Source organism: Rhizobium mongolense USDA 1844 (genome assembly GCF_000419765.1).
Classification (GTDB): domain Bacteria; phylum Pseudomonadota; class Alphaproteobacteria; order Rhizobiales; family Rhizobiaceae; genus Rhizobium; species Rhizobium mongolense.
The window spans coordinates 57,672-114,615 of sequence record NZ_ATTQ01000017.1 but is presented as its reverse complement, the minus strand read 5'-3'; the positions used below and the strand labels follow the sequence as shown (position 1 = coordinate 114,615).

At 60.2% G+C, this 56,944-nt stretch carries 50 protein-coding genes and 2 pseudogenes; 30 read left to right on the top strand and 22 right to left on the bottom strand.

Annotated features, from left to right (window positions below; all coding sequences use genetic code 11):
- Positions 1–93: 93 nt before the first annotated feature.
- Positions 94–1,131, top strand: coding sequence for a substrate-binding domain-containing protein (locus A3C3_RS0126950; RefSeq protein WP_022717685.1), 1,038 nt, complete (start codon positions 94–96; stop codon positions 1,129–1,131).
- Between the two features lie 36 nt (positions 1,132–1,167).
- Here the strand turns inward: A3C3_RS0126950 and A3C3_RS0126945 are convergent, their stop codons facing one another.
- Entirely contained in the window at positions 1,168–2,367 is a 1,200-nt protein-coding gene (locus A3C3_RS0126945; RefSeq protein ID WP_022717684.1) for a multidrug effflux MFS transporter, read from the bottom strand.
- 176 nt (positions 2,368–2,543) lie between these two features.
- On the opposite strand from A3C3_RS0126945, the gene A3C3_RS0126940 reads away from it, so the two are divergent.
- Positions 2,544–3,275 (top strand): TetR/AcrR family transcriptional regulator, encoded by a 732-nt coding sequence (locus tag A3C3_RS0126940; RefSeq protein ID WP_028740037.1) that lies wholly within the window; start codon positions 2,544–2,546, stop codon positions 3,273–3,275.
- Positions 3,276–3,278: 3 nt separating this feature from the next.
- Here the strand turns inward: A3C3_RS0126940 and A3C3_RS0126935 are convergent, their stop codons facing one another.
- Positions 3,279–3,677, bottom strand: coding sequence for a response regulator (locus A3C3_RS0126935; RefSeq protein WP_022717682.1), 399 nt, complete (start codon positions 3,675–3,677; stop codon positions 3,279–3,281).
- A gap of 306 nt (positions 3,678–3,983) precedes the next feature.
- Here A3C3_RS0126935 and A3C3_RS0126930 point away from each other — a divergent pair, with 306 nt between their 5' ends.
- The 5 genes from A3C3_RS0126930 (at position 3,984) to cueR (ending at position 17,118) form a co-directional block, all read left to right on the top strand.
- Entirely contained in the window at positions 3,984–9,452 is a 5,469-nt protein-coding gene (locus A3C3_RS0126930; RefSeq protein ID WP_022717681.1) for an alpha-2-macroglobulin family protein, read from the top strand.
- Positions 9,452–11,533, top strand: a complete 2,082-nt coding sequence (gene pbpC, locus A3C3_RS0126925; RefSeq protein ID WP_022717680.1) for a penicillin-binding protein 1C — start codon at positions 9,452–9,454, stop codon at positions 11,531–11,533. The genes A3C3_RS0126930 and pbpC overlap by 1 nt, the downstream gene beginning before the upstream one ends.
- Before the next feature lie 72 nt (positions 11,534–11,605).
- Positions 11,606–14,125, top strand: coding sequence for a malto-oligosyltrehalose synthase (treY, locus tag A3C3_RS0126920; protein WP_022717679.1), 2,520 nt, complete (start codon positions 11,606–11,608; stop codon positions 14,123–14,125).
- 74 nt (positions 14,126–14,199) lie between these two features.
- Entirely contained in the window at positions 14,200–16,710 is a 2,511-nt protein-coding gene (locus A3C3_RS0126915; RefSeq protein WP_022717678.1) for a heavy metal translocating P-type ATPase, read from the top strand.
- A gap of 12 nt (positions 16,711–16,722) precedes the next feature.
- Positions 16,723–17,118 carry a Cu(I)-responsive transcriptional regulator gene (gene cueR, locus A3C3_RS0126910; protein ID WP_022717677.1) on the top strand — a complete coding sequence of 132 codons (396 nt, stop codon included), beginning with the start codon at positions 16,723–16,725 and terminating at the stop codon, positions 17,116–17,118.
- Between the two features lie 492 nt (positions 17,119–17,610).
- On the opposite strand, the gene A3C3_RS48235 is transcribed toward cueR, so the two are convergent.
- Positions 17,611–17,811 carry a type II toxin-antitoxin system VapB family antitoxin gene (locus A3C3_RS48235; RefSeq protein WP_312866174.1) on the bottom strand — a complete coding sequence of 67 codons (201 nt, stop codon included), beginning with the start codon at positions 17,809–17,811 and terminating at the stop codon, positions 17,611–17,613.
- On the opposite strand from A3C3_RS48235, the gene A3C3_RS0126890 reads away from it, so the two are divergent.
- Genes A3C3_RS0126890 through A3C3_RS0126880 form a run of 3 tightly spaced genes read left to right on the top strand, consistent with a single transcriptional unit; the run spans position 17,810 to position 19,841 of the window.
- Entirely contained in the window at positions 17,810–18,349 is a 540-nt protein-coding gene (locus tag A3C3_RS0126890) for a sigma-70 family RNA polymerase sigma factor (protein ID WP_022717674.1), read from the top strand. The genes A3C3_RS48235 and A3C3_RS0126890 overlap by 2 nt on opposite strands.
- Positions 18,336–19,103, top strand: a complete 768-nt coding sequence (locus tag A3C3_RS0126885) for an anti-sigma factor family protein (RefSeq protein WP_022717673.1) — start codon at positions 18,336–18,338, stop codon at positions 19,101–19,103. Before A3C3_RS0126890 ends, A3C3_RS0126885 begins: the two co-directional genes overlap by 14 nt.
- Positions 19,104–19,124: 21 nt before the next feature.
- The gene (locus A3C3_RS0126880; protein WP_022717672.1) at positions 19,125–19,841 is read left to right on the top strand and encodes a Bax inhibitor-1/YccA family protein; all 717 of its coding nucleotides are present in this window, start codon (positions 19,125–19,127) and stop codon (positions 19,839–19,841) included.
- A 127-nt stretch (positions 19,842–19,968) separates the two neighbouring features.
- Here A3C3_RS0126880 and A3C3_RS0126875 read toward each other — a convergent pair whose 3' ends face one another.
- The 3 genes from A3C3_RS0126875 to A3C3_RS0126865 all read right to left on the bottom strand — a co-directional run bounded on the left by A3C3_RS0126875 (position 19,969) and on the right by A3C3_RS0126865 (position 23,280).
- Entirely contained in the window at positions 19,969–21,087 is a 1,119-nt protein-coding gene (locus tag A3C3_RS0126875; RefSeq protein WP_022717671.1) for an RHE_PE00001 family protein, read from the bottom strand.
- A gap of 76 nt (positions 21,088–21,163) precedes the next feature.
- The gene (gene hutC, locus A3C3_RS0126870) at positions 21,164–21,877 is read right to left on the bottom strand and encodes a histidine utilization transcriptional repressor HutC (protein ID WP_022717670.1); all 714 of its coding nucleotides are present in this window, start codon (positions 21,875–21,877) and stop codon (positions 21,164–21,166) included.
- A 56-nt stretch (positions 21,878–21,933) separates the two neighbouring features.
- Positions 21,934–23,280 carry a formimidoylglutamate deiminase gene (locus tag A3C3_RS0126865; protein WP_028740036.1) on the bottom strand — a complete coding sequence of 449 codons (1,347 nt, stop codon included), beginning with the start codon at positions 23,278–23,280 and terminating at the stop codon, positions 21,934–21,936.
- A gap of 119 nt (positions 23,281–23,399) precedes the next feature.
- Between A3C3_RS0126865 and hutI the strand changes: the two genes are divergently transcribed.
- From hutI to A3C3_RS47315, 5 genes and pseudogenes are all read left to right on the top strand, one after another.
- Complete coding sequence (hutI, locus tag A3C3_RS0126860) at positions 23,400–24,650, top strand: imidazolonepropionase (protein ID WP_022717668.1); 1,251 nt, start codon at positions 23,400–23,402, stop codon at positions 24,648–24,650.
- The gene (gene hutH, locus A3C3_RS0126855; protein WP_022717667.1) at positions 24,647–26,182 is read left to right on the top strand and encodes a histidine ammonia-lyase; all 1,536 of its coding nucleotides are present in this window, start codon (positions 24,647–24,649) and stop codon (positions 26,180–26,182) included. Before hutI ends, hutH begins: the two co-directional genes overlap by 4 nt.
- A gap of 1 nt (position 26,183) precedes the next feature.
- On the top strand, positions 26,184–27,857 hold the full coding sequence (hutU, locus tag A3C3_RS0126850) for a urocanate hydratase (RefSeq protein ID WP_022717666.1): 1,674 nt from the start codon (positions 26,184–26,186) through the stop codon (positions 27,855–27,857).
- Between the two features lie 3 nt (positions 27,858–27,860).
- The gene (locus tag A3C3_RS0126845) at positions 27,861–28,436 is read left to right on the top strand and encodes a HutD/Ves family protein (protein WP_022717665.1); all 576 of its coding nucleotides are present in this window, start codon (positions 27,861–27,863) and stop codon (positions 28,434–28,436) included.
- Between the two features lie 82 nt (positions 28,437–28,518).
- Positions 28,519–28,691: pseudogene (locus A3C3_RS47315) on the top strand (TIM barrel protein); the annotation flags it as partial.
- A gap of 33 nt (positions 28,692–28,724) precedes the next feature.
- On the opposite strand, the gene cobM reads toward A3C3_RS47315, so the two are convergent.
- Together cobM and A3C3_RS0126835 are read right to left on the bottom strand one after the other, a co-directional pair.
- The gene (gene cobM / locus A3C3_RS0126840; protein ID WP_028740035.1) at positions 28,725–29,483 is read right to left on the bottom strand and encodes a precorrin-4 C(11)-methyltransferase; all 759 of its coding nucleotides are present in this window, start codon (positions 29,481–29,483) and stop codon (positions 28,725–28,727) included.
- Between the two features lie 2 nt (positions 29,484–29,485).
- Positions 29,486–30,718: a bifunctional cobalt-precorrin-7 (C(5))-methyltransferase/cobalt-precorrin-6B (C(15))-methyltransferase gene (locus tag A3C3_RS0126835; protein WP_022717663.1), complete on the bottom strand. Its 1,233-nt coding sequence runs from the start codon at positions 30,716–30,718 to the stop codon at positions 29,486–29,488.
- On the opposite strand from A3C3_RS0126835, the gene A3C3_RS0126830 reads away from it, so the two are divergent.
- Positions 30,717–31,487, top strand: a complete 771-nt coding sequence (locus A3C3_RS0126830) for a cobalt-precorrin-6A reductase (protein WP_022717662.1) — start codon at positions 30,717–30,719, stop codon at positions 31,485–31,487. The two genes, A3C3_RS0126835 and A3C3_RS0126830, sit on opposite strands and share 2 nt — an antisense overlap.
- Here A3C3_RS0126830 and A3C3_RS0126825 read toward each other — a convergent pair.
- From A3C3_RS0126825 to A3C3_RS0126800, 6 genes are all read right to left on the bottom strand, one after another.
- Positions 31,451–32,215 (bottom strand): precorrin-3B C(17)-methyltransferase, encoded by a 765-nt coding sequence (locus A3C3_RS0126825; RefSeq protein WP_022717661.1) that lies wholly within the window; start codon positions 32,213–32,215, stop codon positions 31,451–31,453. The two genes, A3C3_RS0126830 and A3C3_RS0126825, sit on opposite strands and share 37 nt — an antisense overlap.
- Entirely contained in the window at positions 32,212–32,943 is a 732-nt protein-coding gene (locus A3C3_RS0126820) for a precorrin-2 C(20)-methyltransferase (RefSeq protein ID WP_022717660.1), read from the bottom strand. Before A3C3_RS0126820 ends, A3C3_RS0126825 begins: the two co-directional genes overlap by 4 nt.
- Entirely contained in the window at positions 32,940–33,572 is a 633-nt protein-coding gene (locus tag A3C3_RS0126815; RefSeq protein ID WP_022717659.1) for a precorrin-8X methylmutase, read from the bottom strand. Before A3C3_RS0126815 ends, A3C3_RS0126820 begins: the two co-directional genes overlap by 4 nt.
- A gap of 2 nt (positions 33,573–33,574) precedes the next feature.
- Positions 33,575–34,909 (bottom strand): precorrin-3B synthase, encoded by a 1,335-nt coding sequence (cobG, locus tag A3C3_RS0126810; protein ID WP_233450588.1) that lies wholly within the window; start codon positions 34,907–34,909, stop codon positions 33,575–33,577.
- Between the two features lie 101 nt (positions 34,910–35,010).
- Positions 35,011–35,769, bottom strand: coding sequence for a precorrin-6A synthase (deacetylating) (cobF, locus tag A3C3_RS0126805; protein ID WP_022717657.1), 759 nt, complete (start codon positions 35,767–35,769; stop codon positions 35,011–35,013).
- Between the two features lie 25 nt (positions 35,770–35,794).
- Entirely contained in the window at positions 35,795–36,274 is a 480-nt protein-coding gene (locus tag A3C3_RS0126800; RefSeq protein ID WP_022717656.1) for a DUF2938 domain-containing protein, read from the bottom strand.
- 162 nt (positions 36,275–36,436) lie between these two features.
- On the opposite strand from A3C3_RS0126800, the gene A3C3_RS0126795 reads away from it, so the two are divergent.
- From A3C3_RS0126795 to A3C3_RS0126780, 3 genes are all read left to right on the top strand, one after another.
- Positions 36,437–37,369 (top strand): dihydrodipicolinate synthase family protein, encoded by a 933-nt coding sequence (locus tag A3C3_RS0126795; RefSeq protein ID WP_022717655.1) that lies wholly within the window; start codon positions 36,437–36,439, stop codon positions 37,367–37,369.
- 314 nt (positions 37,370–37,683) lie between these two features.
- Positions 37,684–37,989, top strand: coding sequence for a hypothetical protein (locus A3C3_RS0126785; protein WP_022717653.1), 306 nt, complete (start codon positions 37,684–37,686; stop codon positions 37,987–37,989).
- 141 nt (positions 37,990–38,130) lie between these two features.
- A complete protein-coding gene (locus A3C3_RS0126780) occupies positions 38,131–38,745 on the top strand; it encodes a TerC family protein (protein ID WP_028740033.1) in 615 nt (204 codons plus the stop codon).
- Between the two features lies 1 nt (position 38,746).
- Here A3C3_RS0126780 and A3C3_RS0126775 read toward each other — a convergent pair whose 3' ends face one another.
- Positions 38,747–39,073 (bottom strand): hypothetical protein, encoded by a 327-nt coding sequence (locus A3C3_RS0126775; protein WP_145611627.1) that lies wholly within the window; start codon positions 39,071–39,073, stop codon positions 38,747–38,749.
- Between the two features lie 188 nt (positions 39,074–39,261).
- A complete protein-coding gene (locus tag A3C3_RS0126770) occupies positions 39,262–40,095 on the bottom strand; it encodes an amidohydrolase family protein (protein ID WP_022717651.1) in 834 nt (277 codons plus the stop codon).
- 159 nt (positions 40,096–40,254) lie between these two features.
- On the opposite strand from A3C3_RS0126770, the gene A3C3_RS0126765 reads away from it, so the two are divergent.
- Positions 40,255–40,713 (top strand): YbaK/EbsC family protein, encoded by a 459-nt coding sequence (locus A3C3_RS0126765; RefSeq protein WP_028740032.1) that lies wholly within the window; start codon positions 40,255–40,257, stop codon positions 40,711–40,713.
- An 85-nt stretch (positions 40,714–40,798) separates the two neighbouring features.
- A complete protein-coding gene (locus tag A3C3_RS0126760; protein ID WP_022717649.1) occupies positions 40,799–41,812 on the top strand; it encodes a Tim44 domain-containing protein in 1,014 nt (337 codons plus the stop codon).
- Between the two features lie 4 nt (positions 41,813–41,816).
- Here A3C3_RS0126760 and A3C3_RS0126755 read toward each other — a convergent pair whose 3' ends face one another.
- Both A3C3_RS0126755 and A3C3_RS0126750 read right to left on the bottom strand, forming a co-directional pair.
- The gene (locus A3C3_RS0126755; protein ID WP_022717648.1) at positions 41,817–43,094 is read right to left on the bottom strand and encodes an L-fuconate dehydratase; all 1,278 of its coding nucleotides are present in this window, start codon (positions 43,092–43,094) and stop codon (positions 41,817–41,819) included.
- Positions 43,095–43,120: 26 nt separating this feature from the next.
- A complete protein-coding gene (locus tag A3C3_RS0126750) occupies positions 43,121–43,855 on the bottom strand; it encodes an SDR family oxidoreductase (protein WP_022717647.1) in 735 nt (244 codons plus the stop codon).
- Positions 43,856–44,142: 287 nt separating this feature from the next.
- On the opposite strand from A3C3_RS0126750, the gene A3C3_RS0126745 reads away from it, so the two are divergent.
- Together A3C3_RS0126745 and A3C3_RS0126740 are read left to right on the top strand one after the other, a co-directional pair.
- Positions 44,143–44,748 (top strand): gamma carbonic anhydrase family protein, encoded by a 606-nt coding sequence (locus A3C3_RS0126745; RefSeq protein WP_022717646.1) that lies wholly within the window; start codon positions 44,143–44,145, stop codon positions 44,746–44,748.
- A 243-nt stretch (positions 44,749–44,991) separates the two neighbouring features.
- A complete protein-coding gene (locus tag A3C3_RS0126740) occupies positions 44,992–45,180 on the top strand; it encodes a hypothetical protein (RefSeq protein WP_022717645.1) in 189 nt (62 codons plus the stop codon).
- A gap of 347 nt (positions 45,181–45,527) precedes the next feature.
- On the opposite strand, the gene ppk2 is transcribed toward A3C3_RS0126740, so the two are convergent.
- Positions 45,528–46,448, bottom strand: a complete 921-nt coding sequence (gene ppk2, locus A3C3_RS0126730) for a polyphosphate kinase 2 (protein ID WP_028740031.1) — start codon at positions 46,446–46,448, stop codon at positions 45,528–45,530.
- Positions 46,449–46,631: 183 nt separating this feature from the next.
- On the opposite strand from ppk2, the gene A3C3_RS0126725 reads away from it, so the two are divergent.
- A complete protein-coding gene (locus A3C3_RS0126725) occupies positions 46,632–47,405 on the top strand; it encodes a TIGR01458 family HAD-type hydrolase (RefSeq protein ID WP_022717642.1) in 774 nt (257 codons plus the stop codon).
- 298 nt (positions 47,406–47,703) lie between these two features.
- Complete coding sequence (locus A3C3_RS0126720; RefSeq protein ID WP_022717641.1) at positions 47,704–48,165, top strand: hypothetical protein; 462 nt, start codon at positions 47,704–47,706, stop codon at positions 48,163–48,165.
- 44 nt (positions 48,166–48,209) lie between these two features.
- Here the strand turns inward: A3C3_RS0126720 and A3C3_RS47310 are convergent, their stop codons facing one another.
- The 3 genes and pseudogenes from A3C3_RS47310 to A3C3_RS0126705 all read right to left on the bottom strand — a co-directional run bounded on the left by A3C3_RS47310 (position 48,210) and on the right by A3C3_RS0126705 (position 50,409).
- Complete coding sequence (locus A3C3_RS47310) at positions 48,210–48,533, bottom strand: DUF6665 family protein (RefSeq protein ID WP_022717640.1); 324 nt, start codon at positions 48,531–48,533, stop codon at positions 48,210–48,212.
- A gap of 625 nt (positions 48,534–49,158) precedes the next feature.
- Positions 49,159–49,301, bottom strand: a pseudogene (locus A3C3_RS48650) (cytosine permease); the annotation flags it as partial.
- Positions 49,302–49,350: 49 nt separating this feature from the next.
- Complete coding sequence (locus A3C3_RS0126705; RefSeq protein WP_022717638.1) at positions 49,351–50,409, bottom strand: LacI family DNA-binding transcriptional regulator; 1,059 nt, start codon at positions 50,407–50,409, stop codon at positions 49,351–49,353.
- Between the two features lie 260 nt (positions 50,410–50,669).
- Here A3C3_RS0126705 and A3C3_RS0126700 point away from each other — a divergent pair, with 260 nt between their 5' ends.
- The 5 genes from A3C3_RS0126700 to A3C3_RS0126680 all read left to right on the top strand — a co-directional run bounded on the left by A3C3_RS0126700 (position 50,670) and on the right by A3C3_RS0126680 (position 56,097).
- Complete coding sequence (locus A3C3_RS0126700; protein ID WP_022717637.1) at positions 50,670–51,653, top strand: autoinducer 2 ABC transporter substrate-binding protein; 984 nt, start codon at positions 50,670–50,672, stop codon at positions 51,651–51,653.
- Positions 51,654–51,746: 93 nt separating this feature from the next.
- Positions 51,747–53,258, top strand: coding sequence for a sugar ABC transporter ATP-binding protein (locus tag A3C3_RS0126695; protein WP_022717636.1), 1,512 nt, complete (start codon positions 51,747–51,749; stop codon positions 53,256–53,258).
- The gene (locus A3C3_RS0126690; protein ID WP_022717635.1) at positions 53,251–54,252 is read left to right on the top strand and encodes an ABC transporter permease; all 1,002 of its coding nucleotides are present in this window, start codon (positions 53,251–53,253) and stop codon (positions 54,250–54,252) included. Before A3C3_RS0126695 ends, A3C3_RS0126690 begins: the two co-directional genes overlap by 8 nt.
- Positions 54,249–55,244, top strand: a complete 996-nt coding sequence (locus tag A3C3_RS0126685; protein ID WP_022717634.1) for an ABC transporter permease — start codon at positions 54,249–54,251, stop codon at positions 55,242–55,244. Before A3C3_RS0126690 ends, A3C3_RS0126685 begins: the two co-directional genes overlap by 4 nt.
- 4 nt (positions 55,245–55,248) lie before the next feature.
- The gene (locus tag A3C3_RS0126680; protein WP_022717633.1) at positions 55,249–56,097 is read left to right on the top strand and encodes a sugar phosphate isomerase/epimerase family protein; all 849 of its coding nucleotides are present in this window, start codon (positions 55,249–55,251) and stop codon (positions 56,095–56,097) included.
- Positions 56,098–56,944 lie beyond the last annotated feature (847 nt).

Below are 56,944 nucleotides of genomic sequence, written 5' to 3'. Positions count from 1 at the left end.
CCAGGAGCGGGACCGCGGCCGCTTTGCGCAAACGCATTCCTGTGGCAATAAGAGAAGATCACGCGTTTTGATCGGGGAGGAAGAGCGCAGCCGATGAAGGGGATCCGACAGCTTGCCAAGCATCTCGACATTTCGATCGGCACGGTTTCCCGCGCGCTAAACGACAAACCAGACGTCAACGAGGAAACGCGCAAGCGCGTGCTGGCGGCTGCCGAAGAGCTCGGCTATGTGGCAAATCAGTCCGGCCGCAGCCTGAGGCAGGGCACGACCAACGTTATCGGATTGATGATCGAATCCAGCAAGGAAACCGTCGAAAATAGCGACAACTTTTTTCTCGGCCTCACCGGCGGTCTGCAAAGCGTACTTGCGCGGCACAAGCTCGACCTCGTGATGCTGCCCTGCCCCAGCGACGAGGATCCCTATGAGTACCTGAAGCGCATGGTGGCGCGGCGCGTCGTCGACGCGATGATTATTTCAGCGACGCAGCGGATCGATAGACGCATCGATCTTCTGGTGAAAGCCAAGATTCCTTTCGTCGCGCTCGGACGAAGCTCATCGGGCGGCAACTACACCTGGATCGATCTTGATTTCGAGGGCGTGGCGGCATCGGCGGTCGACCGGCTGGTGGCCAAGGGGCATCGTAGGATCGCGATCGCAGCCCCTTCGAGCGATATCAATCTCGGCTATGTCTTCGTCGATGCCTACCAGCAGTCGCTTGAGCGCCACGGTATCCCGTATGATCCCAAGCTCGTCATCCGCGTCAAATCGAGCGAACAAGGTGGCTACCAGGCCGGACACGAATTGCTGCTCTTGGACAACAAGCCGACAGCGATCATCCTGATCTACGAGTTGATGGCGATTGGTCTTTACAGACGCTTGGTCGAGGCAGGCGTCGTTCCGGGGCGCGATCTGGCAGTGATCGGCTTCCGTGAGGAGCCACGCGCCAAATTCCTGCAACCTGCCCTCACCTGCTTCCGCATGTCGCTGCGCGATCTCGGTGTCGAATTGGCCGAAACGCTGCTTGCGACCATGCCCGCTTTTGCGAAATTTTATCCGAAGGGCGCGCGCAACACGATCTGGCCGCTGGAACTGGTCCCAGGCGAAAGCGACGCCTTTTTCCTTAATCCATGAAATGGGCCGCGTCATTTGCGAACGCGGCCGCAATCGTCATTCAGCCGGTGCTGCGGCGGCGCGGCGGCCGAGGGTTGCCTGCGTCAGGACGAAGGCAAGCAGCGCGCAGGTCGCAATGCCTGCCGCCATTGGAACGGCCGTTCCATCGGCAAACAGGCTGGACACCACCATTGCGACAGCCGCAATGACGAAGTGCAATGTCCCCATCAATGACGAGGCCGTACCTGCGATCTGACCATGATCCTCCAGGGCAAGAACCGCGCTCGTTGGAATGACAAGTCCGAGAAAGCCATATCCGATGAAAAGGAAGACGGCCATCACCGGAAGCTGGTTGATGCCCGCCGCCATTACGACGGCCATCACGACCATGACGAGGCAATAGAAGGTGACGGCTGAGCGCATGACGCGAACGAGGCCGAAACGCTCGCCGAGCCAGCCGGTTGCCTGCGATACGGCGAAGAAGGACACGGCGTTGACGGAGAAGGCGAAGCTGTACTGCGTCGGCGTCAGGCCGTAGTGCTGGATGAGCACGAATGGAGAGTTGGCGAGATAGACGAGGAAGCTCGAGATCCCGAGACCACCGATGAAGGTAAGCGTCAGGAAATTCCTGTCGCGCAACAGGAAGCCGTAGGCAGACATCGCGCTGCCGAGGCTACTGCCCTTGCGATCCTTCGTCGGACGAGTCTCGTCAAGCTGTGTGGCAAGCAGCACGAGCCCGATGAAGGCCGCGATCATCACCGCCCAGAAGACACCGCGCCAGCCGTAGAACTCGATGACCGCACTGCCGGCCAGCGGAGCAAGAATGGGGGAAATTGAAAAGACGAGCATGAGAAGCGACATTAGGCGGGCTGCCTGAACGCCAGTGTGCATGTCACGAACAACAGCGCGGGGTATGACCATGCCGGCCGCACCGCCGATGCCCTGGATAAAGCGGAAGGCGATCAGCGTTTCTATGTCTTGGGCCAGCGCGCAGCCGATGCTGGCAACGGTAAAGATGCCGATGCCCAGGTATAGTGGCAGCTTGCGGCCCCACATGTCCGACAGCGGACCGTAAAGCAGCTGGGCCAGTGCAAAGGAAATGAAGAACGACAGAAGGCTCAACTGGGTGACGCTGTTATCTGAGCCCAGATCGGCGCCGATCGAAGGCAGCGCCGGAAGGTACATGTCGATGGCAAAGGGACCTATGGCTGATAAAAGCCCAAGGATGAGCGCAATGCGAAAGAATGAAGCGGTCATTTTGATGATCTCTCATAAATGCGCAGCGAAGGAAGCGGACTAGGTCTCTCCGCCGCGTTGCTCTCGAAGGGTTCAAATGAGGGGCGGCTGCAACCCGCGACGCGCTTGGGAGAAGCGTCAGCGAATGCGAACCGACGTGTCAAGTATTTTGGACACGCGTGTAAAATTAGACAGTGTTGTCTAAAACGTCAAGACGCATTATCCTTAGAGCGATGAAAAATCTCGCGCCACCCGAAAAGAGAGTGGATGGGCCGTCCCAGCGCGGCCAGTTCAAGAAGCGCGCTTCCATACTGGAAGCAGCCGCGGATGTATTCTGCCGCCAGGGCTTTGCAGGGGCAAGCATCGACGAGATTGCGGTAGAGGCCAATGTCTCGCGCCAAACGATCTATAATCACTATTGCGAGAAAGAGACTTTGTTCGTCGCCGTCGTAGACGACGTGCTGAAGCGCGCCAATTCGATGATTTTTTCGATGCTGGCAACGTTTCCGGTCAATGCCGACAATTTGGAAGAAGACCTTGTCGCCTTTGCGATCCGGATCAACAAGAACTGCATCTGCAACCAGGACGGAAAGTTCCTGCGCCGTCTCGTCCAGAACGAAGGTGAGCGCTATCCGCATCTTTTCGAGACCTGGCGCCAGCAGGGCCCGGGCCGGATCATTTCCGCGCTCGGTGCTCTGTTTGCGCGGTTGAGCGCCAGTGGTGCGCTAAAGATCGAGGACTTCGATGTGGCGGCACGGCAATTCCTCGCTCTCGGGAATGCGGATCTGCAGATCATGATGTTGTTCGGGCAAACGCCGAGCGATGAGCAACTCGAAAGTGCCGCCCGCAATGCGGTCAGGACGTTCCTTCGCGCCTACGGCACGGCGACATCCCCCGAGCGGCCAGATCTTGCGGCCGTCAGCGGCTGAGCGTCAGGCAAAGACAAGCATCTGCGACGGAACGGCAGCGAGCGCGCCAGTGCGGCGTGCGACGGCATACTTCAGCGACTGCTCGACGACGGACGGCTTGACCGGCTTTTTGACGACGCCGAGCGTCCCCTTGACGCCTCCTGCCACCATCTCCGGGTTGCCTGTCATAAAGACGACGGCAATGCCGTGGTCTTCCGCCAGCCGGCGGCCGATTTCCGGCCCAGTTGCACCATCCGACAGGTTGACGTCGACAAAAGCGACGTCCGCCGTCGGCGCAAAACGCAATGCCTGTTCCTTGTTTGCGGCAAGCCCCGTCACTTCCATGCCCATGGCTTGAACGGTTGCTTCAAGATCGAGGGCGATCAAGAACTCGTCCTCTACGATCAATACTCTCTGGTTCATGAGTTTATCCTGTAGCCAGCTTACGCAAAACATTCGTGGCCAGACGCCCTTGCCGGCCCGGGCACGCGAGAAACTTCGCACCAGTCGGCCTTGGCCGGCGGAACTTGACCGGACAACGGGCAACGGCGGGATATGTTCCGGGCCGATACGCATTATTTTTTAATTAAGTCATTGTTAATACTAATAAAACATTAAAATCGACGTAAGCCTTTGATAAAAAGCAGCTCTAAATTTGAAGTTGTATTGACAAGTCTTTTCGGCCGCAGGAGAGTGCCCCAATCCAGCGCCAGCGACCGGGGGGAACCTATGTCTGTACGCTCGTTTTTCGCATCCGCCGCCATTGCATTTTTTGCCATCGCGGCCAGCCCTCCCGCGACAGCTGCGGAGACGAAGCGCGATATCCAGACGATCAAGGACGCCGACTTCTTCGGCTTTGATCTGCGGACGGAACAGAACGTTTCCCTTGAACAATGCAAGACCTCGTGCATTGGCGACAAGAGCTGCAAGGCGTTCACCTATAACCCGAAGGTGAAATGGTGTTTCCTGAAGTCCGACTTCAAGACGATGAACGCTTTTCCAGGCGCAATTGCCGGTCGGATCGTCGAAACAGCGGCCGGACCGCGCGAGCCCGATATCGGCGCGCCCCCTCGCCTCAGCTTTCTCTCGGAAGACATCATCCAACAAGCGCGCGACTTCAAGGCCAATCTGGCGCTCACCGACGCTCAGCCGGGCCAGACCGTCGACAGCCTGACTGCAACGGCGCGCCTTGATCTTACCGCCAACAACCTCGCAAGCGCGATCGACGCTTTTCATCGCGCGCTGGCGCTGACGCCCGGCGATGCCGATCTCTGGCTGGAGACGGCCCGCGCCGCAAATTCGCGCGGCGGCACCGGCAGCCAGGCCTTCGGCCAGGCACTTCTCGATGGGTTGAACGGTTACGAACTGACGCGCACAGCCTCAAAGCGGGCCGATGCTCTTGCCGTGCTTGCGACCTCGCTCGCCAAGAATTCGAATTTCCGCGCGGCCCTCAACGCCTATAAGGCAAGCCTTGCGCTGGCAAGCTCCAGGGAAGTCCAGGCGGCCTATCTCAAGCTCAAGTCGGAACAGGGCTTCCGCATCACCGAACACAATGTCGATGCCGACAGCGCAACGCCGCGTGCCTGCGTGACCTTCTCGGAATCCCTCGTCAAGACGGTCGACTATACACCGTTCGTGACGCTGAACGGACAACCCCCCAGTGCGCTCGAAGCCAAGGACAAGCAGATCTGCATCGAGGGCCTGGTTCACGGGGAAACCTACAAGATTAGCTTCCGCACCGGTCTTCCCTCTTCCGTCGACGAGGTCCTGGACGCACCCGTCAGCCTCGATGTCTATGTCAAGGACCGCAGTCAAATGGTGCGGTTTACCGGCGACAGCTTCGTGCTGCCTTCGACGGCGCGCCGCGGCATTCCGCTCGTCAGCGTCAATATCGAAACTGCCAACCTCAAGCTCTACCGCATTGGCGATCGCGGTATTGCTCCGCTTCTCACCAGTTCACAGTTTCTGACGCAGCTCGACGGCTATAGCGCGCAGCGCATTCAGGATGAAAGCGGCGAGCTCGTGTGGCAGGGTTTGATCGAGATCGCCAACGATCTTAACAAGGATATCGTTACCAGCTTCCCCGTTGATGAAGCCTTGCCCGAGCGCAGGCCGGGCATCTATGTGCTGATCGCCTCGCCTGCCGACAAGCCGGAAAACGAGTGGGATTCCAAGGCGACACAATGGTTCGTCGTTTCCGATATCGGCGTTACGACCTACGCCGGAACCGACGGGCTCAACGTCTTTACCCGCTCGCTCTCTTCCGCCAAGCCGATCGCCGGTGTCGAGCTGCAACTGCTTGCCAAGAACAACGAAGTCCTGGGTACCGCGACGACGGATGAAAACGGCCGAGCCACCTTCACTGCCGGGCTGCTGCGCGGCACGGCAGCACTCACGCCAGCCGTCCTGGCTGCTCGCAACGGGGCGTCTGACTACGTCTTCCTCGATATGACGCGCGCAGGCTTCGACTTGTCCGATCGCGGCGTGACAGGACGAGCCTCGCCCGGAGCGATCGATGTCATGACCTGGACCGAGCGCGGGATCTATCGAGTGGGCGAAACCGTGCATGCCACCGCGCTTGCCCGCGATACGGATGGAAAGGCGATCGAGAAGCTGCCGCTGACCTTCATCTTCATGCGGCCCGATGGCGTCGAAGACCGGCGCATCGTCCGGCAAAGCAGCGACGTCGGCGGCTATTTGATCGATCTCCCGATCCAGGAAAATGCCATGCGCGGCAGCTGGACAATGAACGTCCATACCGACCCCAAGGGGTTGCCGATCGGCACCAGAACATTCCTCGTCGACGATTTCGTTCCCGATCGCACCGACCTGGAGCTGAAGACAGAAGCCAAGGAAATCGGTCCCGATACGCCGGCAACGATCTTTATCAGCGGCAAATATCTCTACGGCGCGCCGGCAGCCGGCCTGACACTCGAAGGCGATGTCGTCATCAAGCCGACGCGCGAAAGCCAATCCTTCCCGGGTTACGTCTTTGGTCTTTCTGACGAAGAGGCGAACGAGGAAAGCCGCCAGGCGATCGAAGGCCTGCCGGAATTGGACGAGAACGGCCAAGCAACGACCGATCTTGCGGTCGGTGATCTTCCCGCAACCACGCAGTTGTTGAACGCGACGGTCTATATCCGCATGCAAGAATCGGGCGGCCGGGCGTTGGAGCGCTCGCTGGTGATCCCGGTCAAAAACCAGGGACCGATGATCGGCATCAAGCCTGAATTTGCAGGCGATATAGCCGAGAATTCGATCGCCAGCTTCAACGTGATCGGCGTCTCGGCCGACGGCCAGAAGCAGGAAATGAAGGGGCTGCGCTGGAAGCTCTCGCTCCTTGAGCGCGAATACCAATGGTATCGGGAAGGCACGGCATGGAAATACGAAACCGCTTTCAATGCGCGCCAGCTTGCCAGCGGCACGACTGATGCCGGCTTGGATGGCGGCAAGATAGCGTCCCAGGTTGGCTGGGGCCGCTACCGACTTGAAGTCGAAAGCCCAAACGCGGACGGCCCGACATCAAGTGTCGAATTCGACGCCGGCTGGATGGTGGAGGCTGTCTCGACCGAAACGCCGGACGGCCTCGAGATCGCGCTCGACAAAGAGAGCTACAAGATCGGCGAGACGGCGAAGCTCAAGGTTTCTTCCCGTTATGGCGGCGAGTTGATGGTAACGGCCGGGACGGAAAACCTCGTTGCGGTACAAAATGCGACGATCGGTGAGACTGGGGGCGAGGTGGAGATCCCAGTCACCGCCGAATGGGGCGCTGGCGCCTATGTGACAGCAACCCTCTTCCGTCCGGGCGACGCACAGGACAGCCATATGCCGATGCGCTCGATCGGCATCAAATGGCTGACGGTCGATCCCGAGCAGCGCGCGCTGCAGGTCGTAGTCGATGCACCGGAAAAGATGCTGCCGCGCGCACCGCTGAACATCAGCCTTGCGGTGACCGGTGCTGGAGCCAATGACGATGCTTATGTCACGGTTGCGGCCGTCGATGTCGGCATTCTCAACCTGACGCGCTACGAGGCGCCCAATCCCGAGGACTGGTATTTCGGCCAGCGCCAGCTCGGTCTTGAAATCCGCGACCTCTATGGCCGCCTGATTGACGGTTCGCTCGGCGCGACAGGCAAGCTCAGAACCGGCGGCGATGGTGGCGCGGTGGCGCTGCAGGGCAGCCCGCCGACGCAAAAGCTCGTCGCCTTCTTCTCGGGTCCGGTGAAGCTTGACGCCGATGGAAAGGCGAATGTCAGTTTCGACATTCCACAATTCAACGGCACGGCGCGTGTCATGGCCGTTGCCTGGTCGAAGGATGGAGTCGGGCACGGCGTCAAGGATATCGTCATCCGCGATCCGGTGGTCGTCACCGCCAGTCTGCCGAAATTCCTGGCGCCTGGCGACAAGGCGGAACTGCGCCTCGACATCGCCAATACAGATGTGCCGGCCGGCGATTTCAAACTGCAGCTGACCGGCAACGAAGCCGTCGGGATCGAGGAGACCGCAGCTTCGCGGACGATCCGTCTGGATGCCGGCGCGAAATCCGACTTCACGCTGTCGGTGATCGGCAAGCAGCCCGGCAACGGCGCTGTTTCGATCAACCTGTCGGATGCATCCGGACTGTCGCTTGATCAGACGGTCGACGTACCGGTCCGCCCATCGTCACTGCCCGTGACCGAAAGGCGCGTCATCGCCTTAAAACCGGGGGCGAAACTGAGGGTCGACAAGGAACTTCTGGCCAACAGCGTTCTGCCAGGCGCCTCGGTCAGCGTCAGCGTCACGCGTTCGGCCGCCTTCGACATTCCCGCACTGCTGATGTCACTCGACCGTTATCCTTTCGGCTGCGCCGAACAGACAACGAGCCGCGCGCTGCCGCTTCTTTATCTCAGCGAGCTTTCAAAACAAAACGGGCTCGAAGACGATGCAGACGTCAAGAAGCGGGTCCAGGATGCGATCTATCGTGTGCTGTCCTATCAGGCATCGGCGGGCAGCTTCGGCCTTTGGGGACCGGATTCGGGCGACCTCTGGCTCGATTCCTATGTCACGGATTTCCTGACGAGGGCGCGTGAGGAGAAGTACGACGTGCCCGACCGTGCGCTGGTCCAGGCGCTCGAGAACCTGCAGAACGCGCTGAGCTACGACGTTGACGTCAAGACGCAAGGCGATCAAATTGCCTATGCAATCTATGTTCTTGCCCGCAACAGGAAGGCCTCGATCAGCGATCTGCGCTACTACGCCGACACGATGATCAACGACTTCCCGACGCCGCTTGCCAAAGCGCATATCGCCGCGGCACTGGCACTTTACGGAGATGCGACGCGTTCGAAGAATATCTTCGTTGACGCTTTGCAGATGACCGAGGATTCCATCGTTCATCGCGTCAATCTTTCGCGCACCGACTACGGCTCGATCCTGCGCGACGGTGCGGCCATCCTGGCACTTGCGGCCGAAAGCCGCCCTGTCCCGCCAGTCATTCCGGAACTGGCAAAGGCCGTCGGCAGGGAATGGGACCGCAGCAAGTGGACGAGCACCCAGGAGCAGGCCTGGACGCTGCTTGCCGCGCGCGCGATCCAGAGCGGCGATGATTCGCTGAAGGTGGACGTCAACGGCGCGCTGCATACCGGTGCCTACATGGCGAAGATGAGCGGCGACGCGCTGATGAACAATCCCCTGACGCTGACGAGCGCCATGACCGATCCGGTATCGGCGGTCGTCACGACAGTCGCAGCACCCGCCACGCCGCTGCCTGCCGGCGGCAACGGATTTGCCATCGAGCGCACCTATTACACGCTTGATGGCGAGCCGGTGAATATCAGTGAGGCGCAGCAGAATGAGCGTTATGTGGTGGTGCTGCACGTGACCGAAACCAACGCCTGGCCGTCGCGTATCGTCATGACCGATCTGCTGCCTGCGGGCCTCCAGATCGACAATCCGAGCCTGGTCGACAGCGCTCAGCTCACCAATTTCGACTGGATCGGCGAACAGACGGCGGCGCACACCGAATTCCACAACGATCGCTTCGTTGCGGCCCTCAACCGGACTTCGGACGACAACCGTGAAATCAACGTCGCCTATATCGTGCGGGCCGTCACCCCGGGCGTTTATGACCATCCGGCGGCAACCGTTGAAGATATGTACCGCCCCGAATATTCGGCTCGCACGGCGACCGGCAAGATGGAGGTTGTCGCAGCACGATAATGCGGCTCTGGCGCAAGCTCACGATTGGAACTGCGGCCGGTTTCATTCTTGCCGGCTCGGTTATCTTCGCGCTGGACACTGCCGACAGGGTCTTTCCGCCGCCCCTCGAAAGGACCGGTGCGGTTTCGGCCGAAGTGCTCGATGCCGATGGTCAGTTGCTGCGCGCCTTTGCGACGCTGGAAGGCCGTTGGCGTCTGAAAACCACTGTCGCGGATGTCGACCCGCAATTCATGCGCATGCTGATCGCCTATGAGGACCGGCGCTTCTACGAGCATCACGGCATCGATCCGCTGGCAATCGGGCGCGCGGGCCTGCAGCTGGTCACCAACGGCCGCATCGTTTCCGGCGCCTCGACGCTTTCCATGCAGGTAGCGCGGCTGATCGAACCGCGCACCGGGCGTTCGCTTTCGGCGAAAATCCTGCAGGTGATACGCGCCGTCCAGATCGAGCGGCGGCTTTCGAAGAAAGAGATCCTCGATCTTTATCTGACGCATGCGCCCTATGGCGGCAATCTGGAAGGCGTGCGTGCCGCAAGCCTTGCCTATTTCGGCAAGGAGCCGAAGCGGCTGACGGTGGCGCAGGCGGCCCTCCTCGTTGCCCTCCCCCAGCTTCCTGAACGACGACGCCCCGACAGGAATCTGGCGGCAGCGGAAGCGGCACGAAAACGCGTTCTGAAGCGCGCCGCCGTGGCCGAAGCCATCGGCGAGGGAGAGGCCGAGCGCGCCGAGGCGACACTCGTTCCGGCAACGCGCATGCAGCTTCCAGTCCTGGCCGCGCATTTGGCCGAAGCAGCACTTCGCAGCAAGCCGAACGAGCGCGAGCATCGCACGACGCTGAAGAAGCAGATACAGGCAGGGCTCGAAGCAACGGCGAAAAGTGCCGCGATGAACCTTCGTCCGAAGCTTTCTCTCGCAATGGTGATGGCCGATGCGCGCACCGGCGAAATCGTCGGCGAAGTGGGCTCGGCGGACTATTTCGATGCGAGCCGTTCCGGCTGGATCGACATGACGCGTGTCAGCCGCTCGCCCGGCTCGACACTGAAACCCTTCATCTATGGTCTTGCCTTCGAGCAGGGACTGGTCAGCCAGGAAACGATCATTGAGGACCGGCCGGCCGATTTCTTCGGTTACCGGCCGCGCAATTTCGACATGAGCTATCAAGGCGACGTAACAGTCCGCGAGGCATTGCAGCTTTCGTTGAATGTGCCGGCCGTCAGGCTGCTTGACGCCGTCAATCCGGCGCGGCTTTTGGTGCGCTTCCGCCGCGCCGGCGTTCGCCCCATCCTGCCGCCGAACGAAGCGCCCGGTCTGGCGATCGGGCTCGGCGGCGTAGGCATCACGTTGAAAGACCTCGTGCAGCTTTATACGGCGCTTGCCAACAAGGGCGAGCCGGTTCGCATCGGCGACGGCGTAACTGCAAAGCCCGGCAAGATAGACGGAGAGCCATTGCTGGAGCCGGTCGCCGTTTGGAATGTTTCGGATATTCTTTCCAGCGTCATCCCACCGGCAGGCGCCCCGCAGCGCGGCATCGCCTACAAGACGGGGACCAGCTACGGCTATCGCGACGCATGGTCAGTTGGCTACGATGGGCGGTATGTGCTCGGTGTCTGGGTTGGAAGACCGGACAATGGCGCGGTGCCGGGTTCGACCGGTTACGGCACGGCAGCCCCTATCCTGTTTGAGGCCTTTGCAAAGTCGAGCATTGCAACCACACCTTTGCCGCGCCCGCCCTCTGGCGCAGTGCGCATCGCCCAGGCGGATCTGCCGGTGAGCCAGCGGCGTTTCTCGATAAATGCCAGCGGATTGCTTTCCACTTCCAGTCGCGAACAGGCACCGCAGATCGTCTATCCACCGGAGGGCGCGCATGTCGACCTCGGCGCAAGAAGCGGTGATCTGTCGCCATTGATGCTGAAACTGCAGGGCGGCCGGGCGCCGTTCCGCTGGCTTGCAAACGGCAAGCCGCTGCCCGATCTTTCTCGCCGCCGCATCAACCAGTGGATGCCGGATGGTGGCGGCTACTCGAAACTGACGGTGATCGACGCGATGGGCCGTGCGGCAAGCGTCGGTGTCTTCATCGACTAAACCTTGGAATTGGGGGGAACAAAGGGCCCGTTGTCACCGTTCCGGGCCGTCTCCTCCGGAACGGCAGGCAACATGATGCTTCCGACATCGACATACCGCATTCAATTCCGCAACGGCATGACATTCGACCGGGCCATCGAATGTGTGCCCTATCTCAAAGCCCTCGGCATCAGTCATCTTTACGCTTCGCCGATCTTTGCCGCGACGAGAGGTTCGACGCATGGCTATGACGTAACCGATGTCAATGAAATCGAGCCGGCAATCGGCGGACGCGAGGGCTTTGACCGCTTGAGCTCTGCTTTGAAAGACGCCGGGCTCGGCCTCATCCTCGACATTGTGCCGAACCATATGGCCGCCTCGACGGAAAATCCCTGGTGGCGAAGCGTGTTGAAGCTCGGCCGGGAAAGCCCCTATGCGCGCCATTTCGATATCGACTGGAGCGAACGGCTCACCCTGCCGATCCTTGGCAAGCCATTCAAAGATGCACTGTCGGATGGCGAGTTGCGGCTTAAGCGCGATCCGGAAAGCGGCGAACTGGCGCTTGGCTACTGCGATACGCTTTTGCCCTTGAATCCCGACAGCACCAATCTTGTTCCAGCAAGCGCAGATGAGCCGGCGTTGGTCGACCTCGCAATAGACCAAGAGCTGATCGTCAGTCTACACCAGGCCCAGCATTGGCGGCTGACATATTGGAAAGAGGCGGCCAGACATCTGAGCTACCGGCGGTTCTTCGAAGTAACGGGTCTGGTCGGCCTGCGCGTTGAGGAGGAGCAGGTTTTCGACGATAGCCATCGGCTCATTCTCGAACTCGTTCGGTCCGGGCAGGTAGAGGGTTTGCGGCTCGACCATATCGATGGCTTGGCCGATCCGAAGCAATATCTGCAAAGGCTGCGCACTGAGACAGGATCCAAGACCTATATAGTCGTCGAGAAGATCCTCGGCCATGACGAGACACTGCCCGCAAGCTGGCCGACCGCCGGGACCACCGGCTACGAATTCATTTCGGCACTCGCCCATCTCTTGGTCGACGGCGGCGGCCTGCAACAGCTTGGTACCGCCTATGCGAATATTGCCCCGGATATGGCCGATATGACTGCTGGTCTTCGCGCGGCCAAGCAATTGATGGTGGAGCGGAACTTCGAAGGCGAGACGACGCGGCTGGTGAAGATCGTCCATGGCCTTTATCCCGACCTTGACCGCGCCGCAATTGCGGCAGCTATCCGCGAATCGCTGATCGCCTTTCCCGTCTATCGCATCTATGGCAGCAAGGGTCCGCTTGAAGCACGGGACGCGGACGTGCTCAGCAGGGTCATTTCCAGCGCGGCTGAAAAGCTTGCCGACCGGCGGGCGATCGACGTTGTAGCAAGGCTATTGAAAGGTGAGATACGGGAAGCAGCGGCGAAAGAATTCCGCCGCCGTTTCCAGCAGTTAAGCGGACCGGTCATGGCCAAGGCAATGGAGGACACGCACTTTTATCGCTACAACCGGTTGCTTGCCGTAAACGAAGTCGGCGGCGATCCGGATATCAAGCCGGGCGGTGTCGAGGCTTTCCATGCGCTGATGCTTAAGCGCGCGCAGCTTAATCCGCACGGGCTTTCGACGACATCGACGCACGATACCAAGCGCGGCGAGGATGCGCGTGCAAGGCTTTATACCTTGAGTGAAGGAGCCGATGTCTGGGCGCAGGCGGTGGAGCGCTGGCGCGAGATGAACCGCGACCGTCTGATCGAACTGCCGGGCGGACTGACGCCCGAACCGAATGTCGAATGGATGCTCTATCAGGCGCTTGCCGGGATATGGCCGGAGGATTTCTTAAACGGAAAGGCCGAAGCGCTGATCGGGCGCTTCACGGCCTTTGCAGAAAAGGCGATCCGTGAAGCAAAGCTCGGCACGAGCTGGAACGAGCCGCATGCCGGATACGAGGCGGCAGTCAGAGCTTATGCAACAGCGTTGCTTTCATCGACCAATCTCGTCTTCCACGAGGATTTCGGAGCAGTAATGCGGCCCTTCATCGAGGCCGGCTATCTAAACAGCCTGTCACAGACGCTGATTAAGCTGATGGCGCCCGGCATTCCAGATATTTATCAGGGGGCCGAGCTTTTGGATTTGAGCTTCGTCGATCCTGATAACCGCAGGCCTGTCGACATGACGGCGTTGTTTTCCAGCCTCTCAGAAGGAGCGCCAATTGTAAGTCTGACGGTGCCCGCGCTGAAACAGCGCATCGTCCAAATCGGTCTTCATCTTCGAAAGCGGCAGCCGGAGCTTTTTGCGCAAGGCAACTATGTTCCGCTTAAGGTGTCAGGCAGCCGCAAGGATCATGTTGTTGCCTTTGCGCGAGAGTTGAACGGAAGCTATGCGATGACCGTCGTTCCACGGTTGATGCTCGGCTGGCTCGATCCAGGCGTTTTATTCGCCGGTCCGGAATTCTGGAACGATACGGTAATCCGGGTGCCGGCCTTCCTTGAAGGTCGCCGCTGCGATCTCCTGACCGGTCGAATTCTTGATCCGCGAGGCGAGTTGCCACTTTCGGCGCTCCTTGGCGGCCAGCCTGTGGCGCTCATCGAACCTGTCGGAACCGACGAAGGACCATGAATTATCGCTTGACCTTCCAGTTACTGGAAGGTTCATAAGCCTATCCACTGCCTGTCCGGGCAAAGGAGAAGCCTATGAACAAACAAGATCATCATCATCACGGAAGTAGCAATTGCTCCTGTCACCAAAGCCTGGACAATCTCGGCGAGGCCGCTTTGGCACGTGATCCCGTCTGCGGCATGACGGTTGATCCGGACGCGGGCAAGCCAAGCCTCAATTACCAGGGCCGTGCTTATCATTTCTGCAGCGACGGTTGCCGGAAGAAATTCGAAGCCAATCCGAAAGATTATCTGACGGCGAAGGATCCGGTTTGCGGCATGTCCGTCGATCGCGCGACAGCGCAGCATTTCCTGAAGCGCGACGGCGATAAATTCTACTTCTGCTCGGCAGGGTGCAAGGCAAAGTTCGAGGCCGACCCAGAAATCTCTCGTCAGGAAAAACGGCAAGCGCCGAAGCCTATGCCCAAGGGTACGCAATATACCTGCCCCATGCATCCGGAAGTCGTCAGCGATCACCCTGGCGACTGCCCGAAATGCGGCATGGCGTTGGAGCCGATGGGTATTCCACCAGCAGAAGAGGGTCCGAACCCGGAGCTTGCCGATTTCACGCGGAGGCTCTGGATGAGCGCCGCGTTGGCCATTCCGCTGCTCGTGCTCAGCATGGGTCCGATGATCGGACTGCCGTTGCGCGATGCGGTCGGCGAACCGCTGGTGAGTTTCACCGAACTCTTGCTCGCAACCCCTGTCGTGCTCTGGGCGGCCCTGCCCTTCTTCCGCCGGGCCTGGAACTCCCTCCTCAACCGCAGTCCGAACATGTGGACGCTGATCGGCCTCGGCGTCGGTACCGCCTATGTCTACAGCGTCGTCGCGACGCTTGCACCCGGCCTCTTTCCCATGAGTTTCAGGGGGCACGGCGAGACGGTGCCTGTCTATTTCGAGGCGGCTGCCGTCATCGTGGCGCTGGTCTTCGTCGGCCAGGTGCTGGAACTGAAGGCGCGCGAGCGGACGGGCTCAGCCATTAGGGCACTGCTCGACCTTGCGCCCAAGACGGCGCGCCGCCTTAGTGCCGACGGCAGCGAAACGGACATCGAAGTGGACGAGATCGCAAGCGGTGACCGGCTGCGGGTGCGGCCGGGCGAGCGCGTGCCGGTCGACGGGTCGGTCAGCGAAGGGCAATCAACCGTCGATGAATCGATGATCACCGGTGAGGCCCTCCCCGTTGAGAAGACAAAAGGCGATGCTGTCACCGGCGGCACGATCAACCGCAACGGCACTTTCGTAATGACGGCCGAGCGCGTGGGCGCGGAAACAATGTTGTCGCGTATCGTCGATATGGTCGCCAAGGCACAGCGCTCGCGTGCGCCAATCCAGGGCGCAGTTGACCGGGTCTCGGCCATTTTCGTACCTGCCGTCGTTGTAACCGCGATTGTTGCCTTCCTCGCCTGGGCCATTTTCGGGCCGGAGCCGTCAATGGCGCATGGACTGCTTGCCGCAGTTGCCGTGCTCATCATCGCTTGCCCGTGCGCACTTGGCCTTGCGACGCCGATGTCGATCATGATTGCGACCGGCCGTGGCGCGCAGGAGGGCGTGCTGATCAAGGATGCTGAAGCACTGGAGCGTTTTTCGAAGGTCGATACGTTGATCGTCGACAAGACGGGCACATTGACCGAAGGCAAGCCGCGTCTTACCGACGTCGTGCCGATGGACGCCGTAAGCGAGGAACGGCTGCTGCTGCTCGTGGCGAGCCTGGAGCGCGGTTCCGAACATCCGCTTGCCGAAGCTGTCGTTGCCGGCGCAGAAGAGCGGAACGTCAAACTGGTTGAGGTCACCGGCTTCGAGGCTGTGACCGGCAAAGGCGTAAAAGGCAATGCCGACAATACGGCCGTGGCGCTCGGCAACGCCGCGATGATGAGTGATCTCGGTATCGATCCCGCGCCGCTTGCCGAAAGGACCCGCGCCTTGCGTGACGAGGGCAAGACCGTGATGTTCGTCACCATCGACGGCAGCCTTGCGGGTTTCGTTGCGGTTGCCGATCGCATCAAGGCGACAACGGCCGAGGCGATCGGTGCGTTGCACGAAAGCGGGCTGCGCATCATCATGGCGACCGGCGACAACGAGCGCACGGCAAGCGCCGTCGCAAAAAGCCTCGGGATCGATGAAGTGCGCGCCGACGTTTTGCCGGAAGGCAAGAAGGCGCTGATCGACGAACTGCATGCAAAGGGCGCGGTCGTTGCAATGGCCGGCGACGGCGTGAATGACGCTCCGGCGCTTGCCGCTGCAGATGTCGGTATCGCCATGGGAACGGGCGCAGATGTTGCGATGGAAAGCGCCGGCATCACCTTGGTGAAGGGTGACCTCAACGGGATCGTGCGTGCCCGGCGGCTGGCGGAGGCGACGATGCGCAACATCCGCCAGAATCTCGGCTTCGCCTTCGGCTATAATGCGCTTGGCGTGCCCGTCGCCGCGGGCGTGCTCTACCCGGTCTTCGGCCTACTGCTCTCGCCGATGATTGCCGCAGCCGCCATGAGCCTGTCGTCGGTCTCCGTGATCGGCAACGCGTTGAGACTGAGGCTCCAGAAACTCTGAAAGGACAAGAGGATGAACATCGGCGAAGCATCGGACCGGTCCGGTCTGCCATCGAAGACCATCCGCTACTACGAGGATATCGGCCTGATCCGCCCCGACAGGGGCGGAAACGGCTACCGCGACTATGCCGCAGCCGATGTCCATAAGCTGCGCTTCCTCCAGCGCTCGCGTGGCTTGGGTTTCTCCGTCGAGGAATGCCGCCAGCTTTTGGCGCTCTACGAGGACAAAAGCCGGGCAAGCGCCGATGTGAAGGAGATCGCCCAAGGCAAGCTCAATGAGATTGATCGCAAGATCCGCGAGTTGATGGAACTGCGCCGGACGCTGGAGCATCTGGTGCATGCATGCCACGGCAACGGCCGGCCGGATTGTCCAATTCTGGAGGAGTTGTCGGATGGAAAAACGGTCTAGAAATCAGGACCAATTGTCTCGAGATCGGTCAGCGCGCGAAACCGGCATCCTTCGTCAGGATAATGAAAACAATCTGCCAGATCGAGCACTGTTGCGGTTAGCATCCGGATAGCGATGGTGTCCATATTTTTCAAAGGCGCTGAGGGCAATGGTATTTCGGTAAGCGTTATCGATACGACTGCGATCTCTGCAAGCCGCAGAAATTCCTGGATCTAAGCGCCTCGGCTTCGGCCATCGGAATCTGTTTCTTGCGATGGATGACGGCCGACGCCTCCCACACAGCAATGACGGAAGTGACGAGCGTGCCGCGCGAAAACCTCATCGAGGGCTCTCGCCAAACGACCCCATTTCTGTCCTTGCAAGATAGCGCAATGATGAGCGTGCATCGACGAACATCAGTATTCGCCGGTGAGATCGTCGAAGAACGTCTTATCGGGGGCCGACGGCGCTATCCCGATAGGACGCGATCTTTCCTGCAGTGGCCTTGAACGCTCACGGAGAGAGCTTTTCATCTGTGCGGCGAAGCTCGTTTTCAACTGCAAGCCGCACGGCCTCGGTCTTACTGATACGCTTCTTGGCAGCCAACTCTTCAGCCAGCTGATTGACAATTTCGCTTCGTATATTGGGACCATCCGTTAAAAAACTTCCGAAGAACTGGAATAAAACCTCACGGACAGTCGTATACTCAGTCATGGAACGGAAAGAACGGCCATTCGACGTCATCGGGCAGCTCGCAGCGCTGAGGCGCTATGCGCGTGCGTTGGTGCGCAATTCGGATGACGCCGAAGATCTTGTCCATGATGCGCTTGTGCGTGCCTTCGAGAAGCGGCAGAGCTTTAGGCGCGGCGGCAACCTCAGGACCTGGCTGCTTTCCATTCTCCACAATGCCCATATCGACCGGGTTCGTCAGAACCGGTCCATAACGCGCCGGCACGATAAGGCAGCCATCGAGGCAGACCAGTCGCTGCCGGCGGGACAGGAACACGCTGTGCGTCTTCAGCAGGTTCGCGATGCTTTCTTCGACCTACCGGAAGAACAGCGCGAAGCACTGCATCTCGTTGCGATCGAGGATCTTTCCTACCAAGAAGCTGCAGCCTCGCTCGGCATCCCGGTCGGAACGCTGATGTCGCGGATCTCGCGCGCCCGGGCCCAGCTTCGCGAATTCGAGGCAGCGACGCCGCGTGCCTCGCACCTGAGGTTAATCGGAAGGAACGGCAATGAAAGCAGTTGATCCGATCATCGATGCCGATCTCGACGCCTATGTGGATGGCGAACTGGACGTGGCGCGCCGCATCCAGGTGGAGTCTTATCTCTCTGAGAATCCGGCGATTGCAGCAAAGGTCATGGCAGATCTCAGCATCAAGGGAGAGCTGCGTCTGGCGCTTGCCGGAGAGAACGCCTTTGGCCGGATCGAAACCCGCGATGCCGCACGGCGGCTAGAGCGGGGACTTTCTTACGGCCGTATCCTGCATTCGGTTCAGCGGATTGCCGCCGTCGGCGTGCTTGTGATGGCAGGCTGGGTGGCGCATACATCCTTTGGTGCCTTTACGGCGACGGAGGTGGCTGCATCCGTTCCGGCCCCGCCCTACGTCGAGGATGCGGTGCGCGCCTACCAGACGGCCAAGCTTCGCGAAACGATGCCCTCGCAGCCGGCGGCGCACTATAATGCCGACGACATTCGTGCGGCGACCGCAATCGCGATGCCAGAGCTCCCGAAAGACTGGAAGGTTTCCGATGTCCAGATCTTTCCGTCTGAGTTCGGCCCCAGTGTCGAAATGGCAATCCGGGAACCGGACGGAAAGCGGCTTTCGCTTTTTGCCGTGCGGCCCGGCGCGTTTGCTGTTCAGCCGGTCAGCCATCTGGCGCTCGACAATGCCGAGGCTGCTTACTGGCAGATCGGCGAGGTCGCCTATGCGCTGATTGCCAGCGACAAGGATCTTGAACTCGACCGGGCTGCCGAAGGGCTTGCCCGTTCGCTCTACTAGTGTCAACCCGAGGAGATCAACATGAATCCGAACAATCCGCGATACGGCTACGGCTCCGCCGCAGGCACGCAGGCTATCTTCGACGAGGGCCTCCGCCAGCATATGCTGCGCGTCTACAACTACATGGGTCTCGGCCTGGTCATCACCGGGATCGTCGCCTTCATCGTCGGCAGCACGCCGGCTCTTTACGTCCCGATCTTCCAGTCACCCTTGAAGTGGGTGGTGATGCTCGCACCGCTTGCCTTCGTCTTCTTCTTCACGTTCCGCATCCAGACGATGTCGGCAAGTGCTGCCCAGATGACTTTCTGGGCGTTCTGCGCGGTCATGGGACTGTCGCTTGCCTCGGTGTTCCTGGTCTTTACCGGCACGAGCATTGCGCGCACCTTCTTCATCGCCGCGACGATGTTCGGCGCGACCAGTCTCTATGGCTACGCGACAAAGCGTGATCTTTCCCGCTTCGGCTCGTTTCTCGTCATGGGCCTGATCGGCGTCATCATCGCCAGCATCGTCAACCTCTTTCTGGGTTCGAGCGCGCTGCAGTTCGCCATTTCGGTGATCGGTATCGTCGTCTTCGTCGGCCTGACCGCCTGGGACACGCAGAACATCAAGGAACAGTATTCGGAAAATCACGATCAGGAATCGAACCAGAAGCTTGCTGTCTTCGGCGCGCTCTCACTCTATCTGAACTTCGTGAACATCTTCCAGCTCCTGCTCAACTTCACGGGCGAGCGGGAATAGAGACTGCGCTTCTGGGGGCAATGGAAGCGCAAGAACGCTCGGTCCGTAGTCTGTGACAAGATGGCGGGCCGGGCGTTCACTGAAAAAAGACGGCCGGGCCTCATGCTCGGCCGTCTTCATTTTTGTCTCAGATGATACCCCAGGCGCGGTAGCGTCCGCGGCCGGTGATTTCGCGGATGCCGATCTCGTTGAGGAGATTGAGTGCGCCCCGGCTCGTCACCCGCAACTGACGGGCAACCATCGTCGAGGAGACCATGGGCCGCGAAAGGACGAATTCCGCAAGCTGCGGCAGGCTGCTGTTCGAGCGGCGATCCCTGAACCGCAGTTCCATCTGGGTGCGGGCAAGGGATAACCGATCCATATCCTTAAGGCCGGCCGCCGCACTCTCACGCATTGCCTCCAGGAAGGCGAGCAGCCGCGTCGCCCGATCGCGCGAGCGGCGGCGCTCATGGCGGATTACCTTCAATCCGGCATAGAATGAAAAGAGATGAGAGGCGACCTTGCCACGCGATCGTAGATAGCTCGAAACCAGAAGGCCGCCCAGCCAGTGCTGCCGCCGAAGCGGTTCGGTTCTCTCCCAGGCCTCAAAAAGGACGGCTGCGCCTAAGGCGGAAGGCAACTCCTCGGCGAGTGGAATAACCGCACGCCAATCGGATAGACGCTGGGCCTCGTCCCATTCCTCGTCGCCGAACAGGCCAAGCGGATCGGCAGGCGTCTCCTTCGGCCTTTCTTCCACCTTAGAACCTCTGCCGAGATGAGTGTCGAGCAATCGCTGAGAGCGCGCCAGTACGGCGTCGATCTCGGCAAGTTCCATCGACAGCAGCGCTTCGCCTTCGTCCTTTTCTTCGTCAGGCGACGCTAGCGTGCTCCTTACCTCGGGTGCCCGCCCGGCATCCTCCAAACCGGCGCCGGCAAGTACATTCAATCCGGCGCCACTCAGCGCCCAGATGGGGTCGGCCGTCCAGATGCGACGCCGTGCGCGCAGCACGGCATGGGCAATCGTCAGCTCGTGGCTCGGTGTCCGGCTGTCCATATGCGCGTCGTGCAGCACCAGGTCTTCGACATGCACGAGTTCTCCAGCAACCCAGAGCGCGCTTGCAGCGTCGAAAAAGTGGCCGCGCTCGGCAAAACCAGCGCCGACCGGCGAACGGGCCACCCTCTCATCCAGCCTGGCCAGCATATCCTCCGCCAGCGCGAATGCGGGCAGCAGGCTCTTCAGCAGGGTATTGTCGATTTCGTAGCGCATCTTATCGGCCGGAAGTCATCTTGATGTTTACTTCCGCTATTTGCGGGCTGATTCGCAATAGACCTGCTGCGATTTCTCAGGAGGCCGGGCTGAAACGGGCAACGAGCGCATGGCGGTCGCCGGGATAGGTAAAGCGCACATGCGTCACAGGCCCGGCACTGCTCCAGGTGCGGCGCTCGATAACGAGGCAGGCCGCAGAACGGGGGATGTCAAGCGCTGCGGCTTCCTCAGCACCAGCCGCAAACGCGTAAATCTTGTGCTCCGCCTTGCTCCACGGTACTTGCTTTAGAAGCCAGGGGCCAGGCGCGATTGCGCCGAAGTTGGCATCACCCGCTTCCGGAACGGTGCCAAGGTTGATCAGACGCTGTTCCAGGCAGAAGGGCCGGGTGCCCGCAAAATGGACGCAAACGACCTCTTTAACGAGACCGCCGGCCGGAAGATCGAGTTTGTCATCCGCCTTTGTTTTGCGGCTCGCGTTCTTTGTGACCGAATAGGCGTACGGTAAATTCAGCGATTGAACTTCTGCTTTGATGTCGCGGATTTCCAGCACAGCGGACTGCGCCTGCGGCTGGGTGACGAAGCTGCCGGATTTCTTGCGGCGCTCGATCAACCCGGCCTTGGCCAGCTGCGTCAGCACTTTGTTGACAGTCATTCGTGAGCAATCGTATTGCGCAGCGAGATCGACCTCGAAGGGGATGCGATAACCCGGCGGCCACCCGCCCGAAACGATGCGACCTTCGATCTCGCTCAAGATGCGCTGATGCAGGGTCGCATCCTTGTTGTCGTTCATCATTCTCTCCGCTTCGCGCCATCTGCTCTATTGCGAATGCAGCAGCAAGGAAAGACTTAGGCGGCAAGCATTTCGGCCATCGCAGCGAGGAAACGTCGACTGATCGCCTCGCGCTGGCGATGACGGCCGGCTTCGACCTGTTTGCGGCCAAGGGCCCAGAGGCAATCGACAGCGACGCTGCCGGCGAATATCCAGTGGTCGAGGATTTGATCATGGGCGAGATAAGGCACCGTGCTGCAGTCAAGCGCGACGATATCCGCATAATTGCCTTCGGCGAGGCCCGCAGCAGCACCGAGCGCGGTACCACCACCTAAAAGCGCGTGATCGAACAGCGAGCGGCCCGTCGAGCCGCGGGTTTCTGCAATCACGTTGCGGGCCCTAAGCGCCAGGCGCTCGGAATATTCGAGCTGGCGAAGCTCCCCGGGAAGCGTAATCTGCACATTCGAGTCCGACCCAATGCCATAACGCCCGCCCTCTTCGAGAAAGATCGGCGCTGGAAAAACCCCGTCGCCGAGATTGGCTTCAGTGATGGGGCAGAGACCGGCCACCGATCCGCTTTTTGCCATACGCCGCGTTTCATCCTCGGTCATGTGGGTAGCATGGATGAGGCACCAGCGGTGGTCGACGGGCGCATGCTCAAGGAGCCACTCGATGGGTCTTGCGCCTGACCAGGCGATGCAATCGTCCACTTCCTTGACCTGTTCGGCGACGTGGATATGGACCGGACCGCCTTCTGCAAGCGGCAAAAGCTTTGCCAACTCATCAGGCGTGACGGCGCGAAGGCTGTGTGGCGCAATCCCAATCTTTGCGCCTTCCAGCTTGCGGGTGATCGTGTGTGCCCGCTCCATCAGTTTGCCGAAGCTCTCAAGCGAGTTGATGAAGCGCCGCTGGCCTTCGAGGGGAGCAGCACCACCGAAGCTCGAATGCGCGTAAAAGACCGGCAGCAATGTCAGGCCGATACCGACCGTCTCGCTCGCCGCGCCGATGCGTTCGGCCAACTCCGCAATATTGGCATAAGGACTGCCGTCCTTGTCATGATGCAGATAGTGGAATTCGCCGACACGCGAGAAACCGGCTTCAAGCATTTCCATGTAAAGCTGTGCGGCGACGGCCTGGACATGCTCCGGCGTCATCGAATGCGCGAACCTGTACATCACCGTCCGCCAACTCCAGAAGCTGTCGCTTGCAGGACCACGGACTTCAGCAAGGCCGGCCATGGCGCGCTGGAAGGCATGGCTGTGCAGGTTGGGCATCGCAGGAACAAGGAGGTTGTGGCACTCGTCGCTCGCCTCGGCCTTCGCGCCGACCTCAATCTTCGCGATAAGGCTGCCATCAATTGTGAGACGCACGTCGCTTTGCCACCCCTTAGGCAGGAGCGCAGTCGCCGCATGAAGTGTCGTCATCGCCTTTTCCCTTCCTGTCGGCCTTCCATCTTTCTTTTCCATGGAAACGCCCAAATTTCCACTTGTCACCCGATTATTATGTATATACATGTTTCGAGCGAAGGAAAGGCGTAAAGCTGATGAGCGGGAACAATCTTTTTACGCGGGAGCAGAGACCGAGCCTCTGGCGAAATGGCCGGCTCGCGACGCTCGATCCGGGTAAGCCGGGGCTGGGTATTGTTGAAAAAGGCGCGATCGTCACGGAAAACGGCCGAATCCGCTATGCCGGCCCGGAGGGCGAATTGCCGGTTTCCGTCATCGAACGTGCCGAAATCATCGACCTTGAGGGCCGCTGGGTGACGCCGGGGCTCGTCGATTGCCACACCCACATCGTTCATGGCGGCAACCGGGCGCGCGAATTCGAAATGCGCCTTGACGGCGCGACCTATGAAGAGATTGCCCGCGCTGGCGGTGGCATCGTCTCCTCGGTCAAGGCGACGAATGCGCTTTCTGTCGAAGGCCTCGTGCAAGCTTCCCTGCCCCGCCTCGATACATTGCTTTGCGAGGGGGTGACGACCATCGAGATCAAGTCGGGCTACGGTCTCAGCATCGCTGGCGAAGTGAAGATGCTGGAGGCTGCCCGTGTTCTCGGCAGTATGCGTCCGGTGCGCGTCAAGACGAGCTATCTCGGCGCCCATGCGACACCCGCCGAATACAAGGACCGCAATAGCGACTATATAACCGAAATCGTGCTGCCCGGGCTCGAAGAGGCACACGGCAAAGGCCTTGTCGATGCCGTCGATGGGTTCTGCGAAGGCATCGCCTTCTCAACGGACGAGATCGGCCTTGTCTTTGATCGCGCCGAGGCGCTTGGCCTTCCGGTGAAGCTGCATGCCGAGCAGTTGTCCAATCTCGGTGGAGCTGCACTTGCCGCTGAGTATGGTGCGCTTTCGGCGGATCATCTCGAATATCTCGACGATGACGGCGTGGTCGCCATGGCGGCAGCCGGAACCGTCGCGGTACTGCTGCCCGGCGCATTCTATTCCATCAACGAAAAACAGAAACCACCCGTCAAGGCGCTGCGCGCCGCCGGTGTTCCGATCGCGGTCGCGACGGATTGCAACCCAGGCACATCGCCTCTCACCTCCCTGCTTTTGACGATGAATATGTCGGCGACGCTCTTCGGTCTGACGGTTGAGGAGTGTATTGCAGGGGCCACACGTGAAGGGGCTCGCGCACTCGGCCTTATTGCCGAAACGGGAACAATACAGGCCGAAAAATCCGCCGATCTTGCCATCTGGGAGATCGAGAGCCCGGCCGAACTTGTCTATCGTATCGGCTTCAACCCGCTCTTTGCGCGTGTCTTCAAGGGCGAAAGGATCGACCGTTGACCATCATTCTCCACCCAGGCTCCGTTTCGCTGAAACAGCTGGAAAAAATTTACTGGACCGGCGAACCGGCAGAACTCGATCCCGCATTTGATGCCGGCATAAGGAAGGCGGCGGCGCGCATAGCCGAGATCGCCGCCGGCAATGCGCCCGTCTACGGCATCAATACCGGCTTCGGAAAACTCGCTTCGATTAAGATCGACAGTGCCGATGTCGCCACACTTCAGCGCAATCTCATCCTCTCGCATTGCTGTGGGGTGGGCGCGCCGCTGCCCGAAAATATCGTGCGCCTCGTCATGGCGCTGAAGCTCGTGTCGCTCGGCCGCGGCGCCTCCGGCGTGCGACTGGAGCTGGTGCGGCTGATCGAAGCAATGCTCGACAAGGGCGTCATACCGGTCATTCCGGAAAAAGGTTCCGTCGGCGCCTCGGGCGATCTTGCGCCGCTTGCGCATCTGGCGGCCGTAATGATGGGAGAGGCCGAAGCCTACTTCAAAGGCGAGCGGCTTCCAGGCGCGGAAGCGTTGAACAGGGCCGGCCTTACGCCGGTCGTTCTCGCCGCTAAAGAAGGCCTTGCGCTGATCAACGGCACGCAGACCTCAACCGCGCTTACACTTGCCGGCCTATTCCGTGCGCATCGTGCCGCCCATGCGGCCCTGATCACCGGCGCCATGTCCACCGATGCGGCCATGGGCTCTTCGGCACCGTTCCATCCGGATATCCACACGCTTCGCGGTCATCGCGGCCAGATCGATACGGCCGCGGCTTTGCGGGCGCTGCTTGAAGGCTCCGTTATCCGTGAAAGTCATATAGAGGGCGACGAGCGCGTGCAGGATCCCTATTGCATTCGTTGTCAGCCGCAAGTCGATGGCGCCTGCCTCGATCTTCTCCGGTCGGTCGCACGCACCCTCGAAATCGAAGCCAATGCAGTGACCGATAATCCGTTGGTGCTTTCCGACAACTCCGTCGTTTCCGGCGGTAACTTCCATGCGGAGCCGATCGCCTTCGCCGCCGATCAGATCGCGCTTGCGGTCTGCGAGGTCGGTGCAATTTCGCAGCGCCGAATCGCGCTGCTCGTCGATCCGGCTCTGTCTTACGGGCTTCCAGCCTTCCTCGCCAAGAAGCCAGGGCTCAATTCCGGTCTGATGATTGCGGAGGTGACCTCTGCCGCGCTGATGTCCGAAAACAAGCAGATGTCGCATCCAGCTTCCGTCGACTCGACGCCGACTTCGGCGAACCAGGAAGACCATGTTTCCATGGCCTGCCATGGTGCACGCCGGCTGTTGCAGATGACCGAAAACCTCTTCGGCATCGTCGGCATCGAGGCATTGACGGCCGCACAAGGCGTAGAATTGCGCACACCGCTTGCGACCAGCCATGAACTGCAAAAGGCGATCGCTGCCATCCGCAATGTGGTGCCGACGCTGGAGGTCGATCGCTACATGGCAGGCGACCTGCAAGCCGTCAGCGAACTTGTTGCAACCGGCGTATTGAACGCGTCGGTTTCCGAAAACATCCTTCCGTCCCTGGAGATCTGAGATGAGCAATCCCCGTCACAACATCCGCGAAATCCGGGCACCTCGCGGACCGGAGCTCAATGCCAAGAGCTGGATGACCGAAGCGCCGCTTCGCATGCTGATGAACAATCTAGATCCAGATGTGGCGGAAAATCCGAACGAACTCGTCGTCTATGGCGGCATCGGCCGTGCAGCCCGCACCTGGGAGGATTTCGACCGCATCGTCGCGACGTTGAAGACGCTTACCGAAGACGAGACGCTTCTGGTGCAGTCCGGCAAGCCGGTCGGCGTCTTCCGCACACACAAGGATGCACCGCGCGTCCTGATCGCCAATTCCAACCTCGTGCCGCACTGGGCGACTTGGGACCACTTCAACGAGCTCGATAAGAAGGGCTTGGCGATGTATGGTCAGATGACGGCAGGCTCATGGATCTATATCGGCACACAAGGCATCGTCCAGGGGACTTATGAAACCTTTGTCGAGGCGGGCCGGCAGCATTATGGCGGCAACCTCAAGGGCAAATGGATTTTGACCGGTGGCCTTGGCGGCATGGGTGGTGCGCAGCCGCTCGCTGCCGTCATGGCAGGTGCCTGCTGCCTTGCCGTCGAGTGCAATCCGGACTCGATCGATTTCCGCTTGCGTACTCGATATCTCGATGCCAGGGCCGAAACGCTGGACGAAGCCCTCGAGATGATCGGCGGCTGGACCAAGGCAGGCGAAGCCAAATCGGTCGGTCTTCTCGGCAACGCCGCCGAAATCCTGCCTGAAATGGTCCGCCGCGGCATCCGCCCGGATATTGTCACCGACCAAACGTCAGCGCACGACCCGATCAACGGCTATCTACCGAAAGGATGGACGATCGCGCAATGGAAAGCGATGCGCGAAAGCGATCCGAAGGCTGTCGAAAGAGCGGCTCGCGCCTCTATGCGCGAGCATGTCGAAGCGATGATCGCATTCTGGGATGCAGGTATTCCGACGCTCGATTACGGCAACAATATCCGGCAGGTTGCTCAAGATGAGGGTCTCGAAAACGCCTTCGCTTTTCCTGGCTTTGTGCCTGCCTATATCCGCCCGCTCTTTTGCCGCGGCATCGGCCCCTTTCGCTGGGCAGCACTGTCGGGCGATCCGCAGGATATCTACAGGACCGACGCCAAGGTGAAGGAATTGCTGCCAGACAACAAGCACCTGCACAACTGGCTGGACATGGCCCGCGCGCGTATCGCCTTCCAGGGTCTGCCGGCGCGCATCTGCTGGGTCGGCCTTGGCGACCGCCATCGTCTCGGCCTTGCCTTCAACGAGATGGTCAAAAGCGGAGAGTTGAAGGCGCCGATCGTGATCGGCCGCGACCACCTCGATTCCGGCTCGGTTGCATCACCGAACCGCGAGACGGAAGCGATGAAGGATGGTTCTGATGCCGTCTCCGACTGGCCGCTGTTGAACGCTCTTTTGAACACCGCCTCCGGCGCAACCTGGGTTTCGCTCCATCACGGCGGCGGCGTCGGCATGGGCTATTCGCAACATTCAGGCATGGTCATCTGCTGCGATGGCACCGACGATGCGGCGCGCCGCATCGAACGCGTGCTTTGGAACGACCCGGCAACCGGCGTCATGCGCCATGCCGACGCGGGCTACGATATCGCGCTTGATTGCGCCAAGGAGAAGGGGCTAAGGCTGCCGGGGATCTTGGGGGATTGAACCATGCAGATCCTTCGCGCGGCCAATCACCGGCGCATGCCGTGGAAGAACGGCGGCGGCGAGACAGTGGAGGTGGCCGTTTCGCCCGAAGGTGCAACCCTCGGCGATTTCGACTGGCGGATCAGCATGGCCACGGTTGCTTTCGATGGACCGTTTTCGATCTTTCCCGGCATCGACCGCACACTTTCAATCCTGTCCGGCAGTGGCATGACGCTGGAGATCGACGGGCATGAGCCTGTGGACTTGGCGCAGCAGAGCCCGCCATTTGCTTTTGCAGCCGACATTGCCGTGACGGCACAGCTTATGGCGGGGCCGATCACCGACCTCAATGTCATGACGCGGCGCGACGCCTTTATGCATAAGGTCGAGAGGCTGCATATCGAGCGGAGTTGGAGCGGCTCTCTACCGGCCGCAATATCGCTTGTCCTGTGTCACGAAGGCGAAGCATCATTCGAGTTGGCCGAAGAAAACGGCATGATTTATGCCGGCGACGTATTGATGATCGAGGCTCATTGCCGCGCCGCTTTGACACTTGCTGGTGCCGCCACCTGCTATTTGATCAGCATCACAGCCATCTGAAACCACGACGATCTCCTCGCATTTTGTATAGACAAATGCGCCAGCTTTCGAGGTGGTCGAGACACTCACAGCCGCAAGGCTCATGCGCGGTCCGCACCGTCTTCTCGTCGACGCCTCCGACCGCATGCCGGGCAGATGCGCGCGCTTGCAGGCAGACGACAAAAGGTTCCCTTCTCCTTCGAGCGTTTCGCAGCCGAAGTGCATGGTCCGACAGAACCTGCTGCCTTGAAGGCGAGCATGGACTATCTGTCGGCTGGAGCGTGGATGGCGAGCCGGCGTTCCGGCTCGCTATTGCCTGCCCCTGAACCGCCGCTGGTAGGCGGCGTCGTAAAGGGCGCTTTCGCGAAAATCGCGGGCAGCAAGCGTTCGACCGACGAAGATGATCGCCGTGCGCTCGATCGGTTCGAGGGCGACCCTCGCCTCGATGTCAGCAAGCGTGCCATGCAGGACGCGCTCGTCCGGCCAGGAGGCTTTGACGACGATCGCAACAGGACAATCAGCGCCATAAAGCGGTGTCAGTTCTTGAACGACCTGGCTGAGTGCATGAATTGCCAGATGGATTGCAAGCGTCGAACCCGTCGCGCCAAACCTGGCAAGCGTTTCCTCATTCGGCATCGGCGAAGCGCGGCCCGAGACGCGGGTCAGCACCAGGCTCTGGGCAACGGCCGGAATTGTCAGTTCCCGGCCAAGTGCGGAGGCCGCAGCCGCAAAGGCCGGAACGCCCGGTGTCATCGTGTAGGCGATGCCATGCTTGTCAAGGCGCCGAACCTGCTCAGCAACAGCGCTCCAGACGGAAAGATCGCCGGAGTGCAGACGAGCCACATCCTCTCCTGCGTTGGCCGCACGCAGATATTCCGCCTCGATCTCATCGAGCGACATCGGCGCGGTATCGATGATGCGCGCATCCGGCGGGCAGTATTTGAGAAGTTCCGGGGATACGATCGATCCGGCATAAAGGCATACCTGGCATCTGCCGATGAGGTCGCGGCCGCGAACGGTGATGAGATCGGCTGCACCTGGGCCTGCTCCGATGAAGTGAACCGTCATTTTTAGTCCTTGATCCAGCGCCATTGCACCACGGGCATTGCCGGGCGCCAGCCGCTCATCGCGCCGAGGGGGCTGGCTCGCGAAATCTCGATCCTTGTCAGAAAGCCGCCGCGCCTGGCTTGTTCGGCGAGCAGCACGGCCTCCATTTCCAGTGTCACTGCGTTGGCGACAAGGCGCCCGCCGCTTTTGAGCGAGACGATTGCGGCATCCATGACGCCCGGCTCGCTGCCGCCTCCGCCGACAAATATGGCGTCAGGTTCCGGCAATCCGCTGAAAGCCGCAGGGGCTGTTCCCTCGACAACGGCAAGGCCCGGCACGCCCAGCGCAGAAGCATTGCGCGCAATCCGGCTGACGCGATCTGGCGATTGCTCGATGGCGACCGTCTTTAGTGATGGGTCGCAGAGCATCCACTCGATGCCGATCGAACCCGAGCCGGCCCCGATATCCCACAGCAGTTCCCCATGGCGCGGCGCAAGTGCCGATAGCGTCAGAGCGCGGATTTCACGCTTGGTGATCTGCCCGTCATGTTCAAAAAGTTCGTCGTCCAGGCCGGTGGCAAAAGGCAGGACGCGAGCTTCTATTCCTGCCTTGACCTCGACGGCGCAGACATTGAGAGGGTCGATATCTCTAAACTGGAAGTCTTCTGCAGACGTGCTGAGGATCCGCTCGCGTGCGCCGCCGAGCGCCTCCAGAACAGTTATGCGGGAATGGCCGAAGCCGCTGTTTGACAAAAGCACAGCCAGATCCCCGGGCCCCTTCCCGTCGGAAGTCAGCGCAATAATGCGCCGTCCGGAATGCAGATGCGGGCGAATGAGATGGATGGAACGGCCATGAAGCGAAAGGCAGGCGGTTTCCTGCAAGGGCCAGCCGAGACGGGACGCGGCCATGCTGAAGGCCGACGGAGCTGGAATGGTGCGCATCTCCTCGGCATTCACGTGCCGAGAGAGTGTCGCGCCGACACCAAATAGAAATGGGTCGCCGGAAGCGAGTACGACGACCGGTGTGCCTCGCCGCCTAAGGATCGCGTCGATCGACTTCTCAAAGGGGCTTTGCCAGACGAGCCGCTCGCCCGCAATCAGATTATCCATCAGCGCATGGTGCCGTTCGCCGCCGAAGACGGCGGGTGCGGCCAGGATCAGCCGCTTGGCGTGATCGCCAAGTCCTTCTGGACCATCCTCGCCGATACCGATAATGGTTAGCCAGGGTTTCGGGGTGTGGCTAGGCATATCAGACATGGCAAAAATCCGCGTGCTGATACTGGGCGGAACGAGCGAAGCGCGTGCTTTGGCGCAGATGCTCTCCAAGAAGGCCGGTTTTGACATCCTGCTGTCTTTGGCGGGCCGCACAGAAAAACCGTCCATCCAGCCTGTTCCCGTTCGCACTGGTGGTTTCGGCGGAGCGGAGAGCCTTGCTTCTTTCCTGCGCGACGGAGGATTTGACCTTCTCGTCGATGCGACACATCCCTTTGCCGCCCGCATCTCCGCCAATGCCTTCGCCGCAGCACGACTTTCCGGAATTGCGGCCCTTGCCCTTCGCCGGCCCGAATGGATCGAGCGGCCGGGCGACAGATGGACCGCGAGCAGAAACATCCCGCTGGCAATCGCCGCGCTTGGGCCTGCCGCCCGCCGCGTCTTCCTGGCGATCGGGCGTCAGGAGGCGCACTGTGCCGAGGCGGCGGCACATCATTTCTATCTTGTTCGCAGCGTCGACCCCGTCACCCCGCCGCTCAATATTGCGAACGTCGAATATATTCTCGATCGCGGCCCCTTCGATGTGGATGGCGAGGCCGCGCTTCTTGCCTCTCACCGCATCGATGCGATCGTTGCCAAAAATAGCGGCGGCTGGGCGACCTACGCGAAAATCGAGGCGGCTCGCCACCTCGGCATTGAAGTCTTCATGATCGCCCGTGCGCCCGCGCCTGCCATGAGAGCGGTGGAAACCGTCGAGGAAGCGCTCGGCGCGATCGGTCACTTGTTTCCTCCCGCCATGGAACGGGGGGTATAGACGAGTTCGGGCCTGCCGCCGCCCGAAATAATCCGTGTTTCCGGCGACCCGATGATGATGCAGGTCGCCATATCCGCAACGGAAGCGTGGGCGTCACCGAGCGGCTGAATGATGATCCGCTCATCGGGACGTCCGGCGGCGCGGCCGAAGATCACCGGTGTCTGCCGCGGCAGATGTGCGCGCAGCAGTTCAAAGGCCTTGCCGAGCTGCCAGGGCCGCGCTTTGCTGATTGGATTGTAAAGGGCAATCACGAAGCCCGCCTTTGCAGCCAACGTCAGGCGCTTTTCGATGATCTCCCAGGATTTGAGGTTATCCGAAAGCGAGATCGCGCAGAAATCGTGGCCGAGCGGGGCGCCGACACGCGCTGCAACCGCAAGCATTGCGGTAATGCCCGGAACGACCACCAGCTCGACGGAACGCCACTCCGCCGGACCTGTGTCGATCGCCTCGCAGACTGCCGCGGCCATGGCGAAAACACCGGGATCGCCGCCGGAGACGATACAGACCTTGCGGCCGCCTGCCGCCATCGTCAAAGCATCCCCTGCGCGCCTCATCTCCTCGCGATTGTCGGAGGGATGACGGTTTTGATGGGCGCCGAGTTGCAGCCGGTCGAGATAGGGACCATAGCCGAAGAAATCGGTCGATGCCGAAACAGCTGAATGCGCTTCCGGCGTCATCTGCTCTGGGTTGCCAGGACCGGTGCCAATGACAAACAGGATTCCACTCATCGGTTTGCCTCCCAGCCTGGTACCAGCACCAGCGAGAAATACGGCGCGTCACCCTCGGGCCGTTCCGCAAGCTTCACCATGGCGGCATTCGCCATCGTCCCACGCTCGACATAGACGGCTTGACCGAGACGCCCTGCCGCTTCAAGAGCGCGGCGGATCTTCGGAAGATTGCGGCCGACCTTCATAATGACGGCTGCCTGGGTATCGCCAAGCCGCCGCGTCAGTTCCGCTTCCGCCATGGTGCCCGGCAGCACGGAAAGCACATCGTCACCTTGGACGATCGGCATGCCGGCAAGCGACCAGCAACCGGACATGGCGCTGATGCCCGGGATCACCTCGGTCGGATAGCGATCGGCGAGGCGCACATGCAAGTGCATATAAGATCCGTAGAACATCGGATCGCCTTCGCTGAGGACCGCAACGGTTTTTCCGGCATCGAGGTAGGCTGCGACCATGCCTGCAGAATCATCGTAAAAGGCGGTGATCTGGCTTTGATAGAGCGCTTCGCTCTTTTCGATTTCAGTGGTAACCGGATAATAGAGCGGCAGCAGTTCTGTCTCCGGACTGATCAGGTGCTGGACGACCCCCCGGCCGTTGCCGGCCCTGCCCTGTTTGGCGAAATAGGCAATGACGTCAGCAGCTTCAATCGCCTTCTTTGCCTTGATGGTCAGCAGATCCGGGTCGCCTGGACCCGTGCCGACGCCGATCAGACGGCTGGGTCTGCTCATAGTCCCGACCTCGCCAGCGCGTTGATTGCGGCCGCCGTCATCGCACTGCCGCCCAGGCGGCCACGAACGATCGCAAAGGGCACGCCATAAGAATTTTCCGCCAACGCGTCCTTGGATTCTGCCGCACCGACGAAGCCGACCGGCATACCGATGATGGCAGCCGGCTTCGGTGCACCGCCGCGCAGCAGTTCAAGAAGGTGGAAGAGTGCGGTTGGAGCATTGCCTATCGCGACAACGCTGCCGGCCAGACGATCGACCCAAAGGTCGATGGCCGCCGCCGAACGTGTGTTGCCGCTTGCTGCTGCCATTTCCGGGGTGCGCGGGTCGCGCAGAGTGCAGATCACGTCGTTCTTTTCTGGCAGCCTGGCGCGTGTGATGCCATGAGCCACCATTTCCGCGTCGCAGAAAATCGGTGCGCCTTTTTTGAGCGCGCCGCGCGCTGCAGAGACGAAATGTGGCGAGAAGTCGAAATGTGTGGCGGCTTCGACCAGCCCGCAGGCATGGATCATGCGCACGGCAATCTCGGCCTCTTCCGGCGAAAAGCGCGAGAGGTCCGCTTCGCCGCGGATAATCGCAAAGGAGCGCTCGTAGATCGCCTCGCCGCTGCGGATATAGTCGTAATCTGGCATACCTATTCCTGTTTCAGCGCCTTCACGATCGTCTGGGGGCCGAGCCGCGTCAGGCAGGCAGCAGCCGATTCATCAGCGCTCTTGTTCTTCCCGACAAGCCGGGCGAGCTTCTCTATAGCGAAATCGATCTCGCCGCCAGCAATCGTTGCATCGGGGCTGTCGCCTGCATATCCGCTCAACACAATACCATAACCGCTCGCCATTCCAGTCAGCGCCAGCGCCGGTCGCGGATGGGCGCATCCCTTGGAACAACCCGAGAGATGAAACGTCAGCGATCCATCGAAAAGAACCGGTGAATGCCGCAGTAAATGCTGTGCCCGCATCCTCGTTTCATAAAAGCCCGAGGCGCAGGCGCCTGCCCCGGCGCAAGCGGCAATATTTGCAGATGGATCATTTGGATCGGAGCTAAAGCCATACCTCTTTGCAGCTGTCTGCAACGCCTTTGCCTCCTCTGTGCTGCAGCCCGTCACGAAGAACTGGCGGCCCGGGGCCAGGCGAATTTGCGCTGCACCGAGGCGCTCGGTTTCTCCCAGAAATCTTGACAGGTCGTTTGCCTTCATCTGGCCGAAACGCGGTCTGAGGCCAAGAACCGTGCTGTGATCGGAAAGCTGATGAAGGCCGGGCCTCGGCATTTCCGAATGTGGCCCTGTGGCAAAGTGCGCTTCCATTGCTGGAAATACGTCGCGCAATGCAAGCGGTCCAATGTCGCGCGTTCGAGAATTCTTGCCAATTTCCATGAGCATCGCTAGCAATTGCCCGACCGCCCGGGCGGCGTCATCCGCTGAACCGATACAAACCGGTTTTGCCGTTTTTGCATCGCCGTTTATCGCGACCAGCCATCGGCCTTCGTCCAGAGCGGCAACGCGGATATCGGCCGAAAGACCGGATAGACCGAAACGTCCTCCACCGTCGACGATGATGGAGAGCTTTGGGGCCAAAAGTGGTGAAGACAGCGCGATCTTGAGCTCATCTCGCAACCGGGCTTCGATCGCGGCGGCACTTCCTATCTCACCCGGATCGATGCCATGCAGCGGCGATAGCTCGATCGGCGGACCCGCCGGAACAAGGATCCCAGCCGCATCAACATCAGTGGCGAGCCGCCCGACAGTTTCCGGCCGCAGGCCGCGGACTTGCAGACTTCCCCGCGCAGAAATTTCCAGAACGCCATTGCCGTATGCCGTTGCGGAGGCTGCAAGCATATTCAATTGCGAAGGCGTTAGCGCGCCGCCGGCCGGCCGCAACCGTACGAGAAGGCCGTCGCCGGTCGCCATGGGCGCAGCAAGTGTCGGACAGGCGCCTCGGCGCAAACCTGGTGCACCAATGGCGCGCCCTTCCATGTCGATCTCTCTTTCGCCGGCAAGGCCCATGGCTCGTCCTTTCATCCATGCCTTTACGGGGCGGCACCCTTGCGGCAAAGCGGCCGGACCAATCCTCTGGACTAATCCTGAAAGTCGCGACCTTTGCGCAGCAGGTAGATATCCATGATCCAACCGTGCCGTTCGCGCGCTTGGGCCCGGGTCCTTACGATGTCATCGGCGACGTCGCCGAGCCGCCCGGCACGGATGATTTCGTCCTGCGTGCCAAGATAGGCTCCCCAGAAGATCTCCGTATCCGGGTCGTCGATCTTCGTAAACGCCTGGATGCCGTCGAGCATTACAACCGTACTTTCCGTCTTAAGCCCCTCTTCGGCAAGCCTTCGGCCGGTCGTAATCTCCACCGGCTTGCCGACGAGACTGACAGGGATGCGGTGGCTGGCTGCAAGCGCCTGGATGCTGGTAATGCCCGGGATGACGGTGAGATCGAATGCCACGTTATCCCGCACCCGTTCCAGGATGCGCAACGTGCTGTCGTAAAGGCTCGGATCGCCCCATACGAGGAAAGCAGCCGTGCCGTTTTCAGGCAACTCGCTGATCAGCTGACGATAGGTGGCAGCAATCGCGGCGTGCCATTCATCGACGCTTTGGCCATAGCTGCGCTCCTTCGTCTCACGAAGAGGCACCGCAAATTCGATGATCTTGCCATCCGCCTGCTTGAGATACCGCTCACAGATTTCGCGGCGGACATCTGCAAGCTCTTCTTTCTGTGCACCCTTTGTGGGAATGAAGAGTAAATCTGCGCCATTCATGGCGTTGATCGCCTGAATGGTCATGTGCTCCGGGTTTCCGGTGCCAATGCCGATCGCGTAAATATGCTTCACTGTGCCTCCTTGCGGTCTTGCGCCGTTAGGCGATCAAAAGCGCGGTGCCGTAGAGCCCAATGGCAAAGACGGTATGGGCGATCAGATTGAGCGCGCGCACCTTGTTCGGGTTCGGTGTCTTCGACGCGGCCCAGCCGATGCCAAGCCCGGGCTGCAGCAGGAACCAGCCGGCCCCGACCGTGACAATACCAAGGATCCAGGCAGGGAGGAATGTCGGCGCTGCCAGCCAGGATGACCCCGTGATAGCCGCAAGAGCAAGGCCATAGATGATGCCGGTCGCATAATGGCCGATCCACCCCAGTGCCAGCTCGTGCCTATATGGCTCTGCATTGGCGATACTGTCGTGAAATACCTTGCCGCGCCCGAGGTGCCAGAACCACCGTCCGACAGGCGCCCAGTTGGCAGGCGCCTGACCGAGGGCATGGAAAAGGACGATTGCCCAAATATCCATGAGGATCGTCGCACCGATCCCCATTGCAATGCCGCGCCATAAAATATCGAACATGAAGAAGATCCGGAGTCGTAAATTGCTGGACTGTCTTAAACACGCGCGGCAAGCCCTGCAACAGCGCTCTTACACTAACGTCGGATCCCTGCGCAAACGGCGCATTTCAATTGATCGGAACGATGACTACCCCTAAGTTCCGGCCAAAAGGGAGAGTGCGCAATGAAGCTCGATCACACAGCCAAGGGCGTCTATGCCATCGCCGCAACGCCTTTTCATCCGGACGGACGGCTGGATACGGTGTCGGTCGACCGGCTCACCGATTTCTATCTAGCGTGCGGCGTGAGCGGGCTCACCATTCTCGGCATCATGGGCGAAGCACCGAAGCTTGAGCCGGAGGAGGCGCTTACAATCACCCGGCAGGTCGTGAAGCGCGCCGGCGTTCCGGTGATCGTCGGTGTCTCGGCACCGGGCTTTGCGGCAATGCGCTCACTTGCGCGTGGCGCCATGGATATTGGTGCTCAGGGCGTCATGATCGCCCCACCGCCGTCTCTTCGGACGGACGATCAAATCATCGGCTACTATGCCCAGGCGGTCGAGGCGATCGGCGAGGATATTCCTTTCGTCATCCAGGATTATCCACTGACGCTGACCGTGGTGATGACGCCTGGCGTCATCCAGAAGATCGTCAACAATCACCCGTCCTGCGTGATGCTGAAGCACGAAGACTGGCCGGGGCTTGAGAAGATTTCCCGGTTGCGGGCAGCGCAAAAGGCGAGCGAGATGCGCGACATTTCGATCCTTTGTGGCAACGGCGGATTGTTTCTCGATTTCGAGATGGAGCGTGGCGCCGATGGCGCGATGACCGGTTATGCCTTCCCGGATATGCTGGTCGACGTCGTGAATTTCCAGCGGGCCGGAAACCGCGAGGCGGCACATGACCTCTTCGATGCGCATCTGCCGCTCGTTCGCTATGAGCAGCAGCAGGGCGTTGGCCTTGCCATACGCAAATATGTCCTCAAGAAGCGCGGCGCGATCGCCAGCGATTCCCAGCGCAAGCCCGCGGGAAGCATTTCGGAGAGGGCAAAGGCGGAGATCGATTACCTCCTTTCACGCGTTGCAAGATACGACAAGCGCGCAGCGTTCAGAACCTAGCCCGCCAACCTTCCATTCGGCGTTCTATGTTTCTCTATCGTTTGAGCGGATTGAATATGCTCAATCTGCAGTCATCAGTAATCTTGCTCGTTATTAAAGATGACTACGCATTGGCTGGCTTCGGCGATGGCGGCAATCATCATGTCGAGAGCGCTTCGTGATCGATTGGAAATTTTGCCATCCCGATATGTGTCGCGCCCAGATTCTGCCCTGCACTTTACCGCCGTCCCGTGCCCGCAGCGTCTTTGGTCAATCTGGCACAAGGATTGCGTCTTAATACCCATCGGAAGAATGGCGCGTGGGCAGGAGAAGATATGACGGTGTCAGTCACGGACATGATTGGTGCGACATGGCGTCTCGAAGATGCAATCCGGGAAGTGATCGCGGATCCGCAGGTTTTTTCCAATGAAACCAAACTTATGAAGGAAAAGGCTAAGGTTCTACCCCATCTTCTGGTACAGAGATACCCACATCTCTCGGATATCGAAAACGAACTGCGCGGCGTCTTCGAAACCTGCCGACTGGCGATTGACCACAAATCGATCAGTCCGGTCGTTGTAAAGGCAGCGATTGCCATTGCCGACGAATACCGGGAGATCATCATCAAGCTGAAGCACTAATTTGCTGGTACGCGCGCCCCTAAAAACTTGGGGACAGAGCGCTTCCCCGCGCCGCATTTGCTTGACCTTGCGTCATTCATGGTTGACGTGGCGTTCCGGGGACACTAGCACGCTTCTCGAAGGCATTCTGGGGACGTTTCCATGGAAATCTTTACTGCTGCGGGCCTGACTGCACTCCTGCAGGTCATCGCGATCGATCTTGTTCTTGCCGGCGACAACGCGGTCGTCATTGGTCTTGCTGCAGCCGGGCTTCCGGTCGCACAGCGCAAGAAGGCCATTCTGGTCGGCATTCTTGCCGCCACCGTTCTGCGTATTCTTTTTGCATCCGTGACAGTTCAGCTCTTGAGCATCGTCGGCTTGCTGCTCGCCGGTGGTCTGCTCCTGCTCTGGGTCTGCTGGAAGATGTGGCGCGAGCTTCGCTCCCAGCACGCAAACGGCGGGGAGATTGGTCTGGAAGGCGAAGCGTCCACCGGACCTAAGAAGACCTTCATGCAGGCTGCAACCCAGATCGTCGTCGCCGACGTGTCGATGTCGCTCGACAACGTGCTGGCCGTTGCCGGTGCCGCACGCGACCACCCGACCGTGCTTATCCTGGGTCTGGCGCTCTCGATCGCCATGATGGGTGTCGCGGCGAACATCATCGCCCGCCTGCTCAACCGCCATCGCTGGATCGCCTATGTCGGCCTGCTGATCATCCTTTATGTCTCCCTCGACATGATTCATCGTGGCGTCCTGGAAGTGTGGCCGCATCTCTAGCCTAAAAGAGCTGACGCAGTTGCCCTTTTAAGCGGATCGGCGAAAGCCGCTCCGCTTTTGCTTTTCCACAAACAGTGATGCCCATGGGTAGCGACTGCAGCGCGCCGTTCGCTTGACGCATTGTTGCTAGCACCAGACGGCTCACCCTGGTCGACAGGCGAAGGCGCGCGCGGCCGAACCACCAAGCGGCAAGATGGTCAACCATCGGCTCAGGAGGACTAGCGGCGCTGCCAGACCGCCCAATGCGGTCACTTCTGTCCATGCCTCGAACGGCCCTGCCCGCCTTGTCGATCCCGAAAGCCATCGTGAGAAGGATGTAGCCGCGCATGTCGCCTTGCGCGAGGACAATCGTTACGACGGCCATCGAAAGGCGCCGATGGCGATACCGGCGAGTAGCATGCGCTCCGGCGAAAATCGCGCGCGGTAAGCAATCCCGATCACGACAAGAAATGCCGCCGGCTAGCAATAGAAAACCGGGGGCAATAGCGCTGCGCGATTCGCTTCATGTCGGCCGTGTCAAAGCCCGTAAAATCGCTCGCCGTTTGATGCCCAGATCTTTTGCTGGTCGGCAGCAGGGAGGCTCTGCATGGCGTGGTCGAGCGTCGCGATCCAGCGGCTGTAATCCGCGACGAGATTGACGACCGGCCAGTCGCTGCCGAAGACGAGGCGATCGGGTCCGAAAATGTCGAACACCGTCTCGAGATAGGGTTGAAGCCGCTCCGGTGTCCAATCCGGCCCGTCCTCGGTCACAATACCGGAAATCTTGCAATGGACATGGTCGAGATCACGGAAGTGTTCCATGTCGCGCCGCCAGGGTTCAAAATTGCCGCTTCCGATTTCGGGCTTGGCCATGTGATCGACGATCACCGGCAGATCGGGATAGCGCTCGATGAACCTCACCGTGTTGAGGATATGCCGCGGCTTGATCAATGCGTCAAACCGCAATCCGTGGTCGAGCATGGCGCGGAAAGCAGGATCGAGTTCTTTCTTCAGGATCCAATCCTCTTCAGGCAGATCCTGAAGATAGGGACGGATGCCCTTCAGCTTCGCAAAGCGTGCCCAGCCGCCAAGGTCGTCGGCGGCCGTCGGCGCGAGAAGATCAAGCCAGGCAACAACGCCCTTGATGAAATCCCGCCCGTCGGCAAGGCCGAGAAGATAGCCGGTTTCATGAGCAGAAGACGCAGCCGAAACGACAACGACGCTCTCGACATTGTTCTTCTCCATCACCGGAACGGCATCGCGCGGCCCATAGTCACGATAGAGCACCTTGTCATCCGGCGACATCCAGAGCGAATAGTAAGGCTCCATCGCCAGCGTCCAGAAATGCATATGGCAATCAACGCGCCGCATCGCTCTCCTCCCTTAAACGTCTCTGGGCGCGACAAAGAAGGTCAGAAAACCGGCCGGATCGCAAGTGCATCCAGGTTCGAAATGCGATTGAAATTCCTCGAGCATCAGATACTTTCCAAGCTCATTCAAATCCCGATCATTGTGGTCCTGTATCCGCCCATGAGCTTTGAATCCGTCCGCGCATTTTTCAGCGCACATGCACCTGAGATTGAAATCATCGAAACCGCCGAAAGCTCTTCGACGGTGGCGCTTGCGGCCGAAGCGCACGGAGTCGAGCCGGGGCAGATCGCCAAAACGATCTGCCTCAGGGTCGGGGATGAGACGATGCTCGTTGTCGCAAGCGGCACGGCTCGTCTCGACAACCGGAAATTCAAGGATGCATTCGGCGGCAAGGGCCGCATGCTGGGACCGGAAGAAGTCCTGGAAGTTACCAGCCATCCGGTGGGCGGCGTCTGCCCCTTTGGATTGCCCGCCCCAATTCCAGTCTACTGCGATGTTTCATTGAGGCGTTTCGACGAAGTCGTGCCCGCCGCCGGTTCCACGCATTCGGCGGTCCGTATCGCGACGGAGCGGCTGGCCGAACTCACCAGTGCCAAATGGGTCGATGTCTGCCAATAAGTCGGGTCGGCGAACTTCAAATTGTCAGGAGAACACCTATATTAGCTCGCAAACATGCCATGGTTGTTGCATGACAGGAGATATGATGCAGAGTGCCGTTTCGCGTTTTGCCAAGATTGCGGCGATCGCCGTTCTGACGAGCGCTACCGTTTTTGCTGCCTATAGCGATGCCGAGGCGCGCCGCGCCGGAGGTTTTGGCGGGTTCGGCAGCCGCGGAACGCGCACCTTCCAGGCGCCGCCGGTCACACGAACCGCGCCTGCTCCCGCCGCGCCGATGGAACGTTCGATGACGCCGCGCCCACAGACGCCCGCCACCGCCCAACAGCCTGTCAACGCTCAACGTTCCGGCGGTCTCTTCGGCGGCTTTGGCCGTTCGATGATTGGCGGCCTGATCGCCGGCGGCCTGCTCGGCATGCTCCTCGGCCACGGTTTCGGCGGCGGCTTCGGGTTCCTCGGCATGCTGCTGCAGATTGCTCTGATCTTCGGCGCAGTCATGCTTGCCATGCGCTTCTTTGCCAATCGACGCCAGCCGTCCTACGGTGCGGCAGGCGGCCGGAGTGCCTCGTCCTACAGCAACATGTCGTCTAACAGCAATTCGTCGTTTAGCATTCCGGCGATCGGCTCAGGTGCTGCGGGCTACCAACAGCAACAGCAGCAGCGCAACGACAGACCAAGTGACGAAATCGGATTGGCGCAGGCCGATCTGGATCAGTTCGAGGAGTTGCTGACCAAGGTGCAGACCGCCTACGGCGCCGAGGACTACAATACGCTGCGCAAGCTCACAACGCCCGAAGCCATGTCCTATCTCGCCGAAGAACTCGGCGAAAATGCCACCAACGGCGTGCGCAACCGCGTCTCTGACGTCAAGCTGCTGCAGGGTGACATTGCCGAAGCCTGGCGCGAGGACGGTCAGGATTATGCAACGCTTGCAATGCGCTATTCATCGATCGACGCGATGGTCGATCGTGACAGCGGCCGCGTCGTTTCCGGTGACGATCGCCACCCCGGCGAAAGCACCGAAATATGGACCTTTGTACGCAGGACCGGCAGCGACTGGAAGCTCGCCGCCATTCAGAGCACAGAGCAGCGCGCTGCCTGAAATATCAGCCCTTGAAGGTGTAGTCGGTGATCGACTGCGCCTTCATTTCAATTGAAAAACCAGGCTTCGACGGCGGCATATAGGCCGCGTCCTTGATCACGCACGGGTCGAGGAAGTGTTCGTGCAAATGATCGACATATTCGATCACGCGGCCGTCCTTGCTACCGGACACGGCAACATAGTCGATCATTGACAGATGTTGCACATATTCGCAAAGCCCGACGCCGCCCGCATGCGGCCAGACCGGCAGACGGTATTTTGCGGCGATCAGCAGCACGGCCAGCACCTCGTTCAGGCCGCCCATGCGGCAGGAATCGATCTGCACGATGTCGATCGCGCCTTCGGCGATGAATTGCTTGAACATGATCCGGTTTTGGCACATCTCGCCGGTTGCAACCTTGACCGGTCGGATTGCCTCACGAATTTTCCGGTGTCCGGCCACGTCATCGGGACTTGTCGGCTCCTCGATGAAGTAGGGCTTGGCGAAGGCTAGTTCCTTCACCCATTCGATCGCCTGCTTGACCTCCCAGACCTGATTGGCATCGATCATCAGGTAACGATCCGGGCCAATCACCTCGCGGGCGATACGCAGACGGCGGATATCATCCTGGAGATCGCGGCCGACCTTCATCTTTACATGGTTGAAACCTGCGTCTATCGCTTCCTGGCAGAGACGGCGCAGCTTTGCATCCTCATATCCGAGCCAGCCGGCAGAGGTCGTGTAGCAGGCGTAACCTTCTTTCTCGAGCGTTGCGATCCGCTCATCCTTCCCCGCCTCGGCACGTTTCAGGATCGTGACCGCCTCGTCGCGCGTCAGCACGTCGGTGAGGTAGCGGTAGTCGACGATGTCTGCGATTTCCTCCGCCCCCATCTCCGCGACCAGCCGCCACACAGGCTTTCCCGCCTGCTTCGCGAGTAGATCCCAGACAGCGTTGACCACGGCCCCCGTCGCCAAATGGATGGCGCCCTTGTCCGGACCAATCCAGCGAAGCTGGCTGTCGCCTGTCAGATGCCGCCAGAATCCACCTGGATTGGCGAGAACCTCGCTAAGATCTGCGCCGACAACCAAATGCTCCATCGCCTTTATTGCCAGGCAGCAGACGTCGTTGCCGCGGCCGATCGTGAAGGTGAGCCCGTGGCCTGAAAGCCCCGGCTCGTCCGTATTCAGAATAACGTAGGCCGCCGAATAGTCCGGGTCCGGATTCATCGCATCGGAGCCGTCGAGGCTCTGCGAAGTGGGAAAGCGAAGATCAAAGACACGAAGGCCGGTAATGCCTGTCATGGGTTCCTCCCGAACTGGCCGGGCGGTCAGATCGTCCAGCCGCCGTCGATCGCGTAGACCTGTCCGCTGGTATAGGTAGCACCGGCAAGATAGACGGCAAGGTCGGCAATCTCTTCCGGCGTGCCGAGACGGCCCATCGGCTGGCGAGAAATAAAAGCAGCGCGTGCCGCGTCATAGTCGCCCTGCGCGCGCATGCGATCCTGCAGCGACGGACTTTCGACCGTGCCGGGGCAAATGGCATTGCAGCGGACGCCCTCGGCCACGTAATCGGCGGCAACGGATTTCGTAAGGCCAATTACCGCCGCTTTTGTGACGCCATAGGCAAAGCGGTTCGGCACACCCTTGATGCTGGAGGCAACCGAAGCCATGTTGATGATCGACCCGTCCTTCCGCTCCAGCATGCCGGGAAGCACGGCGCGGATCGTGCGGATCATCGCCTTGACGTTCAGGTCGAAAGCGAATTCCAGGTCGGCATCCTGCATTTCTAAAATGGATCCGGCATGCACGAAGCCGGCGCAGTTAAAGAGCACGTCGACCGCACCGATTTCAGCGACCAATGCCTTCACGGCCACCTCGTCGAGCACGTTCAGCTTGTGCGTCGACACTCCGGTGTCGGCGGCAAGCGTTGCCAGCGCATTCGTATTGATATCCGTCGCGTGAACCTTGGCCCCGGCCTGCTGAAAGGCGATTGCACTGGCACGGCCGATGCCTTGCGCTGCCGCTGTGATCAGAACGGTCTTGCCGGAAAGAGTGATGGTCATGTCTTGGCCTTCTCAGGGTTTTCAATACGTGGAGGTAGCGCTCGGTTTCATCGGTGCCGAACCTGAACGGCGGCTCTTATGGTGTCAATCGAATAGTGAATTTGTCTCTCGCTCGACGTCGATGGGAGCCTATATCCAGGACGTGGCCGTCAATTCTGGATTCTCGATTTCGGGGCCAGTTCCGCCATTGCCCCCGCAGCGTCAGGACGCTCACATTTGCGTGGCGATGTTGGCGACGAGGTGTTCGAATCGCTTTTCCAATACAAACGTCATCTGGAGGAAGGCATATGCTCATTGGACACCAGGGCAAGCGTCCCAAGATCGACCCAACCGCGTGGGTCGCGCCTGATGCGACAATTTGCGGTGACGTCACCATTGGCCCGGGCGCACGTATATTGCATGGCGCGCGCATCATCGGAGAAGGCGGTGGCGCCATCCGCATCGGCCGCTGCTGCATCATCATGGAGAACGCCGTCGTGCGCGGCAGCCCCCGACACTCCTGCTTGATCGGTGACTATTGCCTGATCGGTCCGAACGCCCATGTGACCGGCGCTGAGCTTGAGAACGAGGTATTCGTCGCGACCGGGGCTGCCATCTTCCATGGCGCCCGGGTCGGCCACGGCAGCGAGGTACGCGTGCACGCTACGGTGCATTTGCGCACCCGGCTCGATCCTGGGACCACGGTGCCGATCGGATGGGTGGCGGTCGGGGACCCTGCTGGCATCTTGCCGCCCGATCGGCACAATGACATCTGGGCCGTGCAGGAGTCGCTGAATTTCCCCGACTGGGTCTACGGCTTCGATCGCGCCACACCCGATCTTATGCGGCATGTCACCGAACGGCTGTCGGACACGCTGGGAGCGCATGAAAGCGACACATTGCTTGGTTCATAACGACGGTAAGCAAATATATGCTTTGGCAGCGATCCCAAAGCCGCGTCCAGCAAGGTCGAGCCGAGCTGACAAACTGGCGGCGCTGCTTCGACAGTCAAGCCAGCATGCGCGCTTCGATGCTGGCAGCGACAAAAGCACCGGCCGAAAAATTGGGCGATTCCGGTCGATTGACCGCCGCGCGGACACATTTGGAACATTCGATATTCCAAAGTGTTTCAACGGCAAACGAACGAAGGAGGGTTCATGCTCTCCATTCAAGAAAATGTCGTCAATTGCACGAAACGCATCGGCGCATGTGCCGTCGGACTTCTGTGCGGATTGGCGCTTGCCCAGCCGCTCGCCGGTCAGTCGGATCGCTGCCAGGCGCCAGATCAGCAGCAGAACCGGGCGCACGCCCTTGATAACGGCAATTCAGGACCTACGAATAGGTAGGATACCTCGAAATTGTCTGATTGCAACGGCGTGCTAATGCCGCCGTCCATCGGCGACGGAGATCTTGTCAAGCCTGCGCCGCCTATTGGCAACACGCCCATAATCCCGCCGGATTTTCCGAAGCAGCAGTAGGCAGAATTGTGCCCGGATGTACATGATGAGCCTGGCGACGACACCGCTGCCGCGTTCGTGCGCATTGTGCTGGAGGCGACAAGATATCCGTCCTCTCTACGTAGACGGAAACCTTTTCCAACAGCATCACGTGCCCCTTGCGGGAACAGTAGACGAGCCAGCGGCCAGGAAGGCTGCGCGATCCGCACAATGTCTTTGATGCCTTTGGGCTGGCCTCAGTATTTCGGCGGCACGTAGAGCTCCGGCGGGAGGACCTTGCGTTCGTAGTCGGGGTTAAACACGCGCTCTGGGAGCGTGATGTCCTCATGCGGCACGTCTTCGTAGGGAACCTGCGTAAGCAGGTGGTCGATGCAGTTGAGGCGGGCCCGCTTCTTGTCGTTGCCCTCGACGATGTACCAGGGCGCCTCAGCGATATTCGTGCGGGCGAAGGTCTCTTCCTTTGCCTTGGTATAAGCTTCCCAGCGCACGCGCGATTGCAAGTCCATCGGCGACAGCTTCCACTGCTTCAGGGGATCGTGGATGCGCATCAAAAAACGCATCTGCTGTTCCTCGTCAGTGATCGAGAACCAGTATTTGACCAGCCGGATTCCGGAGCGCACCAGCATGCGCTCGAACTCGGGCACATCGTTGAAGAATTGTTCCACCTGGTCTTCGGTCGCAAAACCCATGACGCGCTCAACGCCGGACCGGTTATACCAGGACCGGTCGAAGAGCACGATCTCGCCACCCGCCGGCAGATGTGGCACGTAACGCTGGAAATACCATTGGGTTTTCTCTCGGTCCGAAGGAGCCGGCAGCGCCACCACTCTCACAACGCGAGGGTTGAGCCTCTGCGTGATGCGCTTGATCACGCCGCCCTTGCCGGCCGAGTCGCGTCCCTCGAAGATCACGACGACCTTCTCCCTGTGATAGGAGACCCAGTCCTGCAATTTGATCAGCTCGGCCTGCAGCGCCAGAAGAGCGCGGAAGTAATCGACACGCGGCATCGGGGGCGGATGCGATGTGCGATAGATCTTGCGGATTTCTTCCGACAGCGCCGGTTCGGAGAGCTCGAGTTCGTAGTCCTCGTCGAGCGTATCGGCCAATTCGGCTTCCAGCCAGTCTGGTTTATCGAGATCATCCTTTGGCGTATTCATGTCTCTCTCCGATGTGCCCGGCATCATGCCACGCATCGCAATGTATTTCATGCCAGCATGACGGGATTTTGAAGCCGTGTAGAGCCATCCCCGGCGACTTCCTTGCGGCCCACGGATTCGCGACAAGATCTCCGGCGAATTCCTTAATTTGACGCACGATGCTTCGGCGTTCATTCTGCGTCGATGATCAGCGGAGTACTTCTGGATCTCGCTGGCGTTATCTATGACGGCGAGGAAGTCATACCGGGCGCGACCGATGCTGTTGCGCGCTTGCGCGAAGCCGGCCTACTCGTCCGGTTCGTGAGCAATACGACACGCTCGAACAAGCAGGCGCTCCTGGAGCGATTTGCAGGACTTGGACTTTACGCCACAAGCGATGAGCTCTTCACCCCGGCACAAGCCGCGCGGGAGTGGCTCGATAAGCACGATCGATCGCCATACCTATTGGTTCATCCCGATCTCGCGCTGGATTTCCACGCCCTGGCAGGAAGGCCCCAGAAGGCTCTTGTTGTCGGCGACGCCGGCGAGGCTTTCGATTACCAAACCTTGAATGCCGCATTTCGCGAGCTGGTCACAGGCGCCGAATTCCTGGGGCTCGCGCCAAACCGGACTTTCCAGGATGTTGACGGCAAACTCAGTCTCGACGCGGGCGCCTTCATCGCGGCACTGGAGTTCGCAAGCCAGAGGCGTGCCATTATCCTGGGAAAGCCGGCGCCCGAATTCTTCCTGTCCGCGCTCGCCAGCATGAATTGTCCGAAGGCAAAGGCCGTCATGGTGGGCGATGACGCGGAAACGGACGTCGCAGGTGCCTTGCGGGCTGGGCTTTCCAAAGCGGTGCTCGTGCGCACAGGCAAGTATCGTCGCGGCGACGACACACGATTCAAGCCTTCGCCAACCGTGACAGTCGACGATATTTCTGCTGCGGCAGACTGGATCCTCGCGGCACGCAACGTTTAATGGAGGCCGCAGCGATACATCGCGGCGGCAGCCGCTTGGCGACGTCAGCTGAAGCTCCGGTATAGGGCGAGTACCGCCATTGCATGGTCTCATTGACACGGGCTCTGCGCGGCAGTTCATGGTTCGTCTTCGCGCTTGTCTGATAGGGATATCGATCTGACCGGTGAAATTCCCACGGTTCAGTTCTGCGACCGAGCACATGTGGCCGGCTCTACCGCCACTGATGCAATGACCCCAGGTCGCTTTCACCCGGAACGTCTCATTGAGGCACCGGTTTTTCACGGAAAGAGCATTCACAATGACAGTTAGGGTCGCTCAGTTTCTCGTCATCATCATTTCGGCGCTCGCGCTTATCCCCTCGGGCGCGCATCTTGCCGCCCTACCCAACAAGATCGCGCTGCCACAATCCGAATATTTCACCGTCCAAGCCATCTACTATGGATGGGCAATTCTGGGTTTGCTCTGGCTTGCGGCCGTGACGATCAATGCTCTGCTCGCTGTCATTGTTCGCTCGCAGAAATGGCCATTTAGGCTTTCCGTAGCTGCCGCGCTCTGTTTTGCCCTGGTGTTTGCGGTATTCTTTCTTTGGACGTTTCCTGCCAATCAGGCGACGAACAACTGGAGGACAGCTACCGAAAACTGGGCAACGCTCAGACAGCAACGGGAGTATTCTCATGCGGCAAATTCAGTGTTTGTGTTTGTAGCACTTTGTCTCGCGACGCTGTCTGTGCTTTCGTGGCGACGGACTGGTTCGCCTTGAATGCACATGTCTTTTGCTGTCGGATAGAGGCCCGCCTCATGAGTTCATCGCCGTATGGCCCCGACCCTCGCAAGCACTTCGCCGGGAATCCCATATCGTGTGACGAGGTCCCGGTTGTTGCGGAGTCCGCAGATCTCCCGCTGAATGAACAATGCCCAGACAGCCTCAGAGGCGTCATTCAGGAGGCCTTCTCGATCAGCTGTGCGATTATCGCTCTTTGTCGAGGCGGCAAGCTTTGCAAGTGCCGCCTCGACTTTACGGCCTTGGCGACCAAGTGCATCGGCCCGCTCCGAGGCAAGTTCGTATTCCAAAGGGCTGAATGCGGAATTCGGCCGATCCGAGAACGATCGTGGTGGTCTGAAACTCACGAGGTGCCTTTCCAGGTTAGGTTGGGCAAGCTTAGTCGTCAGCTTGCATGTGAGACGGCAGCCCTGACATTCTCCTGATCAGCGAAGCAACACGACGTCGGCCAATCGCCAACTGCCACCAGCCTGACTTTGTCGGCTTCGAGCGGCGGCAGCGTGATGATACTCGCAAGCGCAAAGAGGAACAGTTATGCCCCACGGAAGTTTGGTATTTTATGAGCCGCGATCAAGAGGAGGAGACCGTGTGGATAATCTCGATTGGCGCTATTCTCGTCATATGCGGCATACTCCTCCTGTGTCGGGAGGCTCTTGGCCGGCGGCCTCTCAGCGACCCTCACCAATCATCCCTTAGCGGGCGGACACTGGAACCCAGGAGCCAAGGGGTTCGATTTCTAGGATTGACGAGGAACTGGCTGGGTGTGGGCATGATCGCGGCCGGAGCAGCGTTCTTATTACTGGTCGCATTCACGTAGTGCGTTTGCGACGAGGTCTGAGGCCCACACGTTTTGTGCTGGTTCGCGTGGCGTCGCCCCGCTGCATTCTAGTGCCATACGATGTTCGCCCACCAGCCCCGCCAGCCCGGCCAAATGGCCGTAAAAGTCGGAAGGATCGATGATAAGAGCACGCCAACTGCACCATAACCCGCAAACGCGGCGGTGGTCGTGACGCTTGCGACAAGGCAAAAGGCCAACAAGATTGACCGGCAGCCCAGAGATTGCCCTCCCGCAATGTTTTTTCATCGGTGGTGTATCGCAAGAAGTCGCGGAAATTTCAGATAGAGCGCTGCCGTGCGAATAGGCGCGCCAAAGGCCAAGACGGTTCAGTCGATGTCCTTCAATGCGTCGAGGGGGCCGGCCAGCGCCGTGCGGGGCTTGATGAGTTCCGGCCGGATCATGTGAACGGTTGGCGCGGGACGCGGCTCTTTCATGACCTCGAACGCCTTTGCCAGCATGCTCTCGATATCCTGCCTTATCATGATCACGGGAAAGGGCAGGAAAGAGGCGAAGGGATCGTAGTCATAGCAGCCGACCACCATTTCGGAAAAGGTCTCGTGTGGATGACCGGCCATGAAGCGGAGGAAACCTTCGAAGTTGATGGACGAATTCACGAAGAGAGCACGCGGCAGCCGGCCTTCCCGCTCGTAGAAGGCTTCGAAGGCGAGGCGCGTGTTGTTTGGCGAATAGCCCGTCGTTTGAATGCAAATGTCGGGGTCGCCTGCGAGCAGGTCGCGTTTGACGGCGCGAAAGCCGCGGATGCGCTCGTGGCTCGCATGGTCGTTGCGGCCGCCGAAGAGGTAGAGCTCTTCGGGTGCAAGCGGCTTATCTGCCGGAAATTGGCGGATGATCGCTTCTGTCAGCATCCGCCCGCCCTCGTAGTTGTCGCTGATGACGGAGGGAACCTTGCTGCCTGGAAGATCGATGTTGATGTGCTTCAACCCTGCCTTCTCGCAGACCTCGTGTACGCCGTCTGGATCGGTCGCGCCGCAGATGAAGAGCTCGTCGATCGAATAGGAAATGAGCGTCGCTGCCGTTTCGCGCTCTTCCTGCGGATCGCGGCTGGCGCTGACGACGATCGGGCACTGGCCCTTGCTGCGCACGTGCGCCTCAAAAGTCTGGGCCATAGAAGAGAAGTAGCGGTTGTCGTGGACCGGCAAAAGCAGACCGACCAGGCCGGACCGGGAACTGCGTAGCCCCTGGGCCTGACGGTTTGCAGTGTACTGGTACTTCTCTGCAAGCTCGCGGATCAGTGCGGCGGTCGCTTCCTTGATGCGGCGCTTGCGCCAAGTGCCATTCAGCACGGCGCTGACTGTCGAGGGCGAGCTGCCCGACAGCACCGACAGATCGTAAATCGTCGCCTTCTTCCTCATGCCGTTCTTCATTCAAAACCCTTCGATTTCCTTAGTGCCGATTTCGAAGCGGCGAAAGGCGTTTCCGCTTGACGAAAGTATAACTCTGACCGATAGTATTTGCACTATCGATTGTGCAAAGAGAAATATCGATTGTGCAACGTGGTGCCGCTTGAGGAGGCGGTTTCGAAGGGAGGCGGGAATTCACATTCTTCGCCAGTTACTTGCAACGGGAGGCCGGCGGTCTTCAGCAGGCCCCTGTGCCCATCTCGAAACGATGGAGGAGGAACAAGATGAGGAAATTGCTTGTCGCCGCATTCGCGGCTTCGCTGTCGCTGGCAGCCGCTTTCGGCGCCCTTGGACAGGAGGCCGGCAAGGTCGGTGTCGTCGTCAAGATCGGCGGCATCCCGTGGTTCAACGCCATGGAAGCCGGCATCAAGGAGAAGGGTGCCGCGCTCGGTATCGATGCCTTCATGATTGGCCCAACCAGTGCCGACCCGGCGCTGCAGGTGCGCGCCATCGAGGATCTCATCGCCCAGGGCGTCAAGGTGATCGGCGTCGTGCCCAACGATGCGAAAGTCCTGGAGCCGGTTCTCACCAAGGCCAAGGAAAACGGCATTATTGTCATCACGCATGAATCACCCGGTCAAAAGGGCGCGGATTGGAATTTCGAACTCGCCTCGGCCAACGGATTCGGCGAAGCGCATGCCGAGCTTCTTGCAAAGAAGATGGGCGGCAAGGGCAAATATGCGGTCTTCGTCGGCTCGCTCACCGTGCCGCTGCACAATGCCTGGGCCGATGCGGCGATTGCCTATCTCAAAGAGAAATATCCGGAGATGGAAGTGGTCGGCGAGCGCTACGGCGTTGCTGAAGATGCGGACAAGAGCCGGTCGACTGCGCTCGACCTGATTTCGGCCAATCCCGACCTCAAGGGCTTCCTCGCCTTCGGCAGCCAGGGGCCGATCGGCGCCGGCCGTGCCGTGGAAGAGCGCCGCAAGGTTGGCGAGATCTTCGTACTCGGCCCCTTCTCGCCGGGCCAGGGCCAGAAACTCATTAAGTCCGACGCGATTTCCGGCGGCTTCATGTGGAATCCGAAACAGGCCGGCGAAGTCTTCGTGACACTCGCCGACAAGCTCATGAAGGGCGAGAAGATCAAGGCGGGTGACGAGATCGAGGGCCTCGGGAAGATCAACCCGACCGGAAATGATATTATCGTCGACCAGCTCGTGACCATCAACAAGGATACGGTCGACGAACTCGCGGCCATGGGCCTCTAAACCTTTCGAAGGCACCTCCCAGACCGCCGGGCTGGCTGCGGCTGGCTCGGTGGACTGCGAGCATGGCCGGCGGACCACAACGGCAGGCGCGACATGGAATCTCCAACTGGCGCAGACGTCCAACGACCTCTGTTGTCGATGAAGAACATCAACATGACCTTCGGCGGTGTGCGCGCGCTCCGCGACGTCTCCTTCGAGGTGCGACCGGGCGAGGTGCATTGCCTCGCCGGCGAAAACGGCTCCGGCAAGAGTACCCTCATCAAGGTCATCACCGGGGTCTATCGCCCGCAGGCCGGTGCTGCAATCGAATATGACGGCCAGCCCTATACGCATATGTCGCCGGTCACGGCGCAAGCCTCCGGCATTCAGGTGATCTGGCAGGATCTCGCACTCTTCCCGGAAATGTCGGTGGCAGAAAACATCGCTTTCCAGACCGTGCTCGGCCATCGCCCGCGCCGGGTCAACCACAGGGCCATGCGCGAGACCGCCGAACGCGTGTTGGCGCGCCTCGGCGTTACGCTCGACGTCGATCTGCCGCTGCGCGAATACGCTGTCGCCCAGCGGCAGATCGTGGCGATCGCACGAGCCTTGGTCGGCGAGGCAAAGGTCGTCTTCATGGACGAGCCGACTGCTTCGCTGACGCAGTCAGAAACCGACCATCTGCTTGAGATCGTCCGCAATCTTTCCGCCTCGGGCGTCGCCGTCGTCTTCGTCAGCCACCGACTGGCCGAGGTGCTGGAGATATCGGACCGTATCACCGTGCTGCGCGACGGCAGGCTCGTCGGCGTCTATCCGGCCGAAGGCATGACGCAGTCGCGCATCACCGAACTTATGACCGGCAAGATTTTCGACCACGCCGTGCGCGCCCAATCGCATGATGGGGCTGCGCCTGTCATCGTGGTTGAGGGGCTGACACGGCGCGGTGAGTTTAGGAACATCTCCTTCTCCGTCCGCCGCGGCGAGACGCTCGGTATCACTGGCCTGCTGGGCGCCGGCCGCACGGAACTGGCCCTGACGCTCTTCGGCATGCGCCGTCCCGATCGCGGCACCATCAGGCTTGATGGCGAGCCCGTGCGCTTTTCGTCCAATCGGGACGCGATCGCAGCCGGCATTGCCTATCTCTCCGAAGACCGCCTGTCCCTTGGACTCATCCAACCGCAGTCGATTGCCGACAACCTGGTGATTTCCTCCCTGAGCAAGATTCTGTCCCACGGGTTCATTTCGGAGCCTCAGAAGCACGGTCTTGCGGCACGCTGGATTGCCGATCTCGGTATAAGGATTGGGCTGCAGGAGGATGCCATCTCGACTCTCTCGGGCGGCAATCAGCAGCGTATTGCCATCGCAAAATGGTTGGCGACCGACCCTAAGCTGCTGATCCTCGACGCACCTACGGTCGGTGTCGACGTCGGCGCGCGCGCCGGTATCTTCGACATCGTCGCACGGCTTGCGCAAAGCGGGCTTTCCATCATCCTCATCTCCGACGAGGTCCCCGAGGTCTACTTCAACGCCGACCGGGTGCTGCACATGGCACAGGGGGAGATCGCCGGCGAATACGATCCGCGCGCGACGTCGCTTGAGGACATGGAGGCCGCCGTCTATGCGTAGGCTCTTCCGCACCCATGCCACGGAGATCTGCCTGCTCGCCGTCATCGTTCTGATCGGCGCGTTTCTTTCCTTCGCGACGCCGCGTTTCTCTACGCTCGGCAATGCCTTCGATCTTTTGAACATCAGTTCCGTCAACATCATCTTCGCAGTCGGTCTGCTCGTTGTATTAATCGCGGGCGGCATAGACATCTCGTTTGCGGTCGCCGCCTCGGTCGTGCAGTACGTGACCGCCCTCATCCTCGGCCAAGCCGGCGGCGGAGGCTGGGCAAGCGGGCTGCTGATCGCCGGCGGCATCGGCACCCTGCTCGGCGCCTTCAATGCTTTCCTGATCCACCGGTTCAAGATCATCTCGATCGTCGTTACGATCGCCACCTTCAATATTTACTTCGGACTTTTGATGTTCTTTACCCGCGGCGTATCGATCTACACGCTGCCCGACTGGTGGACGGAGCGGATCATCCTCTACGAACGGGAGATGGCTGACGGCAGCTGGGCCGAAATCCGCCTGCCGGTCCTTGTCATGGCGATCTGTGTTGCGGCAACCTGGTTCCTGATCCGCCACACGACGACCGGGCGCCAGCTTTATGCCTTCGGCGACAACCCCGAGGGTGCGCGCCGCTTCGGAATCTCGATCGGAGCCATGCAGTTCATCGCCTTCGGCTGGTTGGGACTCATGGCCGGTATTGGCGGATTGATCCAGGCACACTATGCCCAGGAAGTCGTACCCAATGCGCTCTATGGCCGCGAACTGGACGTGCTTGCCGCCGCCGTGCTCGGCGGCGCCCGCCTCGGTGGCGGCAAGGGCTCGGTGCTTGGCTGCGTCCTCGGCGTGCTGCTGATCTCGATCACCCAGAACGGCCTCAACCTGATGGGCGTTTCCCCCTTCGCGTTCAAGATGATTATCGGCGCCATCATTCTCGTCGCGATCACGCTCTCGAATTCCCGTATCGACAAGCTGCTGCCTATTGTGAAGAACGAGCGGAGGCGCAGATGACGACGCTGGTCCGGCGGACTCGCCACCTCCTGGGATCTGAAATCGCGGGATCGGTCGTCGCCTTCGCCTTGGTGGTCGTGGTCTTCGGCCTCGCTTCGCCGCAGTTCCTGTCGCGGGCCACCTTCGGTTCCGTTGCCTTCCAGCTTCCCGAGCTCGGCCTTCTTACTCTTGCCATGCTGCTGCCGATCCTGACGGGAGGGCTCAACCTCGCAATCACCTTCACCGCCAACATCGCAGGCCTCACCGTGGCTTGGACGCTGCAGGCCAACGGGGGCGTCGACGCGGGACCAGGATCCTTCCTGCTCGGGGTGGCGCTTGCGCTTGCCGCAGGTGCGGCAAGCGGCGTCGTCATGGGTCTTGTCATTGCCTATACGAAGGCTCACCCTATCCTTGTCTCGCTGTCGATGATGATCTTCCTGCGTGGGCTTGGCGAGTTCCTGACCCGCGGCGGGGACGTGTCGGGCTTTCCGGCCTTCCTGCGGCCGTTCGGCCATGGCTCTGTGATGGGGATTCCGCTGCCGCTCCTCATCTTCATCCTGTGCGTCGCGCTCTGGCATGTGCTACTTTCGCGCACGAGGCTTGGCTTCAACACCTATATGATCGGCTCCAACATCGAGGCGGCGCGCTATTCCGGCGTCAACACACGCAGGGTCATCGTCCTCGTCTATACGCTATCGGGGGCGATGTGTGCCGTCGCCGGCATCATCATGCTGGCACGCTTCAACTCGGTGCGCGTCGGCCATGGTGAGTCCTACCTGCTCATTACCGTGCTTGCCTGCTTCCTTGGCGGGGTAAATCCCTTCGGCGGCTTCGGCCGCGTGATCCCGGTCTTCGCGGCGCTTGTGGTACTCCAGCTCTTTTCGTCCGGGCTCAATCTTCTCGGCGCCAACCAGCATCTGGCGACGGCCGTGTGGGGTATCCTGCTCGTCGGCGTCATGATGCTGCGCTGGCTTGCCGGACACTTCAGAACCGTTCTGCGCAGAAAGGAATGAGACGATGCAAGGCTTCGGCGTACATACCAGCATGTGGACAATGAACTGGGACAAGGCAGGTGCCGAAAAGGCGATCGCAGCTGCGGTGTCCTACAAGATGGACTTCATCGAAATTGCGCTCCTCAACGCGCCCGCCGTCGATGCGCCACACACCCGGACACTTCTCGAAAAGCACAGCCTGCCGGCCGTCTGCTCGCTCGGGCTCCCCGAGCACGCCTGGGCGTCGGTGCGGCCGGAGGCGGCAATCGAGCATCTGAAGGTCGCGATCGACAAGACGGCCGACATGGGCGCATTGGCGCTTTCCGGCGTCATCTTCGGCGGCATTGGCGAGCGTACTGGCGTGCCGCCGACGCAGAAGGAATACGACAACATCGCCCGCGCGCTGACGGCCGCCGCCAAGCACGCTAAGTCCCGCGGCATCGAGCTCGGCGTCGAGGCAGTGAACCGCTATGAAAATCATTTGATAAATACAGGAAGGCAAGCCGTTGAGATGATCGAGCGCGTCGGCGCTGACAATATCTTCGTGCATCTCGACACCTATCACATGAACATCGAGGAGAAGGGCGCGGCCACGGGCATCCTCGATGCGCGCGAACATCTAAAATATATCCACCTGTCTGAAAGCGACCGTGGCACGCCCGGCTACGGAAACGTCCCTTGGGACGAGATATATACAGCACTTGCGGCCATTGGGTTCAAAGGCGGCCTTGCTATGGAGAGTTTCATCAACATGCCAGCGGAAGTCGCCTACGGTCTCGCAGTCTGGCGTCCTGTCGCCAGGGACGAGGCAGAGGTGATGGGCAACGGCCTGCCCTTTCTGCGCAACAAGGCAAAACAATATGGCCTGATCTGAGGCCTAAGACGCGCGGCGGAAGATGGCGCAGAAGGCAGAAAGGATAATGACCGGGGCGGTTGCAACCTTGACGCCGGCAAGACGGACGTCACGCCGACGCCGTGTTGGTCCAGGCAATCTCCTCTAAACGCTGAACCTCCAGAACCCGGTCCGGTCGGGACCCCGCCCTGGCGCCGTCACGATCTGGCTGGACTGAACGGAAGGAACTTCCAGGCTGGGGGAGCTAGTCCTTCGCGATGAAGCCGGACGAACTGGTGGAGATGGGTTCGACGATCGAGCAGATGCGCACGATGCTTTATTGCCATACCGGATGCCGAAGGTGCAGATTGTCACCAGAGGGGGCGAACGCCGCTCGCACGCTGTTGGTTTGGTACTGCGTTGCCATGAAAAGGCTGGCTTCGGATGTGAGAACATTTCCTGCATCAATTTTCCAGACTGGGCCCATATTCGAAAAGACTTGAAAGAGCAGTGCCAAAGTCGTCTTTCCTCCGCTCCATTGCGCGCTAATTGCTTCAAAACAACCAGCCGGTAAGAAATGGCAAGCACCGCAGACAGTTCAAAACAAACCGGCAGCGCAAATCAGACTGGTGATCACACCGCCGCCGAATCTGCGCAGCTGCCGCAGAGCGAAGGATTTCCGGCTGAAGGCGCCGAAGAAGAAACCGGGTCTCACGAGGGACCATCCGGATCTTCATCACCGCTGGAACAATCCAAAGAAGCTGTGAACCCTTCCTCGCCTTTTGGTCAAAGCGCACGAGCCGTTCGTGACCTGATGGCCGCCCTCCGCCATGATCTCCGTGCGGTTTTGCAAAGCCGCCCGTTCTGGATGAGCAAGGGCATCGCAGCC

Bases quoted from the DNA above. Each gene is read 5' to 3' on its own strand.
- A3C3_RS0126765 (WP_028740032.1), top strand. From the start codon at position 40,255: ATGAGCTTTGAATCCGTCCGCGCATTTTTCAGCGCACATGCACCTGAG.
- A3C3_RS0126785 (WP_022717653.1), top strand. From the start codon at position 37,684: ATGACGGTGTCAGTCACGGACATGATTGGTGCGACATGGCGTCTCGAA.
- hutU (WP_022717666.1), top strand. From the start codon at position 26,184: ATGAGCAATCCCCGTCACAACATCCGCGAAATCCGGGCACCTCGCGGA.
- A3C3_RS0126815 (WP_022717659.1), bottom strand. From the start codon at position 33,572: ATGCCAGATTACGACTATATCCGCAGCGGCGAGGCGATCTACGAGCGC.
- A3C3_RS0126875 (WP_022717671.1), bottom strand. From the start codon at position 21,087: ATGCGCTACGAAATCGACAATACCCTGCTGAAGAGCCTGCTGCCCGCA.
- A3C3_RS0126690 (WP_022717635.1), top strand. From the start codon at position 53,251: ATGCGTAGGCTCTTCCGCACCCATGCCACGGAGATCTGCCTGCTCGCC.
- A3C3_RS0126800 (WP_022717656.1), bottom strand. From the start codon at position 36,274: ATGTTCGATATTTTATGGCGCGGCATTGCAATGGGGATCGGTGCGACG.
- A3C3_RS0126890 (WP_022717674.1), top strand. From the start codon at position 17,810: ATGGAACGGAAAGAACGGCCATTCGACGTCATCGGGCAGCTCGCAGCG.
- A3C3_RS0126935 (WP_022717682.1), bottom strand. From the start codon at position 3,677: ATGAACCAGAGAGTATTGATCGTAGAGGACGAGTTCTTGATCGCCCTC.
- A3C3_RS0126950 (WP_022717685.1), top strand. From the start codon at position 94: ATGAAGGGGATCCGACAGCTTGCCAAGCATCTCGACATTTCGATCGGC.
- ppk2 (WP_028740031.1), bottom strand. From the start codon at position 46,448: ATGAATACGCCAAAGGATGATCTCGATAAACCAGACTGGCTGGAAGCC.
- A3C3_RS0126685 (WP_022717634.1), top strand. From the start codon at position 54,249: ATGACGACGCTGGTCCGGCGGACTCGCCACCTCCTGGGATCTGAAATC.
- cobG (WP_233450588.1), bottom strand. From the start codon at position 34,909: ATGGAAGGGCGCGCCATTGGTGCACCAGGTTTGCGCCGAGGCGCCTGT.
- A3C3_RS0126845 (WP_022717665.1), top strand. From the start codon at position 27,861: ATGCAGATCCTTCGCGCGGCCAATCACCGGCGCATGCCGTGGAAGAAC.
- A3C3_RS0126915 (WP_022717678.1), top strand. From the start codon at position 14,200: ATGAACAAACAAGATCATCATCATCACGGAAGTAGCAATTGCTCCTGT.
- cueR (WP_022717677.1), top strand. From the start codon at position 16,723: ATGAACATCGGCGAAGCATCGGACCGGTCCGGTCTGCCATCGAAGACC.
- pbpC (WP_022717680.1), top strand. From the start codon at position 9,452: ATGCGGCTCTGGCGCAAGCTCACGATTGGAACTGCGGCCGGTTTCATT.
- A3C3_RS0126930 (WP_022717681.1), top strand. From the start codon at position 3,984: ATGTCTGTACGCTCGTTTTTCGCATCCGCCGCCATTGCATTTTTTGCC.
- A3C3_RS0126745 (WP_022717646.1), top strand. From the start codon at position 44,143: ATGCTCATTGGACACCAGGGCAAGCGTCCCAAGATCGACCCAACCGCG.
- A3C3_RS0126720 (WP_022717641.1), top strand. From the start codon at position 47,704: ATGACAGTTAGGGTCGCTCAGTTTCTCGTCATCATCATTTCGGCGCTC.
- A3C3_RS0126795 (WP_022717655.1), top strand. From the start codon at position 36,437: ATGAAGCTCGATCACACAGCCAAGGGCGTCTATGCCATCGCCGCAACG.
- A3C3_RS0126945 (WP_022717684.1), bottom strand. From the start codon at position 2,367: ATGACCGCTTCATTCTTTCGCATTGCGCTCATCCTTGGGCTTTTATCA.
- A3C3_RS0126740 (WP_022717645.1), top strand. From the start codon at position 44,992: ATGCTCTCCATTCAAGAAAATGTCGTCAATTGCACGAAACGCATCGGC.
- A3C3_RS0126725 (WP_022717642.1), top strand. From the start codon at position 46,632: ATGATCAGCGGAGTACTTCTGGATCTCGCTGGCGTTATCTATGACGGC.
- A3C3_RS48235 (WP_312866174.1), bottom strand. From the start codon at position 17,811: ATGACTGAGTATACGACTGTCCGTGAGGTTTTATTCCAGTTCTTCGGA.
- A3C3_RS0126880 (WP_022717672.1), top strand. From the start codon at position 19,125: ATGAATCCGAACAATCCGCGATACGGCTACGGCTCCGCCGCAGGCACG.
- A3C3_RS0126780 (WP_028740033.1), top strand. From the start codon at position 38,131: ATGGAAATCTTTACTGCTGCGGGCCTGACTGCACTCCTGCAGGTCATC.
- A3C3_RS0126775 (WP_145611627.1), bottom strand. From the start codon at position 39,073: ATGCGCGGCTACATCCTTCTCACGATGGCTTTCGGGATCGACAAGGCG.
- A3C3_RS0126830 (WP_022717662.1), top strand. From the start codon at position 30,717: ATGGCAAAAATCCGCGTGCTGATACTGGGCGGAACGAGCGAAGCGCGT.
- A3C3_RS0126820 (WP_022717660.1), bottom strand. From the start codon at position 32,943: ATGAGCAGACCCAGCCGTCTGATCGGCGTCGGCACGGGTCCAGGCGAC.
- treY (WP_022717679.1), top strand. From the start codon at position 11,606: ATGATGCTTCCGACATCGACATACCGCATTCAATTCCGCAACGGCATG.
- A3C3_RS0126885 (WP_022717673.1), top strand. From the start codon at position 18,336: ATGAAAGCAGTTGATCCGATCATCGATGCCGATCTCGACGCCTATGTG.
- A3C3_RS0126700 (WP_022717637.1), top strand. From the start codon at position 50,670: ATGAGGAAATTGCTTGTCGCCGCATTCGCGGCTTCGCTGTCGCTGGCA.
- A3C3_RS0126760 (WP_022717649.1), top strand. From the start codon at position 40,799: ATGCAGAGTGCCGTTTCGCGTTTTGCCAAGATTGCGGCGATCGCCGTT.
- A3C3_RS0126695 (WP_022717636.1), top strand. From the start codon at position 51,747: ATGGAATCTCCAACTGGCGCAGACGTCCAACGACCTCTGTTGTCGATG.
- A3C3_RS0126705 (WP_022717638.1), bottom strand. From the start codon at position 50,409: ATGAAGAACGGCATGAGGAAGAAGGCGACGATTTACGATCTGTCGGTG.
- A3C3_RS0126835 (WP_022717663.1), bottom strand. From the start codon at position 30,718: ATGTCTGATATGCCTAGCCACACCCCGAAACCCTGGCTAACCATTATC.
- A3C3_RS0126755 (WP_022717648.1), bottom strand. From the start codon at position 43,094: ATGACAGGCATTACCGGCCTTCGTGTCTTTGATCTTCGCTTTCCCACT.
- hutC (WP_022717670.1), bottom strand. From the start codon at position 21,877: ATGAACGACAACAAGGATGCGACCCTGCATCAGCGCATCTTGAGCGAG.
- A3C3_RS0126770 (WP_022717651.1), bottom strand. From the start codon at position 40,095: ATGCGGCGCGTTGATTGCCATATGCATTTCTGGACGCTGGCGATGGAG.
- A3C3_RS0126750 (WP_022717647.1), bottom strand. From the start codon at position 43,855: ATGACCATCACTCTTTCCGGCAAGACCGTTCTGATCACAGCGGCAGCG.
- hutI (WP_022717668.1), top strand. From the start codon at position 23,400: ATGAGCGGGAACAATCTTTTTACGCGGGAGCAGAGACCGAGCCTCTGG.
- A3C3_RS0126865 (WP_028740036.1), bottom strand. From the start codon at position 23,280: ATGACGACACTTCATGCGGCGACTGCGCTCCTGCCTAAGGGGTGGCAA.
- A3C3_RS0126825 (WP_022717661.1), bottom strand. From the start codon at position 32,215: ATGAGTGGAATCCTGTTTGTCATTGGCACCGGTCCTGGCAACCCAGAG.
- A3C3_RS0126680 (WP_022717633.1), top strand. From the start codon at position 55,249: ATGCAAGGCTTCGGCGTACATACCAGCATGTGGACAATGAACTGGGAC.
- cobM (WP_028740035.1), bottom strand. From the start codon at position 29,483: ATGACGGTTCACTTCATCGGAGCAGGCCCAGGTGCAGCCGATCTCATC.